The organism is Mesorhizobium sp. B2-3-2 (genome assembly GCF_006442295.1).
Taxonomy (GTDB): domain Bacteria; phylum Pseudomonadota; class Alphaproteobacteria; order Rhizobiales; family Rhizobiaceae; genus Mesorhizobium.
In genome coordinates this window covers 57,672-113,377 of the sequence record NZ_VFWA01000016.1, presented here as the reverse complement: position 1 = coordinate 113,377, position 55,706 = coordinate 57,672, and the positions used below count along the sequence as shown (strand labels likewise).

At 63.8% G+C, this 55,706-nt stretch carries 54 protein-coding genes, 1 other RNA gene and 1 pseudogene (2 of these 56 cut by a window edge); 16 read left to right on the top strand and 40 right to left on the bottom strand.

Annotation, left to right across the window (positions count from 1 at the left end):
• On the bottom strand, positions 1 to 12 hold the 5' portion of the coding sequence (locus FJ964_RS26060) for a hypothetical protein (RefSeq protein ID WP_140553137.1). Its footprint begins 270 nt before the window's first position; the window shows 12 of its 282 coding nt (coding positions 1–12); it begins with the start codon at positions 10 to 12; its stop codon lies beyond the left edge, outside the window.
• 157 nt (positions 13 to 169) lie between these two features.
• Here FJ964_RS26060 and FJ964_RS26055 point away from each other — a divergent pair, with 157 nt between their 5' ends.
• Complete coding sequence (locus tag FJ964_RS26055; RefSeq protein WP_140553136.1) at positions 170 to 1,036, top strand: SDR family NAD(P)-dependent oxidoreductase; 867 nt, start codon at positions 170 to 172, stop codon at positions 1,034 to 1,036.
• A gap of 6 nt (positions 1,037 to 1,042) precedes the next feature.
• Here the strand turns inward: FJ964_RS26055 and FJ964_RS26050 are convergent, their stop codons facing one another.
• From FJ964_RS26050 to FJ964_RS26040, 3 genes are all read right to left on the bottom strand, one after another.
• Positions 1,043 to 1,471, bottom strand: coding sequence for a low affinity iron permease family protein (locus FJ964_RS26050; protein WP_181172626.1), 429 nt, complete (start codon positions 1,469 to 1,471; stop codon positions 1,043 to 1,045).
• Between the two features lie 331 nt (positions 1,472 to 1,802).
• The gene (locus tag FJ964_RS26045; protein WP_140553134.1) at positions 1,803 to 2,444 is read right to left on the bottom strand and encodes a DapH/DapD/GlmU-related protein; all 642 of its coding nucleotides are present in this window, start codon (positions 2,442 to 2,444) and stop codon (positions 1,803 to 1,805) included.
• Positions 2,445 to 2,529: 85 nt separating this feature from the next.
• Positions 2,530 to 3,033, bottom strand: a complete 504-nt coding sequence (locus FJ964_RS26040; RefSeq protein ID WP_181172625.1) for a CreA family protein — start codon at positions 3,031 to 3,033, stop codon at positions 2,530 to 2,532.
• Positions 3,034 to 3,251: 218 nt separating this feature from the next.
• On the opposite strand from FJ964_RS26040, the gene FJ964_RS26035 reads away from it, so the two are divergent.
• The 3 genes from FJ964_RS26035 (at position 3,252) to FJ964_RS26025 (ending at position 6,644) form a co-directional block, all read left to right on the top strand.
• Positions 3,252 to 3,830, top strand: a complete 579-nt coding sequence (locus tag FJ964_RS26035) for an SCO family protein (protein WP_140495247.1) — start codon at positions 3,252 to 3,254, stop codon at positions 3,828 to 3,830.
• Between the two features lie 10 nt (positions 3,831 to 3,840).
• Positions 3,841 to 4,713 carry a 50S ribosomal protein L11 methyltransferase gene (locus FJ964_RS26030; RefSeq protein WP_140553131.1) on the top strand — a complete coding sequence of 291 codons (873 nt, stop codon included), beginning with the start codon at positions 3,841 to 3,843 and terminating at the stop codon, positions 4,711 to 4,713.
• Between the two features lie 86 nt (positions 4,714 to 4,799).
• Positions 4,800 to 6,644, top strand: coding sequence for an aminopeptidase P family protein (locus FJ964_RS26025; RefSeq protein ID WP_140553130.1), 1,845 nt, complete (start codon positions 4,800 to 4,802; stop codon positions 6,642 to 6,644).
• A 29-nt stretch (positions 6,645 to 6,673) separates the two neighbouring features.
• On the opposite strand, the gene FJ964_RS26020 is transcribed toward FJ964_RS26025, so the two are convergent.
• The 23 genes from FJ964_RS26020 to mraZ all read right to left on the bottom strand — a co-directional run bounded on the left by FJ964_RS26020 (position 6,674) and on the right by mraZ (position 33,881).
• Positions 6,674 to 6,970 carry an AzlD family protein gene (locus tag FJ964_RS26020; RefSeq protein WP_140553128.1) on the bottom strand — a complete coding sequence of 99 codons (297 nt, stop codon included), beginning with the start codon at positions 6,968 to 6,970 and terminating at the stop codon, positions 6,674 to 6,676.
• Positions 6,967 to 7,695 (bottom strand): AzlC family ABC transporter permease, encoded by a 729-nt coding sequence (locus FJ964_RS26015; protein ID WP_140553127.1) that lies wholly within the window; start codon positions 7,693 to 7,695, stop codon positions 6,967 to 6,969. Before FJ964_RS26015 ends, FJ964_RS26020 begins: the two co-directional genes overlap by 4 nt.
• 104 nt (positions 7,696 to 7,799) lie before the next feature.
• Entirely contained in the window at positions 7,800 to 8,492 is a 693-nt protein-coding gene (locus FJ964_RS26010; protein ID WP_140553170.1) for a TIGR02453 family protein, read from the bottom strand.
• A complete protein-coding gene (gene ligA / locus FJ964_RS26005) occupies positions 8,492 to 10,696 on the bottom strand; it encodes an NAD-dependent DNA ligase LigA (RefSeq protein WP_140553125.1) in 2,205 nt (734 codons plus the stop codon). Before ligA ends, FJ964_RS26010 begins: the two co-directional genes overlap by 1 nt.
• 211 nt (positions 10,697 to 10,907) lie before the next feature.
• Positions 10,908 to 12,581, bottom strand: a complete 1,674-nt coding sequence (gene recN, locus FJ964_RS26000; RefSeq protein ID WP_140553124.1) for a DNA repair protein RecN — start codon at positions 12,579 to 12,581, stop codon at positions 10,908 to 10,910.
• Positions 12,582 to 12,594: 13 nt separating this feature from the next.
• Complete coding sequence (locus FJ964_RS25995) at positions 12,595 to 13,464, bottom strand: outer membrane protein assembly factor BamD (protein WP_140553122.1); 870 nt, start codon at positions 13,462 to 13,464, stop codon at positions 12,595 to 12,597.
• Positions 13,465 to 13,726: 262 nt separating this feature from the next.
• Positions 13,727 to 14,677, bottom strand: a complete 951-nt coding sequence (gene lpxC / locus FJ964_RS25990) for a UDP-3-O-acyl-N-acetylglucosamine deacetylase (RefSeq protein WP_140553120.1) — start codon at positions 14,675 to 14,677, stop codon at positions 13,727 to 13,729.
• Between the two features lie 283 nt (positions 14,678 to 14,960).
• Positions 14,961 to 16,643, bottom strand: a complete 1,683-nt coding sequence (gene ftsZ, locus FJ964_RS25985; RefSeq protein WP_140553119.1) for a cell division protein FtsZ — start codon at positions 16,641 to 16,643, stop codon at positions 14,961 to 14,963.
• A 66-nt stretch (positions 16,644 to 16,709) separates the two neighbouring features.
• Positions 16,710 to 18,017: a cell division protein FtsA gene (gene ftsA / locus FJ964_RS25980; protein ID WP_140553117.1), complete on the bottom strand. Its 1,308-nt coding sequence runs from the start codon at positions 18,015 to 18,017 to the stop codon at positions 16,710 to 16,712.
• Positions 18,014 to 18,955, bottom strand: coding sequence for a cell division protein FtsQ/DivIB (locus FJ964_RS25975; RefSeq protein ID WP_140553116.1), 942 nt, complete (start codon positions 18,953 to 18,955; stop codon positions 18,014 to 18,016). Before FJ964_RS25975 ends, ftsA begins: the two co-directional genes overlap by 4 nt.
• On the bottom strand, positions 18,943 to 19,869 hold the full coding sequence (locus tag FJ964_RS25970) for a D-alanine--D-alanine ligase (protein ID WP_140553114.1): 927 nt from the start codon (positions 19,867 to 19,869) through the stop codon (positions 18,943 to 18,945). Before FJ964_RS25970 ends, FJ964_RS25975 begins: the two co-directional genes overlap by 13 nt.
• 302 nt (positions 19,870 to 20,171) lie before the next feature.
• Positions 20,172 to 21,137, bottom strand: coding sequence for a UDP-N-acetylmuramate dehydrogenase (gene murB, locus FJ964_RS25965; RefSeq protein ID WP_140553113.1), 966 nt, complete (start codon positions 21,135 to 21,137; stop codon positions 20,172 to 20,174).
• Positions 21,134 to 22,534: a UDP-N-acetylmuramate--L-alanine ligase gene (murC, locus tag FJ964_RS25960; protein WP_140553111.1), complete on the bottom strand. Its 1,401-nt coding sequence runs from the start codon at positions 22,532 to 22,534 to the stop codon at positions 21,134 to 21,136. Before murC ends, murB begins: the two co-directional genes overlap by 4 nt.
• The gene (gene murG, locus FJ964_RS25955) at positions 22,531 to 23,658 is read right to left on the bottom strand and encodes an undecaprenyldiphospho-muramoylpentapeptide beta-N-acetylglucosaminyltransferase (protein WP_140553110.1); all 1,128 of its coding nucleotides are present in this window, start codon (positions 23,656 to 23,658) and stop codon (positions 22,531 to 22,533) included. The genes murC and murG overlap by 4 nt, the downstream gene beginning before the upstream one ends.
• 1 nt (position 23,659) lies before the next feature.
• Positions 23,660 to 24,811 carry a putative lipid II flippase FtsW gene (ftsW, locus tag FJ964_RS25950; protein WP_140553108.1) on the bottom strand — a complete coding sequence of 384 codons (1,152 nt, stop codon included), beginning with the start codon at positions 24,809 to 24,811 and terminating at the stop codon, positions 23,660 to 23,662.
• Positions 24,811 to 26,211 (bottom strand): UDP-N-acetylmuramoyl-L-alanine--D-glutamate ligase, encoded by a 1,401-nt coding sequence (gene murD / locus FJ964_RS25945; RefSeq protein ID WP_140553106.1) that lies wholly within the window; start codon positions 26,209 to 26,211, stop codon positions 24,811 to 24,813. Before murD ends, ftsW begins: the two co-directional genes overlap by 1 nt.
• 7 nt (positions 26,212 to 26,218) lie before the next feature.
• A complete protein-coding gene (gene mraY / locus FJ964_RS25940; RefSeq protein WP_140495211.1) occupies positions 26,219 to 27,301 on the bottom strand; it encodes a phospho-N-acetylmuramoyl-pentapeptide-transferase in 1,083 nt (360 codons plus the stop codon).
• Between the two features lie 25 nt (positions 27,302 to 27,326).
• The gene (locus tag FJ964_RS25935; RefSeq protein ID WP_140553105.1) at positions 27,327 to 28,784 is read right to left on the bottom strand and encodes a UDP-N-acetylmuramoylalanyl-D-glutamyl-2,6-diaminopimelate--D-alanyl-D-alanine ligase; all 1,458 of its coding nucleotides are present in this window, start codon (positions 28,782 to 28,784) and stop codon (positions 27,327 to 27,329) included.
• On the bottom strand, positions 28,781 to 30,235 hold the full coding sequence (locus FJ964_RS25930) for a UDP-N-acetylmuramoyl-L-alanyl-D-glutamate--2,6-diaminopimelate ligase (protein WP_140553103.1): 1,455 nt from the start codon (positions 30,233 to 30,235) through the stop codon (positions 28,781 to 28,783). Before FJ964_RS25930 ends, FJ964_RS25935 begins: the two co-directional genes overlap by 4 nt.
• A gap of 54 nt (positions 30,236 to 30,289) precedes the next feature.
• Positions 30,290 to 31,999, bottom strand: a complete 1,710-nt coding sequence (locus FJ964_RS25925) for a penicillin-binding protein 2 (protein WP_140553101.1) — start codon at positions 31,997 to 31,999, stop codon at positions 30,290 to 30,292.
• Positions 31,996 to 32,391: a hypothetical protein gene (locus FJ964_RS25920; protein ID WP_140553099.1), complete on the bottom strand. Its 396-nt coding sequence runs from the start codon at positions 32,389 to 32,391 to the stop codon at positions 31,996 to 31,998. Before FJ964_RS25920 ends, FJ964_RS25925 begins: the two co-directional genes overlap by 4 nt.
• A gap of 3 nt (positions 32,392 to 32,394) precedes the next feature.
• Positions 32,395 to 33,426 carry a 16S rRNA (cytosine(1402)-N(4))-methyltransferase RsmH gene (rsmH, locus tag FJ964_RS25915; protein WP_140553098.1) on the bottom strand — a complete coding sequence of 344 codons (1,032 nt, stop codon included), beginning with the start codon at positions 33,424 to 33,426 and terminating at the stop codon, positions 32,395 to 32,397.
• Positions 33,423 to 33,881 (bottom strand): division/cell wall cluster transcriptional repressor MraZ, encoded by a 459-nt coding sequence (gene mraZ / locus FJ964_RS25910; protein WP_140495198.1) that lies wholly within the window; start codon positions 33,879 to 33,881, stop codon positions 33,423 to 33,425. The genes rsmH and mraZ overlap by 4 nt, the downstream gene beginning before the upstream one ends.
• A gap of 408 nt (positions 33,882 to 34,289) precedes the next feature.
• Here mraZ and FJ964_RS25905 point away from each other — a divergent pair, with 408 nt between their 5' ends.
• On the top strand, positions 34,290 to 35,405 hold the full coding sequence (locus tag FJ964_RS25905; RefSeq protein WP_140553096.1) for a cystathionine gamma-lyase: 1,116 nt from the start codon (positions 34,290 to 34,292) through the stop codon (positions 35,403 to 35,405).
• Here the strand turns inward: FJ964_RS25905 and FJ964_RS25900 are convergent.
• The 7 genes from FJ964_RS25900 to FJ964_RS25870 form a co-directional block, all read right to left on the bottom strand.
• Positions 35,385 to 35,570 (bottom strand): type II toxin-antitoxin system RelE/ParE family toxin, encoded by a 186-nt coding sequence (locus FJ964_RS25900; protein WP_224659775.1) that lies wholly within the window; start codon positions 35,568 to 35,570, stop codon positions 35,385 to 35,387. The genes FJ964_RS25905 and FJ964_RS25900 overlap by 21 nt on opposite strands.
• A 70-nt stretch (positions 35,571 to 35,640) precedes the next feature.
• Positions 35,641 to 35,925, bottom strand: coding sequence for a type II toxin-antitoxin system ParD family antitoxin (locus FJ964_RS25895; protein ID WP_140553092.1), 285 nt, complete (start codon positions 35,923 to 35,925; stop codon positions 35,641 to 35,643).
• Between the two features lie 167 nt (positions 35,926 to 36,092).
• An RNA gene (gene rnpB, locus FJ964_RS25890) (RNase P RNA component class A) lies at positions 36,093 to 36,502 on the bottom strand.
• 65 nt (positions 36,503 to 36,567) lie between these two features.
• Positions 36,568 to 37,284, bottom strand: a complete 717-nt coding sequence (locus FJ964_RS25885) for a lytic transglycosylase domain-containing protein (protein ID WP_140553090.1) — start codon at positions 37,282 to 37,284, stop codon at positions 36,568 to 36,570.
• A 211-nt stretch (positions 37,285 to 37,495) separates the two neighbouring features.
• Complete coding sequence (locus tag FJ964_RS25880; RefSeq protein ID WP_140553088.1) at positions 37,496 to 38,251, bottom strand: N-acetylmuramoyl-L-alanine amidase; 756 nt, start codon at positions 38,249 to 38,251, stop codon at positions 37,496 to 37,498.
• Entirely contained in the window at positions 38,248 to 38,967 is a 720-nt protein-coding gene (locus tag FJ964_RS25875) for a DnaJ family molecular chaperone (protein ID WP_140495186.1), read from the bottom strand. Before FJ964_RS25875 ends, FJ964_RS25880 begins: the two co-directional genes overlap by 4 nt.
• A gap of 152 nt (positions 38,968 to 39,119) precedes the next feature.
• Positions 39,120 to 39,329 (bottom strand): hypothetical protein, encoded by a 210-nt coding sequence (locus FJ964_RS25870; RefSeq protein WP_140495184.1) that lies wholly within the window; start codon positions 39,327 to 39,329, stop codon positions 39,120 to 39,122.
• A gap of 238 nt (positions 39,330 to 39,567) precedes the next feature.
• Here FJ964_RS25870 and FJ964_RS25865 point away from each other — a divergent pair, with 238 nt between their 5' ends.
• Together FJ964_RS25865 and FJ964_RS25860 are read left to right on the top strand one after the other, a co-directional pair.
• The gene (locus FJ964_RS25865) at positions 39,568 to 40,812 is read left to right on the top strand and encodes a DUF3419 family protein (RefSeq protein ID WP_224713378.1); all 1,245 of its coding nucleotides are present in this window, start codon (positions 39,568 to 39,570) and stop codon (positions 40,810 to 40,812) included.
• Positions 40,812 to 41,477 carry a class I SAM-dependent methyltransferase gene (locus tag FJ964_RS25860; RefSeq protein WP_140553084.1) on the top strand — a complete coding sequence of 222 codons (666 nt, stop codon included), beginning with the start codon at positions 40,812 to 40,814 and terminating at the stop codon, positions 41,475 to 41,477. Before FJ964_RS25865 ends, FJ964_RS25860 begins: the two co-directional genes overlap by 1 nt.
• Before the next feature lie 4 nt (positions 41,478 to 41,481).
• Here FJ964_RS25860 and FJ964_RS25855 read toward each other — a convergent pair whose 3' ends face one another.
• Entirely contained in the window at positions 41,482 to 42,861 is a 1,380-nt protein-coding gene (locus FJ964_RS25855; RefSeq protein WP_140553082.1) for a serine hydrolase, read from the bottom strand.
• Positions 42,862 to 43,177: 316 nt separating this feature from the next.
• Between FJ964_RS25855 and FJ964_RS25850 the strand changes: the two genes are divergently transcribed.
• Together FJ964_RS25850 and FJ964_RS25845 are read left to right on the top strand one after the other, a co-directional pair.
• On the top strand, positions 43,178 to 43,972 hold the full coding sequence (locus tag FJ964_RS25850) for a GH25 family lysozyme (RefSeq protein ID WP_140553080.1): 795 nt from the start codon (positions 43,178 to 43,180) through the stop codon (positions 43,970 to 43,972).
• A gap of 245 nt (positions 43,973 to 44,217) precedes the next feature.
• The gene (locus FJ964_RS25845) at positions 44,218 to 45,396 is read left to right on the top strand and encodes a lytic murein transglycosylase (RefSeq protein WP_140553078.1); all 1,179 of its coding nucleotides are present in this window, start codon (positions 44,218 to 44,220) and stop codon (positions 45,394 to 45,396) included.
• 70 nt (positions 45,397 to 45,466) lie between these two features.
• Here the strand turns inward: FJ964_RS25845 and FJ964_RS25840 are convergent, their stop codons facing one another.
• Entirely contained in the window at positions 45,467 to 46,687 is a 1,221-nt protein-coding gene (locus tag FJ964_RS25840) for an alanine racemase (protein ID WP_140553076.1), read from the bottom strand.
• Between the two features lie 204 nt (positions 46,688 to 46,891).
• On the opposite strand from FJ964_RS25840, the gene FJ964_RS25835 reads away from it, so the two are divergent.
• Complete coding sequence (locus tag FJ964_RS25835; RefSeq protein ID WP_140553074.1) at positions 46,892 to 47,821, top strand: DMT family transporter; 930 nt, start codon at positions 46,892 to 46,894, stop codon at positions 47,819 to 47,821.
• Positions 47,822 to 48,192: 371 nt separating this feature from the next.
• Here the strand turns inward: FJ964_RS25835 and metF are convergent, their stop codons facing one another.
• Both metF and FJ964_RS25825 read right to left on the bottom strand, forming a co-directional pair.
• Positions 48,193 to 49,110 (bottom strand): methylenetetrahydrofolate reductase [NAD(P)H], encoded by a 918-nt coding sequence (gene metF, locus FJ964_RS25830; RefSeq protein WP_140553072.1) that lies wholly within the window; start codon positions 49,108 to 49,110, stop codon positions 48,193 to 48,195.
• Positions 49,110 to 50,132: a metalloregulator ArsR/SmtB family transcription factor gene (locus FJ964_RS25825; RefSeq protein WP_140553070.1), complete on the bottom strand. Its 1,023-nt coding sequence runs from the start codon at positions 50,130 to 50,132 to the stop codon at positions 49,110 to 49,112. Before FJ964_RS25825 ends, metF begins: the two co-directional genes overlap by 1 nt.
• 177 nt (positions 50,133 to 50,309) lie before the next feature.
• On the opposite strand from FJ964_RS25825, the gene tsaA reads away from it, so the two are divergent.
• The 4 genes from tsaA (at position 50,310) to FJ964_RS25805 (ending at position 53,206) form a co-directional block, all read left to right on the top strand.
• Positions 50,310 to 50,831, top strand: a complete 522-nt coding sequence (gene tsaA / locus FJ964_RS25820; RefSeq protein ID WP_140553069.1) for a tRNA (N6-threonylcarbamoyladenosine(37)-N6)-methyltransferase TrmO — start codon at positions 50,310 to 50,312, stop codon at positions 50,829 to 50,831.
• Entirely contained in the window at positions 50,831 to 51,145 is a 315-nt protein-coding gene (locus tag FJ964_RS25815; protein WP_140553168.1) for a DUF2293 domain-containing protein, read from the top strand. Before tsaA ends, FJ964_RS25815 begins: the two co-directional genes overlap by 1 nt.
• A gap of 130 nt (positions 51,146 to 51,275) precedes the next feature.
• Positions 51,276 to 52,232: a D-amino acid aminotransferase gene (locus tag FJ964_RS25810; RefSeq protein ID WP_140553067.1), complete on the top strand. Its 957-nt coding sequence runs from the start codon at positions 51,276 to 51,278 to the stop codon at positions 52,230 to 52,232.
• A 134-nt stretch (positions 52,233 to 52,366) separates the two neighbouring features.
• Positions 52,367 to 53,206, top strand: a complete 840-nt coding sequence (locus FJ964_RS25805; RefSeq protein ID WP_140553066.1) for an SDR family oxidoreductase — start codon at positions 52,367 to 52,369, stop codon at positions 53,204 to 53,206.
• 42 nt (positions 53,207 to 53,248) lie between these two features.
• Here FJ964_RS25805 and FJ964_RS25800 read toward each other — a convergent pair whose 3' ends face one another.
• Positions 53,249 to 53,878 (bottom strand): MOSC domain-containing protein, encoded by a 630-nt coding sequence (locus FJ964_RS25800; protein ID WP_140553064.1) that lies wholly within the window; start codon positions 53,876 to 53,878, stop codon positions 53,249 to 53,251.
• Between the two features lie 180 nt (positions 53,879 to 54,058).
• Between FJ964_RS25800 and FJ964_RS31555 the strand changes: the two are divergent.
• Positions 54,059 to 54,424 (top strand): annotated as a pseudogene (locus FJ964_RS31555) (isoprenylcysteine carboxylmethyltransferase family protein); the annotation flags it as partial.
• Positions 54,425 to 54,477: 53 nt separating this feature from the next.
• Complete coding sequence (locus tag FJ964_RS31550) at positions 54,478 to 54,624, top strand: hypothetical protein (RefSeq protein WP_224713377.1); 147 nt, start codon at positions 54,478 to 54,480, stop codon at positions 54,622 to 54,624.
• 17 nt (positions 54,625 to 54,641) lie between these two features.
• Here FJ964_RS31550 and FJ964_RS25790 read toward each other — a convergent pair whose 3' ends face one another.
• Positions 54,642 to 55,706 carry the 3' portion of a beta-ketoacyl-ACP synthase III gene (locus FJ964_RS25790; RefSeq protein WP_140553063.1) on the bottom strand. Its footprint extends 57 nt past the window's final position, so only the last 1,065 of its 1,122 coding nucleotides appear in the window; its start codon lies off the right edge, out of view; its stop codon occupies positions 54,642 to 54,644.

Genomic DNA, 55,706 nt, shown 5'->3' with positions numbered 1-55,706 from the left:
CCAGTCCGTCAATCGGGAAATCTCCTTTTGCGGGCACCATGCGCAGTCTCGGCCGGACCGGTCAACCCGGCCCCAATGCCTGTCGAAAAAGCAGGCAGTCGGATGGAGGCTTGCGCCAGCCCGCCCCGGCGCTAAGTTCGGCGCCATCGCAAGAAGGAATCCGCCGCCCATGCTGACCGACATCGAGATCCAGACCGCCCTGCCCGCGCTTGGTTCGGGCAATGCCGCCGTCATTACCGGTGCCGCCAGCGGCATTGGTCTTGCGGCCGCGAAGCGGCTGGCTCTCCTGGGCATGAAGATCGTGCTTGCCGATGTCGCCGGCCCGCGTCTTGAGGATGCGGCCCGTATTGTGTCCGCCATCGCCGGCGACGATGCCGTGCTGGCCGTCGCTGCCGACGTTTCGAAGGCACAAGACGTGGATCGTCTCGCCGAAAGAGCCTTTGGCGCCTTCGGCAATGTGTCGCTGCTGATGAACAATGCTGGTATCGGCAACAACCCGGGCAAGCCGTGGGAGAACCGCGACGCTTGGAAGCAGCTGCTGGACATCAATTTCTGGGGCGTCGTGCATGGTGTCGAAGCCTTCGTGCCCCGCATGCTGGGGGCCCGCCAGCCGGGCCTGATCGTCAACACCGGCTCCAAGCAAGGCATCACCACGCCGCCTGGAAACCTTGCCTACAACGTCTCCAAGGCGGGCGTAAAGACCTTCACCGAGGGACTGGCGCATGCCCTGCGCAACGAACCTGGCGCCCATCTGTCGGCGCATCTGCTCATTCCCGGCTTCACCTATACCGGCCTGACCGAGGGCGCGACCGAGAAGCCGGCCGGCGCCTGGACTGGCGAACAGGTCATTGATTTCATGCTGGAATCCCTGACAAAGCGCGAGTTCTACATCCTGTGCCCTGACAACGAGGTAACGCGCCCGCTGGATGAGAAACGCATGGCCTGGGCGATCGGCGATATCATCGAAAACCGCCCTGCTCTGTCGCGCTGGCACCCCGACCACAAGGATGCGTTCGCGACATTCATGAAAGACTGAGCTCTCTCAGGCCGCGGACTTTCTGGCTCCCTGCTTCTGCGCCGCAGTCTTTTTGGCCGCCATTTCGGCGATCTTGCGGTCGTGCCGCTTCGCCGCCCGTTCGCATTTGGCGCGAATCTCCTCGACCTCGGATTCCGTCAGGTGCTCGATGCCGATGAAATGGTTATGAGCGCGGCTCACCCGGATCAGTTCGTCAAGCTTCGCCTGGATCGCCGCACCGTCGCGGTTCTGGGTGTTCTGGATGAGAAACACCATCAGGAAGGTGATGATGGTGGTCCCGGTGTTGATCACGAGCTGCCAGGTGTCCGAGAAGTCGAAGAAAGGTCCGCTCACGGCCCAGACGATGACGATCAGGCAGCAAGCGGCGAATGTCAGCGGCAGCCCGGCAAGATGGGCGACCGTATTGGCGATCTTGGTGAAAAGCTTCTCGATCATCGAAGTTCCCTAAAAACAGCCCAGCATTCTGATGCAGGAGAAACAAATGGCGGCCCTTCAAGGTTCCCGGCCGCAACATATACAACCGGCACAATCAAATACACGCGCAGCGCGCATGCGACAGAAAACACGCCTTATGAGTTTGATGCCATCGTAAACGTGCAGGCAAACAGGCCTGTTCCTTCCGCTTCACAGCGGTTTACCTCCAGCCCCTTCCGTTGCGCCACCCCCGCATGACGGAAGGGGTTCAGTCCGGAGCGCTCGCACAGTGGTTCCCTGAAGCGCGCCTTTGGCGCAAATGCGCGTGCTCTTCAGCCGCGCCGGCGCGAACTCACGCGGCGTGATTTTCCCAGCGGTCCAGGAAGGTCTCGATGGTCGTGGCCTGCATGTCGGGAACGGCGCTGGCGAGCTTTTCGACCGGCCAGTTCCACCAGGCGAGAGCCTCGATCCGCGCCGCGATATCGGCTGCGAAGCGCGGCCGAAGCGGCTTGGCCGGCACTCCGGCGACGATCGTATAGGGCGGCACGTCATGCGTGACGACGGCATTGGCGCCGATGACGGCGCCATTGCCGATGGTGAGGCCGGGCATGATCACGGCCCCGTGGCCGATCCACACGTCATGGCCGATACTCACGGCCTTCGCCTGGCGCCGTTCGCGGAATGCGGCATCGACGCCCAGCCAGCGGAAATATTCGTTGGGCCGGTAGCTGACCTTGTGCTGGGTCAGCCGCTCGATCGGATGGTCCAGCGCATTGATGCGGCTGTTGGCGGCGACCGAGCAGAATTTGCCGATGCTCGTGTAGATCGCCTCGGCGTGCCGCTCGAAATAAGAAAAATCGCCGACGCTCACTTCGCGCAGCACCACCCGCTCGCCGATCGAGGCGTAGCGGCCGAGCTTGCATGCTTTCAGCTCCGCCGTCGGATGGATACGCGGCTCAGGGTCTTTCAGCACGAGATTTTCGGAAGGGTCCATACTGGCGGCTTTACGTCAGGGCAATAACTCCCGCAAGTCGGCAGCAATTGTCGGTCGGGTCAATTGCACGAAAGAACCGCGCCCTCTATTTCGGTTTGCCCTTGGTCCACACCACGTTCTGGCCGTAGAGCGGCACGGTGGTGATCGACATTTTGGCAGAGCCGTTCTGCACCTGGCGCGAATGCGAGAGGTAGATCAGAGTCTCGTTGGCCTTGTCGTAGATGCGGTTCACCACCTGCTTCTTCCAGATCAGGCTGATGCCTTGCTTGAACACCTCCTCGCCGCCTTCGCTCATGTCGATGTCGCCGATGGTGATCGGACCGGTCTGGCGGCACGAAATCGAGGAATCGGAAGGATCCTCGAACCAGTTGCCCTTGTGCAGACGGTCGATGATGCCGCGGTCGAAATAGGACACGTGGCAGGTGACGCCGTCCACCTTCGGGTCCTTGATCGCTTCGACGATGATGTCGTTGCCGAGCCAGTCGACGCCGACTTTGCCGACTTCATCGGCGACTGCGGCACCGGCGCCAAGGACAAGGCACGCGGCCAAGGCGCCGCCGATCAATATTCGCCCAGTCAGTCGTTGCAAGATAACCTCCGGTTCGAGTTGCCGGTCTCAGGTGGTGCGAAGAACATAGCATTGCAAGCCGCGGGACTCGATCAAAACGCTGGCATACGTCACGGCCGGTTGCGTCAACGCGGCACCTTTGCGTGTACCCGGTCGAACCGCTAAGACTGTTCGCCGAACCAACGGCTGCCTGGCAATGGCCGCGCATGCCGATGAAATTACAAGACGGAATCCTACTGATGATGCGCTCAATACTGGTCGGCATTCTCGTCCTGATGGCGGCCGGCATAGGCTGGCTGACCTTCGACTGGTATCGCGGCCACTATGGGGGCGAGCCTTTCGGTGCCGCCTTTACGCTGGTCGACCAGAAAGGCGCGCCGATCACCGAGGCCGCCTTCCGGGGCCACCCCAGTGTCGTCTTCTTCGGCTTCACCCATTGCCCAGAGGTCTGCCCGACCACGCTGTTCGAACTGTCCGGTTGGCTTAAGACGCTCGGCGACGACGGCAAGAACCTGCATGCTTATTTCGTCTCGGTCGATCCGGAGCGCGACACCCCCGCGGTCATGAACGCCTATGTCAGCAATTTCTCTGACCGCATCACCGGCATATCGGGCGACCCAGACAAGGTCCACGCCATGGCGAAGTCCTTCGGTATCTATTGGAAGAAGGTCGACACCGGCGACGGCGACTACACGATGGACCATACCGCCTCGGTGCTGCTGCTCAACGGCAAGGGCGATTTCGCCGGCACGATCGCCTATGGAGAAAGCGCCGACACCGCCGTGGAAAAGCTCAAACGCCTCGCGGCCAAGGGCTGATGCGAAATCCATGACCCAGACGCGGCTCCATTTCACCGCCGGCAAGATCGAATCCGCCAGAATTTTCGCCGCCCTCGATGCCGCCTTCGAGGACGAAGGCTTGCCGATCGCGGTGCTGGAGGTCGATGAGGACGCGGACATTCATGAAGTCTCTCTCTATGCCGACGGCGATGTCGATGCGGTCGAGGCGCGGGTGAAGGACATTCTGGCAGGGCTGGCCCTGTCCAGGCCGGTCGAGCGCGAGACCTTGCCCGATATCGACTGGGTGGCGCGCTCGCTGGAAGGGCTGAAACCGGTGCGTGCCGGCCGTTTCTTCGTGCATGGCGCGCATGATCGCCGCAAACGCCATAGTGGCGAGCTTGCCATCGAGATCGAAGCGGGGCTGGCCTTCGGCACCGGCCACCACGGCACCACCGCCGGATGCCTGGAAATGCTGGAAAAGGTGACGCGGCGCGAGCGGCCGCGCAACGCGCTCGACCTCGGCACCGGCAGCGCGGTGCTGGCCATCGCCGTGGCCAAGCTCTTCCATATTCCCGTGCTGGCGACCGACATCGATCCCGTAGCAGTAAGCGTTGCCGCCGCCAATGCGCGGCTCAACCACGTCAAGGCGCTGGTGGAGACGGTGACCGCGCCCGGATTCCACCATCCGATCTTTGCCAGGCGTGCGCCTTTCGACCTGATCATCGCCAACATATTGGCGCGGCCGCTGATGCGGCTTGCGCCGGAAATGGCGCGACACATCAGCCTCGGCGGCTCGCTGGTGCTGTCAGGCATCCTCGACCGGCAGCGCGACGCGGTGATCTCCGCCTATGTAGGCCAGAGTTTTCGCCATGTCAGAACGCTGCACCGCGAAGGCTGGGTGACGATCCATCTCAAACGGTGACGCAGCCCCGTCTGGCCCTGCTGAAATCGATTCCGGTTTCCAGCTCCATGCGCTACGGTCGGGCACTATCCGAGGGAGACGCCACCATGTTCCAGACCTTTGATTCCGCTGGCGATCCGGCCGTCGGCAGACCGCGCGTGGCGCTGCTGCGCCAATGGCTGGCGGAAAACGGCCTGGATGGATTTGTCGTTCCCCGCGCCGACGAGCATCAGGGCGAATATGTCGCCGACCGCTCGGCGCGGCTGAAATGGCTGACCGGCTTCAGCGGCTCCGCCGGCGTTGCCATCATCCTGCGCGACCGCGCCTTCATCTTCGTCGACGGACGCTATACGCTGCAGGTGCGCGGCGAGGTCGATCTCGGTATCTTCTCGATCGAGAGCCTGGTCGACAATCCGCCTGCAAATTGGCTCAAGGACAACCTTGGCAAGGGCGCGCGGCTCGGCTTCGATCCCTGGCTGCACACGATCGGCGAGATCAAGGCGCTGCAGGCCTCGGCCGACAAGACCGGCGCCGTACTGGTGCCGCTCGAGGCGAACCCGATCGACATCATCTGGAAGGATCAGCCGGATGCACCGGTCGCTCCTGTCGAACTCCATCCCATCGGCTTTGCCGGCGAGCTCGCCAAGGACAAGCTGGCGCGGCTGGCGGCGGCGATCGGCAAGGAGGGCGCCACCCATGCCGTGCTGACCGATCCCTCCTCGATCGCCTGGGCCTTCAACATCCGTGGCGGCGACGTGCCGCACACGCCGCTGGCGCTCGGCTTCGCCATCCTCGCCGCCGACGGATCGCACCAGCTATTCATGGACAGCCGAAAATTCTCGCGCCAGGTTGCGGCGTATCTCACTCAGCTCGCCGAGCCCCATGAGCCCCGTGAATTCGAGGCGGCGGTCGTGGCGCTGGCCAAAAGCGGGGCGAAAATCGCGCTAGACCCAGTTTTGGCCGCCGACAAGCTGCGCATGCTGGTCGAGGACAATGGCGGCGAGGTGATTGCCGCCCCCGACCCGGCTCGCATCCCGCGCGCCACCAAGAACCAGGCCGAGATCAACGGCTCGCGCGCCGCGCATCGCCGCGACGGCGCAGCCGTGGCCAAGCTTCTGTGCTGGCTCGATCGTCAGAAGCCCGGCTCGCTCGACGAGATCGCGGTCGTCACCCGGCTGGAAGAGACGCGCCGGCAGACCGGCGAAGAAACGCAAATGCCGCTGCGCGACGTCTCCTTCGACACCATTTCGGGCGCCGGCCCGAACGGCGCCATCATGCATTACCGCGTCTCACGCGCCACCAGCCGCAAGCTCCAGGCCGGCGAGCTGTTCCTGCTCGATTCCGGCGCCCAATATCAGGACGGAACCACCGACATCACCCGCACCGTGCCGATCGGCCAGCCGACCGAGGAAATGCGCGAACGTTTCACGCTGGTGCTGAAAGGCATGATCGGCATTTCCACGCTGCGTTTCCCCGCCGGCACGCGCGGCTCGGAAATCGATGCCGTCGCCCGCATGGCGCTGTGGAAGCATGGCTGCGACTTCGCGCACGGCACCGGCCATGGCGTCGGCTCGTATCTGGCCGTGCACGAAGGCCCGCAACGCATCGCCCGCACCGGCACTGAAAAGCTGCTCGAAGGCATGATGCTGTCCAACGAGCCGGGCTACTACAAGGAAGGTTCCTACGGCATCCGAATCGAGAACCTCATCCTGGTGACGCCGGCCGCCCAGATCGATGGCGGTGACATCGCCATGCACGGTTTCGAGACGCTGACCCTGGCGCCGATCGACGTCAGGCTGGTGCGCTCGGATTTGTTGACCCGCGACGAGCTGCATTGGCTCGACACCTACCACGCCCGCGTGCTGGCCGAGATAGGCCCGATGCTCGACGGCGAGACGCTGGCCTGGCTGGAGAAGGCAACTGCGCCGCTGCCGCACGACGCGAAGGTTTGATCTAACTTCGACCGTTGGCGCCTCGAACTCTATCCCACGAACTGCCGCGCCAGGATCAGCATCGCAGCCCCCGCCAAAAACATCGCCATCAGCCCGCCGCGCAGCGAAACCGCGGCGGTAACGACCAATGCCGCCCATTCCGCCGGGCCGGCATTCAACAGCTCGGGCGCCACCAGCGTCGTCAGCACCGCCGCCGGCACGGCGTTGAGGCCGGCCTCGACGCGTGGATGGATGTTGTCGAAGCGCGAGATGACCAGATGCCCGCCGACGCGGGTGAGATAAGTGGCGATCGCGCCGGCGATGATGATCCAGAACGTCGTGCTCATGGCCGTATCTTCACGCCTGAGTGGTGCGGCGGCAGGATGACGGCCAGCAGCACGCCGGCAATGGCGCCGATCGAGACGTGCCAGGGCGAACCTATTGTCTTGTAGGCGATGATGGAGGCGCAAGCACTGGCGACGACCACCGGCAGCCACAACGGCCGCTTGCGGAAGCCCATCACCAGGCCAAGGAAATAGATCGGCAGCAGGAAATCGATGCCCAGCGCATGCGTGTCGGGGATAAGCTTGCCGAACACCGCGCCGAGCGCGCTTTCGATCACCCAGAATATATAGACCGGCAGGCCGAGCCCGAGATACCAGGCGAAGCCGACCGTCTCGCCGGACTGCGCCCTCGCCTCGGCGACGGCGAATTGCGGATCGGTGAGGATGAAGAAGCCGAGCGCTTGGCTGACCACGGGCCAGTGCGCTATGCGCCGGCCAATGCCGGCAGAATAGAGCACATGGCGAAAATTGACGGCGAAGATCGACAGCACGATCAGCCAGGGCGCGACGTGCTGGCCGAACAGCTCGATGCCGACCATCTGGCTGGCACCGCCGAATATCAGCGCGCTCATCAGGAAGGCTTCGAACACCGAAAAGCCATTGTCGACGGCCAGCGCCCCGAACAGCACCGCGAACGGCGCCGACGCCACAACGACCGGCATGGAAAGCCGCACGCCTTGCCAGAAATCGCTCTTTGCGCCGTGCTCGGAGATTGCGTCCGACACCATCGATAACTCCCAGGAGAATGGCCTGATCTAGGTAGCGTGGCCCGCCTTGTCACACGAATTCGGTTGAGCCCAACGATCAGCGGAAATGATCGCCGGGACCAATCCTAGCCCTGCGCGATCTTGCCCTCTATCGCCCTGCCCCAGTCGAGCAGCGGCTTGGCGCGCATGGTGAAATCGACCAGCTCGTCGACCAGCGCCGCAGTGTGGATCCCCGCCGGATCGATGACATGCTGCACATAGAAATGGCGGTTGCGGATCGCCTCGGCCAAATCGGAATCGCCGACATGCTCGAAGCCGCGCGGCGTGCGCTTCATGCGGCCTTCCGTCTCGAATTCCAGACCATTCTTCTTCAAGGCGGCCACCAGGGCGCGGAACCTGTCCGGCCTTGCTGCGATCGCCTTGCGCATGGCGAGCAACAGTTCCGGGGCGGGCTGCCACCAGGCAATGTCGGCGAAGCAGCGTTCCAGCCCGACATGGACATAGAACACGCCCTGCTCCATCTTGGTGCCGTCGGGCGACAGGATCGCCGACAGATGCCGGTTGTAAGGCCGCTTGTCCTTTGCGAAACGCACGTCCCGGTTGATCCGGAACAATGATTTCTTGCGGTCGCCCTTGAGGCCGAGCCCGGCCTCGCCGAAACGGCATGTGAGCGTCTCCACCAGATCGCCCAGCGGATCGCGCAATTCCTGTTCGAACAGGTCGCGATTCTCTATGAACCACTCGCGGCTCTGGTGGAAATCGAGCGCCTTCAGGAACGGAATAGCCTTCTGGCCGAATCCCTTGAATTCGCTTGACATCATGCCTTGCCGATCCGCTGCAGCCACGCGTCCTCGTCTATGACCTCGATGCCGAGTTCACTGGCAAGCTTGAGTTTCGAGCCGGCGCCGGGCCCCGCAACCACCAGATCGGTCTTGGCCGAAACCGAGCCCGCCACCTTGGCCCCCAGCCGTTCGGCCATCGCCTTGGCTTCGGAACGCGTCATCTTTTCCAGCGAGCCCGTGAACACGACGGTCTTGCCCGCGACCACGCTGTCGGCCGAGACGGTAACGACATACGGCTTCGGCCTGACCTGCTCGAGCAACGCGTCAAGCACGTCGTCATTGCGCTCATTGCCGAAGAAATCGGCAAGCGCGTTGATCACCGTATCGCCGATGCCGTTGATCGACGGAAAGACACTATGCGGGTCGTCAGCCGCCGCGGTCTCCTTGCCGACGCGGATCAGTTCCTCGATTGTCGAAAACGTCCGGGCAAGCACGGCTGCCGTCGTTTCGCCGATATGGCGGATCCCAAGCGCAAAGATGAAGCGGTCGAGCTCCGGTTCGCGGCGCGCATCGATGGCGGCGAACAGCTTGTCCAACCCTTCATAGTTGCGGTCCTCGACGCTGCGCACATTCTTGCGCGTCTTGCCGGACGCCGCCTCGCGCTGCCTCGCCTGCTCCTCGCGCCGCTCGGCCAGTGCCTTGGTGACCGCAGGACGCCGGTCCCTGAGCGTGAAGATGTCGGCGGCCGTCTTGACCAGGCCCGCATTGAAGAACAGGTCGATGTTTTCCGCGCCCAGGCCCTCTATGTCCATGGCCCCGCGCGACACGAAGTGGCGCAGCCCTTCCACGGCTTGCGCGGGGCAGATCAGTTCGCCCGTGCAACGCCTGCGGGAATCCTCCTTGCCGGTCTTCTCGTTGATCTCGCGCGTCGCCGGCGAGCCGCAGATCGGGCAAATATGTGGGAATTCGTAAGGCACGGCATCGGGAGGGCGCTTGTCGACGACGACGCTGACGATCTGCGGAATGACATCCCCTGCCCGTTGGATCACCACAGTGTCGCCGATGCGCACGTCGATGCCGTCGCGGATCGGCTGGCCGTTGCTGTCGAAACCCTTGATGTAGTCCTCATTGTGCAGCGTGACGTTCTCGACCACGACGCCGCCGACGGTCACCGGTGCAAGCCGCGCGACAGGCGCCAGCGTGCCGGTGCGCCCGACCTGGATGTCGATCTTCTGCACGGTCGTCATCGCCTGTTCGGCCGGAAATTTGTGCGCGATGGCCCAGCGCGGTTCGCCGGTTACGAAGCCCCACCGGCGCTGCAACTCCAGCTGGTCGACCTTGTAGACGACACCGTCGATGTCGTAACCCAACGAGGAGCGCTGCTCCTCGATGCGGTGATAATGCGCGATCAGCTCGTCGACCGACTTTGCCCGCACCATCAGCGGGCTGACTTTGAAGCCCCATTCCGCGAATTTCTGCACCGAATCGTATTGTGTCGGAGCGGGATCGGCTGTCGTGTAGCCCCAGGCATAGGCAAAGAATTTGAGGTTGCGGCTGGCGGTGACGGAGGGATCCTTCTGGCGCAGCGAGCCGGCCGCCGTGTTGCGCGGATTGACATAGTCCTGGCCGCCGGCGGCCGCCGAGCGTGCCTTCAGCGCCTCGAATTCGGCATAGGTCATATAGACCTCGCCGCGAATCTCGAGGGTTTCGGGCCAGCCCGAGCCTTTCAGCCTGCCGGGTATATCGGCGATGGTCCTGAGATTGGCGGTGATGTCTTCGCCGACAGCGCCATCGCCGCGCGTTGCGCCCTGCACGAACACGCCGTTCTCGTAACGCAGCGACGCCGACAGGCCGTCGATCTTGGGTTCGGCCGTGAAGGCGATGTCGAGATCCTTGTCGCGGTCGAAGAAGCGCCGGCCGCGTTCGATGAAATCGGCGACGTCCTCGTCGGTATAAGCCTTGGCGAGGCTGAGCATGGGCACCGCATGGCGCACCTTGGCAAAGCCCTCCGCCGGCGCGGCACCCACCCTGCGCGATGGCGAATCCTCGCGCACCAGGGCGGGAAAGCGCTGCTCGATGGCAAGGTTGCGCCGGGTCAGCGCATCATAGGCCGCGTCGGTGATAACAGGCGCGTCCTCGGTATGGTAGCGGCGGTCATGCTCCGCGATCTCCTGCGCCAGGCGCTTCAGCTCCGCTTCGGCTTCGCTCTCACTGAGTGAATCGACGGGTCTTTCAGACATCGCACGGCTTCCCTGACCAATGCACGCCGCCCAAAATATGGTGCGATTTTGGGGCAACGACATGCGCAAAACAATAACCAAGGCGCGGCGCGCTTTGGTTGGGCGCCACTATAAATCAGGATTTGGCAGGAGGGAGCCGGCCTGCGAAAAAATCATTCCTGAACAGCAGGATGCAGCCATATCCTGACTCGCCTTCGCGAAAACCGAGCTTTCAGGCAGCCGCCGTGTTCTCCCGCAGCAACCTCTCGGCCGCAGCGCGCGCCTCGTCGGTGATGGTGGCCCCGGCCAACATGCGAGCGATCTCTTCCTGGCGCGCCGCCCGGTCCATTTCGGCGATGCCGGTCGCGACCTTGTCGGTACTGCCGGATTTGGAGATCAGGAAATGCGTCGCCGCGCGGGCCGCCACCTGCGGCGCATGCGTGACAGAGAGCACCTGCACGCGCTTCGACAATCTTGCCAGCCGCTGGCCGATGGCATCCGCCACGGCGCCGCCCACACCCGTGTCGATTTCATCGAAGACCAGCGTCGGCGCCGAGCCCCGGTCGGCCAGCGCCACCTTCAGCGCCAGCAGGAAGCGCGAAAGCTCGCCGCCGGAAGCAACCTTCATCATCGGCCCGGGCCGCGTGCCGGGATTGGTGCGCACCCAGAACTCGATCTGGTCGATGCCCTCTTCCATGCGGCTCTCGGCCTCGCTCTTCATCTCGACGATGAAGGCAGCGCGTTCGAGCTTCAGCGCCGGCAGTTCGGCCATTACCGCCTTGGTCAGGCCGACCGCCGCCGCATGGCGAAGCGAAGACAACTGCGCGGCGGCGATGTCATAGGCCTCGCGCGCGGCGGCCGCCTGCTTTTCCAGCCCGTGCAGGCGCTCTTCGCCGGCGTCGAGATCGGCAAGATCGGCAACCATCGTGTCACGCAATTGCGCCAGATCATCGACGGCAACGCTGTGCTTGCGCGATGCCGCGCGCAGCGAAAACAACCGCTCTTCCGCTTTTTCCAGCCGCTGCGGATCATATTCGGTGGCGCGCAAGGCCGCCTCGACGCCCGACTGCGCCGCGTCGAGCGACAGCATCGCCTCATCCAGCGACTTGACCACTTCGTCGAGCAGCCCTGGGGCCTCGCCGGCCTTGCGCTGCAACCGCCTGAGCAGGCTGGCCAGTTGCGGCAAGGGCGAGGATGGACCCGAAAGCACGTCCTGTGCGTCATGGATTTCGGAGGCGATCTTCTCGGCCCGCATCATGTGGGTGCGCAAGTCGGCAAGCTCAGTTTCCTCACCCGGCTGCGGATCGAGCTTGGTCAGTTCCGCGACCGCTGCGCGCAGGTAGTCCGCTTCGCGTGCCGCCGCCGCCACTTTGGCACGATGGCGCGAGAGCTCCTGCTCGCAGGCGCGCCAATGCCGCCAGGCCTCGCCCGTCGACCGGACGGCGCCGAGATGGCCGCCGAAAGCGTCGAGCACGTCGCGATGGGCACCGGGATCGACAAGCGCGCGTTCGTCGTGCTGGCCGTGGATCTCGACCAGCGCGCGGCCGACGTCGCGCATCAGCGTCACGCTGGACGGCTGGTCGTTGACGAAGACGCGGGTGCGGCCGTCCGCCGTCTGCAAGCGGCGCAGGATGATGTCGCCGTCGTCCTCGATCGCATTCTCGGCAAGCAGCGCGCGCACCGGATGGTTGCGCGGCACGTCGAACACGGCAATCACCTGGCCCTGTGCCGCGCCGTGGCGCACCAGGGAAGCGTCACCGCGAGCCCCAAGTGCCAAGGACAGGGCGTCGAGCAGGATGGATTTTCCGGCGCCGGTCTCGCCCGTCAGCACCGAGAGACCGGGCTGGAAGTCGATATCCAGCTTCTCGATCAGGACGATATCGCGGATCGATAGCCTGGAAAGCATGGTTACGCCTGCATCAGGCGCCGGTGATCAGTTTCCCGGCCTTGGATATCCACGACCCGGCATTCTCGCGCGGCGCAAGCCCGTTGCTCTGCAGGAGCTTGTAGGAATCCTTGTACCATGGGCTGTCGGGATAGTTGGTGCCGAGAACGGCGGCGGCGGTCTGCGCCTCCGAAGTCAGGCCCATCGCATAATAGCTCTCGGTCAGGCGCGCCAGCGCCTCCTCGACATGGCGGGTGTTGGAATAGTTCTCGACCACATTGCGGAAGCGCTTGACCGCGGCGATGTATTCGCGGCGTTCGAGATAGTAGCGGCCGATCTGCATCTCCTTGCCGGCGAGCTGGTCGTTGGCGAAGCGGATCTTTTCCTTGGCGTCATCGACATATTCTGAATCAGGCCAGCGCGTCACGAGATCCTGCATCGTCTGCACGGTCTGGCGCGCTTCCTTCTGATCCTGCGTCACGTCCTTGATCTGGCGGTAGTAGCTAAGGCCGATAATGTACTGCGCATAAGCCGCGTCATCCGTTGACGGATACAGCGTCAGATAACGCTTGGCCGACGAGATCGCTTCGTCGTAGCTGCCCTTGCGATAGTCGGCGAAGGCGCCCATCACCATCGATTTGCGGGCCCACTCCGAATAAGGATGCTGGCGGTCGACCGCGTCGAACTTCTTGCTCGCCTCGTCGAGACGTCCGGCATTCAAATTGGCGAGGCCTTGGTTGTAAAGAACGTCCGCCGGCTCGGTCTGATCGACATAGGTCGACAGGTCGATATCTTTTTCCGAGGACATGCAAGCAGACAGGAAGAGCGATGGAACAACCACCGAAAGCGCCAGGAAAACGGACCGCTGCGGCGCTTTCAATTGACCAACTCGCTTGAAGAACATGATTGGATTGCGCCCTTTCGGCGTTATTTCAGTGCCTGTTGCATATCGTTTCCCCAAAACTGGTCCCCACTTCCAGGCGACATGCACTATCGACGGCAGCAGCCATAAACCATAACCGCCTTGCCCGGCAACGCTATGTCTAGGCAATCGAACATTTTTGTGGCGGCCGGGCCGCCCCGGAGCATCCCTGCGATTTCGCCGGCAAATGATGCATTCATGCAACACCAGCGAGCTGCGATGGTATCCGGAAAGTGGCTGTGACTCAGATCATCCAGGGCGCATAGAGAGGCGCGTTGACGGTGCTCATCTCGGCCGCACGGCCGCGCTCGCGGCGAGTCGTTTCGACGACCTCGAATGCGGTACGGTCCGACAGCACGCGCCGCAAGGCGGCCGCATTCAGCCTATGGCCGCCACGATAGGAGCGGAAGCAGCCGATGAAGCGGGCCCCGGCCAACGCCAGGTCGCCCATGGCATCCAGCGTCTTGTGTCGTACGAATTCGTTGGGATAGCGCAAGCCGCCCATGTTGATGACGCGGTTGTCGTCACCGATCACCAGCGAATTCTCGAGCGAGGATCCCAGCGCATAGCCCGCCGCCCACAGCCGCTCGACGTCCTTCATGAAGCCGAAGGTGCGGGCGCGCGCGATGTCGCGGCGGAAAATGTCCGCATTGATGTCGGACGCGAACAGCTGCCGGCCGATCGCCGGGCTCTCGAAATCGATCTCGACCTCGAAGCGGGTACCATCATAGGGCCTGAACTCAGCCCAGGAGGCACCGTTCTCGATGCGGACCGGCTTGACGATCCGGATGTAGCGCCGCTTGACCGACAGCGTTTCGATGCCGGCCTGGTCTATGGCCTCGACGAACGCCATGGCGCTGCCGTCGAGGATAGGGACCTCATGGCCGTCGATCTCGATGATGACGTTGTCGATGCCGAGCCCGAACAGCGCCGCCATGATGTGCTCGACCGTGGCGATGTGCTCGCCAGAGGGATCACCGAGCATGGTGCACAGGTCGGTTGCGCCGATCTCGGAAAACAGGGCGCGGAACTCGCGGCCTTGCCCGTTCTGACTGAAAAGCTGGAAAACGATGCCGGTGTCGGCATCCGCCGGGAGAAAGCTGATGGAAACTTCCTTGCCGCTGTGAACGCCGGTGCCCGTAAGCGACGCGCGCGTCTTCACTGTCGTCTGATAGTCGTGCAAGACAATCCCCATAAGCCCGAAATGCCTAGGTCCGCTTCTCCAGCCCGAGGGCGCGGCTCTCTTGTAAAAAATCGGCAGGCCAGGTCACTTCCCCCGAAATCCCGGCAAACCGACGACGGTAGGCAGCGAAGATAATGTCCCGGCAGGGATAGTCCAAATCACGGTTTCTTACCCTTTGTAACCGCTACCGAGGTATGGATGGTGTCTTAAGTGCTTGAATTTGCATCCCTTTAAACGTTAACAGGCAAGCAATTGCTTGCTTGCCTGTTAACAATTGTTACAGCCCGTTAACCGCTCAGTTGGCCTGGCGGCGCAAGAAGGCCGGAATCTCCAGCTGGTCGTCGTCCTGAGTCGCCCTGGCCTGCGGCGTCAAGCGGCCCTGGTCGTCGAGTTGGCCGCGACGCGGCGCGTAGAGCTGCGCGTCCTGGCTTGCCAGACGGCGCACTTCCGGCGCGGCCTGACGCAGCTTGGGCTCGCGCGGCTGCGCCGGTTGCAGGCGTGCCGGCTCTTCCTCACGGCGCGTCAGGCCATTGGTCAGACGCTTCAGGAGCCCCATCGGTCCGCTGTTCTCATGGTCGGCGGGTCGGCTCTTGGCGTCGACCTCGGCCTTCACGACAGGCGGAAAGTCCTCGACGCGCGGCATGCGCTGGGGAGCCATCGCGACCGGCTGCTGGACTTCACGCAGGATCTCGCGCGGCTGGGGCGCCGGCTGCATCTGCTGGACCACGGGCTGCACGATCGGCTGCGGCTGCGCCGGCGGAGCCTGGAAGATCTTGCTCTGCGGACGGAAATCATCCGCATGGGCAACCGGCGCCGGACGGGCTTGCGCCATCGCCGCGGCGTTTGCTTCGGCCATCTGGATCGCTTCCGCGACAGGATCGGCGGTGCGCGGCTCGTACGCAGCCTGCTGGACCGGCGCGGGGCGGCTTTCCACCGCGGCAACGGCCGGGCGGGCGGCCGGCTTCTGCGGCGCGGTGCGGATCGAGATCGGCGCGGCAGCGATTTCGGCCGCCGACTTGTCGATGCCGGTGGCGACAACCGAGACGCGGATGACGCCTTCGAGCTCCTCGTCGAAAGTGGCGCCCAGGATGATGTTGGCGTCCTGGTCGACTTCCTCGCGGATGCGGGTCGCCGCTTCGTCGACTTCGAACAGCGTCAGGTCGCGGCCGCCGGTGATCGAGATCAGCAGGCCCTTGGCCCCCTTCATCGAGGTCTCGTCGAGGAGCGGGTTGGCGATCGCGGCTTCCGCGGCCGCCATCGCGCGGCCCTCGCCCGATGCCTCGCCGGTGCCCATCATCGCCTTGCCCATCTCGCGCATTACCGAACGAACGTCCGCGAAGTCGAGATTGATCAGGCCTTCCTTGACCATCAGGTCGGTGATGCAGGCTACACCCGAATAGAGCACCTGGTCGGCCATGGCGAACGCGTCGGCGAAGGTGGTCTTGTCATTGGCCAGCCGGAACAGGTTCTGGTTGGGGATGACGATCAACGTGTCGACGCATTTCTGCAGCTCCTCGATGCCGAAATCCGCAGTTTTCATGCGGCGCTGGCCTTCGAAATGGAACGGCTTGGTGACGACGCCGACCGTGAGGATGCCCTTCTCCCGGGCGGCGCGCGCCACAACCGGCGCCGCTCCCGTGCCCGTGCCGCCGCCCATGCCCGCGGTGACGAAGCACATATGGGTGTTGGACAGGTGATCGATGATCTCGTCGATGCATTCTTCCGCCGCCGCGCGGCCGACTTCCGGCTGCGATCCGGCGCCGAGTCCCTCGGTGACATGCGCGCCGAGCTGGATCAGCCGGTCAGCTTTCGACATGGTCAGCGCCTGCGCGTCGGTGTTGGCGACAACGAACTCGACGCCACGCAGACCGGCGGTGATCATGTTGTTGACGGCGTTGCCGCCGCCGCCGCCGACGCCGAACACGGTGATGCGTGGCTTAAGCTCGGTGATGTCCGGCTTTTGCAGATTGATGGTCATTGTCTCCGTCCTTTGCCTTTCCTGCCGCTTCGCCGCCGCGGCCACTTATGGGGCTGTCCCCGTCAATTAGAAACTGTCTCTCAACCACTGACTCATGCGATGCAGTTTTCCGCCCGTTCCGGTCATCCTGAGACCGGAAATTCCTTTCGCCGGATGGCTCTCGAAGCTCGCCATCTGCGGGTAGATCAACAAGCCGACGGCCGCCGAGAAGGCCGGCCCCTTCGCCGCTTCGGGCAGGCCCGCCACGCCAAGCGGGCGGCCGATGCGCACATTGCGTCCCAGGATGCGGCGCGCCGCTTCCGGCAGGCCGGCAAGCTGGCTGGCGCCGCCGGTCAGCACCACGCGCTTGCCCACCGCATTGCCGTAGCCGGACTTGTTCAGCCGGTCGCGCAAAAGCTCGAGCGTCTCGTCGATGCGGGCGCGCACGATGCGCGTCATGACGGAGCGCGGAATCTGGAGCGGCACTTCGCCCTCGTCGCCGATCGGCTGGATCGAGACCAGGTCGCGGTCATCGGCGCTGCCGGGCAACGCCGAACCGTGCATCACTTTGAGCCGCTCGGCGGCATCGAGCGAGGTCGACAGTCCCTTGGCCATGTCCAGCGTGACGTGGTTGCCGCCGATGGCGATGGCGTCGCCATGGACGAACTTGCCTTCCGAAAACACCGAGATCGTCGTCGTGCCGCCGCCCATATCGATGCAGGCGGCGCCCAGTTCCAGTTCGTCGTCGACCAATGCCGCCAGCCCGCTGGCATAGGGCGTCGCCACCATGCGCTCGACCGAAAGATGCGAGCGGTTGATGGAGAGCTCCAGATTGCGCATCGGAGCGGCGTCGCCGGTCAGCACATGCATGTCGACGCCAAGCGTGTCGCCGACCATGCCGCGCGGATCGCGCACGCCGCGCTCAGCGTCGAGCGAGAAGCCGACGGGGAGCGAATGGACCACCTCGCGCTCGGTCTTCAGCGCCTGCTTGGCGCCGGCACCGAGCACCCGCTTGATGTCGGCCTCGTCGGCCTCATGGCCGCCGAGGTTTATGGTAGCCGAGAAGGCTTCGCTCTTCAGCCGGCCGGCAGTCATGTTCACGATCAGCGAATCGACCGTCAGCCCCGCCATGCGCTCGGCGGCGTCGACGGAGAGGCGAATGGCATGTTCGGCACGGTCGAGATCGATGACGACGCCCGATTTGACGCCCTGCGACTTCTGGTGTCCGATGCCGATCACCTGGATGCGGTGCGAGCGTCCGCGCAGCAGCTTGCCGTCATCGCATGGCTTCAGCTTCGCCACCATGCAACAGACCTTGTTCGAACCGACATCCAGCACCGTCAAGGTGCCGGAGCGGCGCGACGAGGCATCGCCTGAACCGCCAAGCCAGCTCATATCTTCGTCTCCGGCTTGCGCTTCAGCGCCTTTGGTTTTTCGTTGAGCGCGGCTTCGCGCTGGGTCGCCGCCTCCGGCGTCAGTTGCACGACCAGCCGGTCGGACAGCCGCATGTCGACGGCGGCGATGTCGCGCGACAACAGCCCCTTGTCATGATCCATGCCGACGAGCTCGGCGAGTGCCTGATCCTCGCCATCCTCGGGGAGCTTGACGGTGATGCCATTGTCCAGCTTCAGGTCCCAGCGCCGATCGCCAACACGGACATAGCCCCTGATGCGGGTCACGAGATCCGGGTATTTTTCGATTTTCGCCAGAAATTCCGGTGCCTTGGCCGGCGCGCCGGCTCCGATCAGCAACGGCAGCAGCACCTGCTTGCCACCCGAGAACGGCGCGATAACGGCACCGTCTTTTTCGATGACGGAGAGATCGCTGCCCTGCTGCCAAAGCGCGAACGCCTGACGCTCCTCGACGCGCACCTCCAACGTGTGCGGATAGACCTTGCGCACCGCGGCGACCTCGATCCAGGGCAAGGTGGCGATGCGTTCCCGTGCCGCCTCGGCATCGAAGCCGATCAGCGACGTCCAGCCATCGAGTTCGAGCCTGTCGAGTATATCGATCTCGGACGTCTGGCGATTGCCGACAACCTTGACCTGGTCGACGGCGAAGCCGGTGCGGGCGGTGATGCTCTGGACGATGCCGTCGGCGTGACCGCCGAGATAGGCGCCATAGGCGCCGCTCGAAAAAATGAGCACGGCCGACATGAGCGCGGCGGAGAAGCGCGGCGCCTGGAACTCGCCTTCGCCCAGGCGCGCCAGGATACGCACCGGGCGGCGAAGCACGCGCGGCAGCACGAAATGGCCTGATGACAATGGCAGGCCGAACAGCGCCGGCCCGGCCGCGCCCTTCCCCTTGCCCTGCCCCCACTTCAACGCAGACACGAAGCGTCCTCCACCATCCAACTCAACAGATCGCCGAACGAATGCCCTGCCTGGGCGGCGATTTCAGGCACCAGAGACGTCGGCGTCATGCCCGGCTGGGTATTGACCTCGAGCCATACAACCTCGCCATTTTCGGAGTGACGATCGTCATAACGGAAGTCCGACCGGGAAACGCCCCGACAGCCGACAGCTTGGTGAGCCTTGAGCGCCAGTGTCTGTATTTTTTGGTAAATATTCGGTGAAACTTTTGCGGGGCATTCGTGTTTTGATCCCCCCGCGACATATTTTGAATCGTAGTCATAGAACGAATGGCCCGTCGGGATAATCTCGCAGACGCCAAGCGCCACGTCGCCCATGACGGCACAGGTCAGCTCGCGCCCATGGATGTAGCGCTCGACCATGACGGTATCGCCATATTTCCACTCGGACGAGCCGATGACCTGCGGCGGATGCGACTGCCCCTCATGCACGATCACGACGCCGAAGCTCGACCCCTCATTGACCGGCTTCACCACATAAGGCGGCTTCATCGGATGGCTGTTCTGAATGGCGAAGCGATTGGCGACCTTCGATTCGGCGACGGGGACGCCGGCCAATTTCACGACTTTCTTCGACTGCTCCTTGTTCATCGCAAGCGCCGAGGCGAGCACGCCGGAATGGGTGTAGGGAATGCCGAGATATTCGAGAATGCCCTGAATGGTGCCATCCTCGCCAAAAGGACCATGCAGCGCATTGAAGGCGACATCAGGCCTGAGATCAGCAAGCACGGAGCCGACGTCGCGCCCGACATCGACGCGCGTGACTTGATAGCCTTCCGTCTCAAGCGCATCGGCGCAGGCCTTTCCCGAAGACAGGGACACAGGCCGCTCGGACGAGAAACCACCCAGCAGGACGGCCACATGCTTGTTTTTCATTCCCCGTCATCCCCTCTCACGGCGGATCAAAAACCAAGATTTCCGCAACATTGAGTCCGAGTCTCCCGGCAGGTTGCCCCCCAGACGGAAAACGCGGGAAAACGCGTCGAACGACTCAAATCAGGAAACGCTTTGGAGCAGAGAATCAGAGAGTTGATTCACTGGCAAGTGCTTATGATTCCGAGAGATTCACTTTCTGAGAAAATGGATGCGAAAACCGTGCTGTTGAGTCTTTGGAGCAACGGTCGCGAGGTCGTTCCGGACCGGTTGAAGTTCATGCGTCACATGAACTTCAACCGCGGCTAGAGCAGTTGTCCAAGAAACTCCTGCACGGCGTGTCCGGGGCGGAAGTCCCCGATGCGCTTGATCTCCCAGTGCAGTCGGATGCCGGAATGTTCGAGCACCCGAGCGCGCACCGTTTCGCCGAGATATTCGAGTTCGTAGCCGGTCGCCGTCCCGGTGTTGATCATGAAATTGCAGTGCATGGGCGACATCTGCGCGCCGCCGATCAGCAAGCCGCGGCACCCTGCCTTGTCGATCTCTTTCCAGGCTGAGGTGCCTTCAGGATTCTTGAATGTCGAGCCACCGGTCTTCTCCCGGATCGGCTGCACCGTCTCGCGATGGTTCTGCACCGCGTCCATCGCGGCCTTGATCACGGCCTTGTCCTCGGCAAAGCCCTCGAAAATCGCCGAGGTGAAGATCAGCCCGGACGGTGCCGACGAATGCCGGTAGGCATAGCCCATATCGGCATTGCTCAGCGTCCGGACGTTGCCCTTGCGGTCGAGCGCACGCACCTCGACGACGCGCTCGCGCGTCTCGACACCATTGGCGCCGGCGTTCATCCTCAGCGCCCCGCCGATGGCGCCCGGTATGCCGTGGTAGAAATGGAAGCCGCCGATGCCGGCTTCCAGCGCCGCTGCCGCGATGCGCTTGTCGGGCGTGGCCGCGCCAGCCTTGATCGATGTCGGCGAAACAATTTCGGTTTCACCGAACCCCTTGGCCGACAGCCTTATGACGAAGCCCGGAATACCGCCATCGCGCACAAGCAAGTTCGAGCCGACGCCGACTATGGTGAGCGGTATCTCTTCGGGAACCGCTTTCAGGAAAGCAGCGAGATCCGCCTCGTCCGCTGGCTGAAAGAGCGCCTCGGCCAGTCCTCCGGCGCGGAACCAGGTGATCTTGTCCATCTCGGCATTCGGCGTGATGCGGCCGCGCAGGCCGGCAAGCCGGCCGCCAAGTCTGTCGATCAGCGCCTGGCCCTGCATCATGACACGGCCAGTTCCTTGGGCAGCGCATAGGCCCATTGCGTGATGTTGCCGGCGCCGAGGAAGACGACGAAGTCGCTAGGCCTGGCCAGATCACGGATAACAGGCGCTATTGCCTCCGGACCCTCGATGTAGCGCGCGTCGCGATGGCCGCCGGCGCGGATGCGCGACACCAGCGCATCCGAGGTCACGCCTTCGATCGGCTCCTCGCCGGCGGCGTAGACCGGCGCCACCATCACCGTGTCGGCGTCGTTGAAGCAGGCGGAGAACTCATTGAACAGATCATGCAGCCGGGTAAAGCGGTGCGGCTGGGCAATGGCGATGACGCGGCCCTTGGTGGCGCTGCGCGCGGCTTTCAGCACCGCCGCGATCTCGACCGGATGGTGGCCGTAATCGTCGAACACTTCGACGCCATTCCAGGAGCCGGTGCGGGTGAAGCGGCGCTTGACGCCGGCGAAGGACGACAGGCCTTTCTTGATCGCCTCGGCCGACAGGCCGAGCTCATGCGCCACCGCGATCGCCGCCGTCGCGTTGGAAACGTTGTGGCGACCGGGCATCGGCAGGCGCAGATCCGATATCGTCGTCTGGCCGCGTCCCTTGCGGTCGCGGATCACCACATCAAATTCCGAGGTCGCGCCGGCCATGCGGTGGTTGGCGAAGCGCACGTCGGCCTGCGCGTTCTCGCCATAGGTGATGACGCGGCGGTCCTCGATGCGGCCGACCAGCGCCTGCACCTCCGGGTGGTCGGTGCACATGACGCCAAAGCCGTAGAACGGCACGTTCTCGACGAACTGGCGGAAGGCTTCGCGCACCTTGTCGAAACTGCCGTAGTGATCGAGATGTTCGGGATCGATATTGGTGACGACGGCGATATCGGCCGGCAGCTTGAGGAAGGTCCCGTCGCTCTCGTCGGCTTCGACCACCATCCACTCGCCGTCCCCCATGCGCGCATTGGTGCCATAGGCGTTGATGATGCCGCCATTGATGACGGTCGGATCGAGCCCGCCGGCTTCGAGCAGCGTCGCCACCATCGAGGTCGTCGTCGTCTTGCCGTGCGTGCCGCCGATCGCCACTGCCTGGCGGAAGCGCATCAGTTCGGCCAGCATTTCGGCGCGGCGCACGATCGGCAGCAATTTCTCCCTGGCCGCCTTCAGTTCGGGGTTGGATTTCTTGATAGCCGTCGAGACGACCACCACTTCGGCATCGCCGAGGTTTTCTTCCCTGTGGCCGACAAAGCACTCGATCCCCTTGTCGCGCAGCCGCTGCACATTGGCGCTGTCGGCCTGATCGGACCCCTGCACCTTGTAGCCGAGATTGTGCAGCACTTCGGCGATGCCGCTCATGCCGATGCCGCCAATGCCGATGAAATGCACGAGGCCTATGGTCTGCGGCATCTTCATGCGGGCGTTCCCTTCCTGAAATCCGAAACGGTTTTGCGGGACGCAATAGCCTCTGTGAGATCGGCGAGCAACCGCGCGGCGTCCGGTTTGCCGACCGACTTCGCCGCGGCAGCCATTGCCGTGAGCCGTTCGGGATCGTCCATCAGGGCGCCGATCAACGCCGCGATGCGCTCGGGCGAAAGCGAGGATTGCGGCTCCACCTCGCCACCGCCGGCGGCCGCAAGAGCGGCTGCGTTCGCGGCCTGGTCGTGATCGAGCGCATAGGGATAGGGCACCAGCAGCGCCGGTCGGCCGATGACGGCGATTTCCGACACGGTCGAGGCACCTGAGCGCGACATCACCAGCTGTGCGGCCGCTATGCGCGCCGCCATGTCGCTGAAGAAAGGCGAGACCTCGACACCGACGCCGAGCGCTGCATAGGCCGCCTTCACCCGCCCGACATCATCGGCCCGCGCCTGCTGCGTGATCACCAGCCGCTTGCGGAGTGCCTCGGGGAGCAAAGCGACGGCCGCCGGGACCGCATCGGAGAAGAACTGGGCGCCTTGGCTGCCGCCGAATACCAGCAGGCGGAAGGGATCATCCCCGGCCGAGGCAACGTAGGCGGTCTTTGCGGCTTCGAGCACCTGTGGGCGAACCGGATTGCCTGTCGTCACCGTCTTGGCGCCGACCGGGCTGTCGTCTTGCGGCAGGAAGCCGCCTGCAATCGCATCGACGCGGCTGGCCAGCGCCCGGTTGGCGCGTCCCATCACAGCGTTCTGCTCGTGGATCAGCGTCGGCACCTTGCGCCGCGTCGCGGCGTAGAGCGGCGGCAAGGTCGGGTAGCCGCCAAAGCCGACCACGGCATCGGGCTTGATCCTGCCGATGATGGCGGATGCCTGGCGCACGCCGCGCCAGATTTTCCAGAAGGCGCCAAGCAGGGCAACAGGATTTTTCGAACCTAGCGTCGCGGACCCGATCGGATGGACGGCGGCAGCCGGGAAGTGGCCGGCAAAGCGCTCGGCGCGGTCGTCGGTCGCCAGATGCACCGTCCAGCCACGCGCGTTCAACTCATGCGCCAGCGCTTCCGCCGGAAACAGATGTCCGCCGGTTCCGCCCGCCGCGAGAAGGATGATGCCTCTGGCCATGTCACTCCGCCGGCATGGCGCGCAGCGGCAAGGCAAAGCCAACCTGCTTGCGCTTTTCCGGCCGTTTGCGCGTCAGCGCCAGCACCATTCCCATCGAGATGGCGATGGCAATCTGCGAAGAGCCGCCATAGGAGATGAACGGCAGCGTCATGCCCTTGGCCGGCACGAGTTGCAGGTTGACGCACATGTTGATGACTGCCTGCAGGCCGAACACGGTGACGAGGCCGCCAACCGCGTAGCGGGTGAAATCGTCATGCTCCTTCAGCGCCGTGTTGAGGCCGCGCAGCACGATGAAGGCGAAGATGGACATGATGAAGAAACACATGATCAGTCCGAATTCCTCGCCCGCGACTGAAAAGACGAAGTCGGCATGGCTGTCGGGGATGACCCGTTTGACGGTGCCCTCGCCCGGCCCGACGCCGAACCAGCCGCCATTGATCAATGCGTCGCGGCCCATATCGACCTGGAACGTGTCGCCTTCGCCGGTGAGGAACTTGTCGATACGCAGAGCGACGTGCGGAAACACCGTATAGGCGGCAAAGACGCCGCCGACGCCGGCGGCACCCAGCACGACGATCCACAGCCATGGCAGCCCCGCCATGAAGAACATGATGCCCCAGGTGCCGGTCGTCAGCATGGTCTGGCCGAGGTCCGGCTGCGCCACCAGCAGCGATACGACCAGCACCAATAGCAGCATGGCAAAGAGATTGCCCGGAATGTCGGGCTGGCGCTTGTGTTCGGCGAACAGCCAGGCGCACATGATGACGAAGGCGGGTTTCAAAAACTCGGAGGGCTGGATCGACAGGCCGGCAAGCGACACCCAGCGCCGCGCGCCCTTCACCTCGACGCCGATGTAGAGCACCGCCACCATCAGCACCAGCATCAGGCACAGCATGATCAGCGCCATGCGGCGGATCTCCCTGGAGTCCAGGAAGGAGACCGCCAGCATCACGCCCAGCGCCGGCACGGTGAAGATGATCTGCCTGGTGGCGAAATGGAAACTGTCGAGGCCGATGCGTTCGGCGACCGCGGGACTTGCGGCGAAGGACAAGACTATGCCCAGCCCCATCAGCGACAGGAACGCCGCCAGGAACCAGCGATCGATGGTCCACCACCAGGTCGCAACCGGGCTTTTGTCGAGACGGCTCTGCATTATCGTGCCCCTCCGATGGGTTTGACGCCCTCGATAGCATTCGCAGCTTGCCTGAAGGCTTCGCCGCGGACCTCGAAATTCTTGAACTGATCGAAGCTGGCGCAGGCCGGCGACAACAGCACCACCGCCTCGCCGCCATCGTCCTGGGCCGCGTCGTGCGCCGCATGCGCGACCGCCGCGGCAAGCGTGCCCGATATCTCATACGGCACCGCCTCGCCCAGCGTCGCCGAAAAGGCCGGCGCTGCCTCGCCGATCAGATAGGCCTTGGCGATACGCGGAAAAAAGCCGCGCAGCGGCTCGATGCCGCCTTCCTTGGGCAGGCCGCCGGCGATCCAGTAGATGCGGCTGAAGCTCGACAGCGCGGGGGCCGCCGCATCGGCGTTGGTCGCCTTGGAATCGTTGACGAACAGCACGTGACCCTTGCGGCCGACCTGCTCCATGCGATGCGCCAGTCCCGGAAAGCTTTCCAGCCCGGACTGTATCTCGCCGAGGTCGAGCCCGACCTTGAGGCAGGCGGCGACCGCGGCAAGCGCGTTTTGCGCATTGTGCTGCCCGCGCAGCGAGCCGATGCCTTCGAGGAAGGCAACCCGACTGTAGCGGCCATGCACGGCTTCCATCAGATCGGTGCCGTCGGCGAAATAGCCGTCGGTCAGCGGCAGCCGCTTGGAAATGCGGATGACGTGCCGCCCAGCCCGCTCCAGACGTTCGGCGATCTGCGCGCACCAGGAATCGTCGATGCCGATGATCGCGGTTTCGCTGCCGGCAACCAGTCGCTCCTTGATCGAAGCATAATGCTGCATGGTGCCGTGACGGTCGAGGTGGTCCGGCGTCAAATTGAGCAGGATGCCGGCAGTCGGGTCGATCGAGGGCGCGAGGTCGATCTGGTAGGACGAGCATTCGACGACATAGTGACGGTCGGGTTGCGGCGGATCGAGCGTCATCACGGCACGGCCGATATTGCCGCCCATCTGCGTATCGCGCCCGGAAGCCTTGAGGATATGGGCCGTGAGCGCGGTCGTCGTCGACTTGCCGTTGGTGCCGGTGATCGCAATGAACGGCGCCGTCGGCGCGCCCAGCATTCGCTCGCGGCAGAAAAGCTCGACGTCGCCGATGATCTCGACACTCGAACCGCGCGCCAGTTCCACCGTCCAGTGCGGCTTGGGATGCGTCAGCGGCACGCCGGGCGACAGCACGAAAGCGGAAAACCGGGCCCAGTCGGCTGCGCGCAGGTCGCCGGTTGAAATCCCGTCGGCCGCCGCCTTGGCGACACTGTCGGGATTGTCGTCCCAAGCCAGCACCTCGGCCCCGCCCTCGATCAGCGCGCGCGCGGTCGCGATCCCCGAGCCGCCGAGCCCGAAGAGCGAAACACGCTTGCCTGCGAAAGATGCGGCGGGAATCACGGGAGGCCTATCTGAGCTTGAGGGTGGAAAGGCCGACCAGCGCCAGGATGACGGCGATGATCCAGAAACGGATCACCACCTGGCTTTCGGTCCAGCCGAGTTTTTCGAAGTGATGGTGGATCGGCGCCATCAGGAACACACGCTTGCCGGTCATCTTGAAGTAGCCGACCTGGATGATGACGGACAGGATCTCGACCACGAACAGCCCGCCGACGATGACCAGCACGATCTCGTGCTTGGTGGCGACCGCAACGGTGCCGATCAGCCCGCCCATGGCCAGCGAACCGGTGTCGCCCATGAAGATCGCCGCCGGCGGCGCGTTGAACCAGAGAAAGCCGAGGCCGGCGCCGATGACCGCGCCAAGCACCACGGCCAGTTCGCCGGTACCGGGCACGAAATGGATCTGCAGATATTCAGCGAACACGGCATTGCCGGAGAGATAGGCAATGACGCCGAAGGACGCCGCCGCGATCATGATCGGCACGATCGCCAGGCCATCCAGGCCGTCGGTGAGGTTCACCGCATTGCCCGCTCCCACGATGACGAAGCAGGAGAACGGAACGAAGAACCAGCCGAGATTGATCAGGAATTCCTTGGCGAAGGGGAATGTCAGCGACGAAGAGAACGGCGCCTGGCCGTTATGCATGATCGCCCAGGCGGCGATGCCGGCGATGACGAATTCGAGTGCCAGCCGCGCCTTGCCGGAAAAGCCGAGATGCGACTGTTTCGTCACCTTCAGATAATCGTCGTAGAAGCCGATCGAGCCGAAGCCCAGCGTCACCAGCAGCACCACCCAGACATAGATGCTCGACAGATTGGCCCACAAAAGCGATGAGCCGATGATGCCGGACAGGATCATCAGTCCGCCCATGGTCGGCGTGCCGGCCTTCTTGAAATGCGTCTGCGGCCCGTCGGCGCGGATCGGTTGGCCCTTGCCCTGGCGCAGCCTGAGCGAATTGATGATGGTCGGCCCGAAGATGAAGACGATCAGCGCCGAGGTGATCAACGCCCCGCCGGTGCGGAAGGTGATGTAGCGGAAGACATTGAAGACCGAGATCTTGTCCGCGAAATCGACGAGCAGTGTGAACATGCGCTTTTTCGTCCCCGACTTGACCTTAGGTCTGTTTGCCGATTGTCGCTTCAGCCGGGAACTTGCCCAGCAACGCATCGACCAGCTTTGCAAAGCCGATGCCCTTCGACGATTTGATCATCACCACGTCGCCTGGCTTCAGTGCGGCAAACAGCACCGGCTTCAATTCCTCGACGTTGGCGCGGTATTCCGTTCTGATCTCGCCCGGCAGAGCTTCCGCCAGCGCCCGCATCTCCGGACCGCCGAGAAAAACGGTCTGCGTGCCGGTGCCGACGATAAGACCGGCAAGTGCAGCATGCAGCTTGGCCGAATGCTCGCCGAGCTCCAGCATATCGCCCAGCACGGCGATGCGGCGGCCTTCGCCCGTCACCGGCGTCGCGTTGAGCAGCGCCATGGCGGCCGCCATCGAGGCGGGGTTGGCGTTGTAGCTTTCGTCGATCAGCGTGATCGGTCCACCGGGATGGCTCGAAGTCGAGCCCCCGGGATGACGCAGCACATGGCGTTTGCCACGGCCGCGCTCGGCCGAGAGATCGGCCAGCGCCAGGGCAACTTTGTCGAGATCGGCACCGACCAGACGGGCCGCGCCGAGGACCGCCAGAATGTTCTGCACCATGTGGCGGCCGGGCGCGCCGATGCGAGCCGTCACCTCGTGACCGCCGATCCTGGCGGCAATGTCGGAATGATCGGCATGGATCTCGCATTTGACCAGTCTGAAGGTTGAGCGCGCGTTCTCGCCGAACCCATAGACATGCTCGACGCCGGCGGCGTGCGCCATCTTGTCGAGAAGCTTGAAACGCGCGTCGTCGCGGTTGAGGATCGCCGCGCCGCCGGGTTCCAGCCCTTCGAAAATCTCGGCCTTCGCCTTGGCGATCTCGTCCAGATTGCGGAAGAAGCCGAGATGCGCCGCCGCGATCATGGTGACGATGGCGACATGCGGTCTTACCATCTTGACCAGCGGCCTGATCTCGTCGGGATGGTTCATGCCGATCTCGAACACGGCATAGTCGCAATCGGCCGGCATGCGCGCCAAGGTGAGCGGCACGCCCCAATGGTTGTTGAACGACTGCGCCGAGGCATGCACCTTGCCGACCGCCGACAGCACGTGGCGCAGCGCTTCCTTGGTAGTCGTCTTGCCCGCCGAACCGGTCACCGCGATGGTCTTGGCCTGGGAACGGTCGCGCGATGCGACACCGAGCTTTTCCAGCGCTACCAGCACGTCCTCGACGACGATCATCGGCGCCGTCAGCCGGCCAAGCGACGGCAGCTTGCCTTCGGCCACGACCAGCACGCCGGCTCCGGCTTTGATGGCGGCGGTCGCGAAATCATGGCCGTCCATCGCCTCGCCCTTGATGGCGAAGAAGGCGTCGCCCGGCTGAAGGCTGCGGCTGTCGATCGAAATGCCCGATATGCCGTCCGGCATCGGCCCGATCGGTCGTCCGTCCATCGCGGCGACCAGCGCCTCGGATGTCCACAGCAAATTCATGCGGCACGCTCCAGCAGCGCGGCACGGACTTCCTCGTGGTCGGAGAAATGCAGGGTCTCGGTGCCGATCGTCTGGCCTTCCTCATGGCCCTTGCCGGCCACGATCAGCGTGTCCCCGGCATGCAACATGGCGACGGCCTCGTGGATCGCCGCGCGCCGGTCACCGATCTCGATCGCGCCGGGAGCGGCGGCAAGAATCGCGGCCCGGATCGTCTCCGGCACTTCCGAGCGCGGATTGTCGTCGGTGACGATGACGACGTCGGCGAGCCGCGTCGCGATCTCGCCCATGATCGGCCGTTTGCCGCGATCACGGTCGCCGCCGCAGCCGAACACGACGATGATCCGGCCGGTGGTGAACGGGCGTACCGAGGCAAGCACGTTTTCCAGCGCGTCAGGCTTATGCGCATAATCGACATAGACCGGCGCACCATTTGCAGTGGTCCCGACAAGGTCGAGTCGGCCCGGCGCGCCCTTGAGTTTCTCCAATGCCTTCAAGGCCTTGGCGACTGGCGTTCCCGTGGAGATGGCAAGACCGGCCGAAACCAGCGCGTTGGCTATCTGGAAATCGCCGGCCAGCGGCAGGTCGATCTCGTAGAGCATCCCGTCGGCCTCGACCTCGGCACGCTGGCGGTGGCGCTCATGCTCGACCCGCTTCAGCGTCAGGAAATCGCCATGGCGGCCGACCGTCAGCACGTCGAGCCTTGCGGCCTTCGCCGCCTGGATGGTTGGCGCCGACCACGGATCGTCGGCGAAGATCACGGCCGGCGCGCCCTTCGGCAGCAGCGCGTCGAACAGACGCAGCTTGGCTCGGTGATAGTCCTCGACCGTCGGATGGTAGTCCATGTGGTCGCGGCCGAGATTGGTGAAGCCGCCGGCGGCCAGCCTGACACCGTCGAGACGGCGCTGGTCGAGACCATGGCTGGAGGCCTCCATGGAGGCATGGGTGACGCCGGCGTCCGCCAGTTCACGCAACAGCTGATGCAAGGCGACCGGATCTGGCGTCGTCAGCGAGCCATAATCGTTGCGGCCCGGCGCCACCACGCCGGTGGTGCCGATCGAGGCCACCGCAAAGCCGGCCTGCTCCCAGATCTGCCTGACGAAAGCGGCGACCGAGGTCTTGCCGCTGGTGCCGGTGACCGCCACCATCGTCTGCGGCTGTTTGCCGAAATAACGGGCCGCGCTCAGGGCCAGCGCCAGGCGCGGGTCATCGACGGCCAACACTGGAACCGGCAGTCCGCCAAGGGCGTTGTCCTTGCCCGCGACGATCGCGGCAGCCCCTCGTGCGGCGGCGTCCGCGGCATAGGCGGTGCCATCCGCCTTGCTTCCAGCGAGCGCGAAAAAGACGACACCGGGTTTTACCTGGCGGGAATCCGACGAGATGCCGGTAACCTCCAGATCGGCGGAAGCTGTTCCTTCGACTGGCAGGATACCGGTTAGATTTTTGAGCTTCATCGAGTTCCGTTCACCGCAACAAAATAGCGCGCAGTTGCCGGCGCGCCCTGAGAATCATTGATAGGAAACCAGCGTTGCACCATTTTCATGGCTGAAATCTGGCTTCACGCCAAGCATGGCCGCAGAACGCCTGATGATATTGCCGGCCATGACCCCGGCATTCGCGGCCGCGACGTCCGTCATGCCCGGCTTTTCCGGGTGCGGAGCATCGGCAATCGTAAACACGAGATATTGCGGATCGTCCATTGGGAATGCGGCGACGAACGTATTGAAATTCAACTCCTTCGAGTAGCGGCCATTGATGACCTTCTCGGCTGTTCCGGTCTTGCCGCCAACGCGGTAGCCGGGAACCCTGGCATTTCTGGCCGAGCCCTTCTCGGCGTTGAGCATATAGAGATAGCGCATGCCCTTGACCGTTTTGTCGGCTACCACTTTCTTGGCCGCCGCCATCGCGTCCTGCTGGCTGCGGACCAGGAATGTCGGCTCCATCAGATATCCGCCATTGATCAGCGCCGCGCAGCCCACAGCCGCCTGCAACGGCGTTGTCGACACGCCATGACCGAAGGCGATGGTGAACGAGTTGACCTGTTTCCAGACCTTCGGTTCAGTCGGACGGGCGACTTCCGGCAGTTCGGTCTGCATCTTGTCCAAGATGCCAAGACGATGCAGGAATTCGCGATGCGCCTCGATGCCGACCAGTTCGGCCTCCCTGGCCGACCCGATGTTGGACGAATAGAGGAACACCTCCGGCAACGACAGCACACGGTTCTTGCCGTGGAAATCGTGAATGGCCTGATGCCCAACCCGGATTGGATGCGAAGCGTCGAAGCGGCTCGCCATCGTCGCCTTGCCGGAATCGAGCGCCATGGCTGATGTGAAGCTCTTGAAGGTCGAGCCCATCTCATAGAGTCCCGCCGACATCCGGTTCAGCCGGTCCTTGTCTTGTGCATTGTAGGGATTGTTCGGATCAAAATCCGGCACCGAGGCCATGGCCACCACTTCGCCGGTCTTGACGTTGAGCACGACGGCGCCCGCGCCCATGGCCCGATAGCGCTCCAGGCCGGCGGCAATCTCGTCGCGGACCACATGCTGGACGCGCAGATCGATCGAGAGCTTCACCGGCTTGAGATCCTTGGCCACCGCCAGGCCCGACGCCTGCAGGTCGCTCAGGCCCTGCTCATCGATATATTTCTCCATGCCGGAAATGCCTTGATTGTCGATATTGGTCAGGCCGACAATGTAAGATGAGGTTTCCCCGCTCGGATAGAAACGGCGCTTCTCGGTGCGGAAGCCGAAACCGGGAATGCCGAGCTGCATGATGTCGGCCTGCTGCTTGGGCGTCAGCTGCCGCTGCAGCCAGACGAAGCCGGCGCCGCTCTTCAGCTTATGGTAGGTCTGCTCGTAATCGATCTCCGGCAGCACCGTCGACAGCTTTTCGATCGCCTCGTCGGCGTCGACGATGCGGCGCGGCTCTGCAAACAGCGATGCCGTCTTGATGTCCGTCGCCAGCACCTCGCCGTTGCGGTCGACAATGTCGGGCCGCGAGGCCGTCACCCGGCTCTGCGGGCCGCCTGACATGTCGGGGGTCTGGAAGCCGAGATAGACCAGCCGCCCGGAAATGATCGAGAAGATACCGAAGAACACCGCCATCGTCATGACGATGCGCGCCTTGCCCTTGCCTCCGGTCGCCTTGCGGGCGCCATCGACCACGATCGAACCGTCCTCGCTGGCCCTGGGGCGACGTTTCAGCAGTTTGCCGATCATTGGGCGATGCCTCCGGTCACGATGGGATCCTTGCCGTCCGAGGGGGTGTGGCCGGAATTGTCTGCCATGCCGCCTTGGCGCCCGTTCAGGATGTCCTGGATGTCGAGGGCTTTGGCCGGCAGGTCGCCGAGGCCGACGATCTGGTGCGCGCTGACCGGCTCCAGTTCAAGCTGCGACTTGTAGAGTTCGGCGAGCTTCTGTAGCCGCGATGGCTGGGTGAGCAGGCTCCAGTCGGCCTTGAGCAGGTCGATCGTGTCCTCCTCGTAGCGTATCTCAGCATGAATCTTCTGCACGGCTGCCAATTGGTCCTCGGCCTCGCGCTTGGTTTTGTAGGTCAGGGCCGCCGCCGAGACCATGACGGCGATGAGGACGATGTCGCTGGAACGAAACACGTGCTACCTCTCCCCCGGCCGCTCGATGCCAGGAAGTTTTGGGCCGGGAAGTTTTGGAAGGCCGAAAATCGAAAAATCGCCAGCACGCGCCGGCGCATCGGTGCGGATGGCGGCGCGCAGCCTTGCCGAGCGGGCGCGCGGGTTGGCCGCAGTCTCGGCATCACCCGGTGTCACGCCGCCGCCGGACTTGCTGAAGGTGGCGCTGCGTGCCCGTGCCTCCGGCATGTGGCGCGAGCCGCTCGCGGCGTCGGAGCGATCGGCAATGAAGCGCTTGACGATGCGGTCCTCCAGCGAATGGAATGTCACCACTGCAAGCCGTCCGCCCGGCTTCAGCGCCCGCTCGGTGGCGAACAGCGCCTTGGCCAACTCGCCGAGCTCGTCATTGACAAAGATGCGCAACGCTTGAAAGACGCGCGTGGCGGGATGGATCTTGTCCTTCGGCGCCCGGCCGATATGCGTCTCGATGGCGTCGGCAAGCTCCAGCGTGCGCTCGAATGGACGCTTTTCGCGACGCGCTTCGATCATGCGCGCGATGCGCCCGGCGTGGCGCTCCTCCCCGAGGAAGCCGAAGATGCGGGCAAGGTCGCCCGGCTTGAAGTTGTTGACGACATCTGCGGCGCTGAGGCCCGCCTGCGCCATGCGCATGTCGAGAGGCCCATCGGTGCGGAACGAAAACCCGCGCTCCGCCTGGTCGAGCTGCATCGAGGAAACGCCGATGTCGAGCACGACACCGTCGGCACTTTCGACTTGCTGGTCCAGCGTCGAGAACGGCGCCTGCACCAGTCTCAGGCGGCCGCCCGATTGCGCTTCGAGATCGCGACCGGCCGCTATGGCATCCGGATCGCGGTCGATGGCAACCACGGACGCGCCGGCCGCCAGGATGGCCCTGGTGTAGCCGCCAGCGCCGAACGTGCCGTCGACGATGACGTCCCTTTCCGCCGGCGAGAGCGCCTGCAACACTTCGGCAAGGAGGACCGGAATGTGGCGGGCCGGTCCGCCAACGGCGTTGATATCATCGCCGTGGCCCACCGTCATTCCGGTCGCTCCCCAGGCTTCGTCCCCTGCCGAAGCTGCAAAAGCCGGGCCCGCGCTTGCGCTCCATAGGCCGCAAGCCGTCCCGGCTCCCAGATCTGAAAAAAATTGCCCCGCCCGACAAAGGCTACTTCGGCCGAAAGGCCGGCATGCTCGCGGATGAAATCGCTGATCGTGATGCGACCATCCTGGTCCAGCTTCAGGAATGTTCCGTCGCCATGGCAGAAGAACGACATGTCGTCCGCCGTCTGCTGGAACGGATCCTCGAGCGCGATGCGCTGCTCGTAGCGGTCGAGCAGATCGGGCCCGCCGACATCCATGGCCGGCAGATCCAGGCAGCGCAGTGCGTAGAGATCCGAATAGCCGCGTTTCTGAACGACGGCGCGAAAATGCGCAGGAACGGACACCCGCCCCTTCGCATCGATCCTGCTCACCGTGTTCGAAAGAAACCGGTCCATCCCACGTCACAGCAGCTTGCGCCGCCGCACCCCTCTTCGTCGTGTTGCACGCGCCACCGCTACGCGTTCCCTGCCCTGAACCCGCCACCGTGACAGGGGCGAAAACCAGCAAACGCGCAGCCGCCGCGACTGCCCGATTGGCGTACGCTTCACCCTGACACGGAACGAAGGCTTTGGTATCGGTATGGGATATCATGGGGCACTATGGGCGTCAACGGGAATAGGCTTCACAACATGCAGTCGCGACCGATAGAAGCGGCTTTGAAAACACGTCTCGTCTTTATGGATCATTAAGCCTAACGAAGCGTTTAGAGCCGCCTGGCCCAACCGGACGCGCCTTGTCGCGAGCTGTTGCCGGGCATAGCGTCTCACCACACGTCCAGGGTCACCAAGAGGGTTGGAATGTCGATGTCTGAAACAGCACGGTCGCGCGCCGCGGCTCTTGCCCACCTCCGTCGCAACGCACTTGCCGTCGGCGATTCCATCCCGCTGCCACTCACCATGGCCGCCATTTTTCACGCGCCGGGCGACGCCACGGGCTTCAACCAGTATGGTCGTTTCAGCAATCCGACCTGGGATGCGGTAGAGCATATGCTGGCGCATCTGGAAGATGCGCCCTGCGTCGCCTTTCCTTCCGGAATGGCGGCGATTTCGGCGGCATTTTTCGCTGTCCTCAAGACCGGCGACCGCATTCTTCTGCCTTCGGATGGCTATCACACGACAAGGGCACTGGCCGAACGCTTCCTGAAACCACTCGGCATTGCCTACGATGTGAGGCCAACCTCGACCTTCCTTGATGGCGGTTTCGAAGGCTATCGTCTGGCGTTCGTAGAGACGCCCGCTAATCCGGGGCTGGACATATGCGACATTGCGGCGGTCGCCGCGGCCGCACACAAAGCGGGCGCGCTGCTCGTTGTCGACAACACGACGATGACGCCCTTCGGCCAGCGCCCGCTCGACCATGGCGCCGATATCGTCGTCGCCGCGGACACCAAGGCGCCCAACGGCCACTCCGACGTGCTGTTCGGCCATGTCGCGTGCCGCAACGCCGACATCATCGCCGCGGTGACGGATTGGCGCGAAACGTCCGGCGGCATTCCAGGGCCGTTCGAAGCGTGGCTTGTGCATCGCGGCCTCGAAACGCTCGATGTGCGCTTTGACCGCATGTGCTCCTCGGCGGAAGTGATCGCGCGGCGCCTGCAAGGTCACCGGGCGATCACGGGCCTGCGCTATCCCGGCCTGGAAGGCGATCCTTCGCACAACCTTGCCCGCGCCCAGATGGAACGCTTCGGCTTTCTTGTTTCCTTCGAACTCGCTTCGGAACAGAAGGCCGAGGAATTCATCAACAACTGCGAACTGATGCAGGCCGCGACGTCCTTCGGCGGCGTCCACACCTCTGCGGAGCGAAGGTCGAAGAGAGGCGACGCGGTGTCCGCCGGCTTCGTACGCCTTTCGGTAGGCTGCGAACCAGTTGAAGAGCTTTGGGCGGCGATCGAGGCGTCGCTAGACAGGATCGGCGACTGACAAATCGGTTAGGTCGTCGGTTTCGAAGTTGCGATGGCCGTGCAGCACGCGAAGGATTTCGATCGCATCGTCCTCTACACGGTACAAGGTGAGATAATTGCCGACGATCAGATGTCGGGTACCGGGTGCGATGTCGTCCCGCGGCGCGCCCGAGAGGGGGTGCAAAGTCAGCAGATCCCACCGCCTTCACCGATATTCTCGAGGTCGACCACTGCTTTGGGAAGCAGGCGGTATTTCACTCGTGAAAGCCTTTGGAACCAGCCATTTTCAGATATTTGGCCCGCAGTCGATCCACGATTGGCGGTCCGTCCAACGCCGGCCCGCTGTCAATGCCTTCCTGCACCAGCCTGCGCAGCTCCTCGAGGGTATAGCCGAGCAGATCGCGCCGATCCTTCCATTGCCGGAGCGCATCACGGATCACCTCGCTAGCCGAAGCATATTCACCAGCGGCGACCACATCGTCGACCGCCGCTGCAAGTTCCGGCGAGAGGGTGATGCTGCGTTCGTCGACCTGTCCCATGACCAGCTCCTCATCCACTTGCTGAAGCATGGTACGATTAATCGTACCGAATTCAAGAAAGTCCCCGCGACCGTGGATGCGGATTGGCAGGCAACAAAAAGCCGTTGAATCAACAGGCGCGCCCGAGGACGCAACCTGCTGATCGCAAAGGCTTCTTTCGGAGAAAAATTGCCAGCTGGCCTGTAAGCCGGGTTCTGTATGGCCCTCGCCCCTTGCGGCGCGAGAACGTGGCGGCCATTCATCTTGGGCGCATATTGCCATGCGCCTCACGCAACCTACCCGGACGGTGAGCCGGAAACAGCCCTCGAGGGTTTCCCCTCGCACCGCCCCTATTCGGTCTTGCTCCCGGTGGGGTTTACCGTGCCGCTCCTGTTGCCAGTCGCGCGGTGGGCTCTTACTCCACCCTTTCACCCTTGCCCCGACCCGGCAAAGCCAAGTCGTGGCGGTTTGCTTTCTGTGGCACTTTCCCTGGGGTCGCCCCCGCCGGCCATTAGCCGGCACCGTGTCTCCATGGAGCCCGGACTTTCCTCACCCGCGGCCTTTCGGCTTTTGCTGGTGCGGCCGCCCAGCCAGCTGGCCAGGCGTATAAAGGGGTTCACGCCACAAAACGCAACCAAAAAAGCCGGTTACGACCGGTTCTTGTCACGCCGGCGACCCGACAGCCGCCAGTTGCACCTTGACCTTGCTGCAATAGGCGGCTGAGACCGGGTTCATCCGGGTGGCGCCGTGGCCGGCATTGTATTTCAGGATCGTGCCGCAGGTCGTGCCGCCGCCGAGATCCCGCGCCATGGCAAGATACTTCATGCCGTATTTGATATTGGTGTCCGGATTGAAGAGCCCGTTGGCCGAGCCGCTATAGCCCATCATCCGCGCCGTCGCCGGCTTGATCTGCATCAAGCCGATTTCGCCGGCGCCGCCGACGAGGTTCGGCCGGTAGTTGCTCTCGATCTTGATCACAGCGTGAGCGAGCGACGCCGGTACGCCATAGCTTGCGGCGTAACGCGCCACGATGGCCGAATACTGATCGCCACTGGCCACCGCTGCCGTCGAGGCCACTGCTTCCTTGATCCCGATCGATGCCGTCGTCGTTTTATCGACGGTCTTGCGGCCTCGCCTGGTCTTCTGTCTCGTGCTCGGCTTCTTGGCCTTGGTCCAGTTCGCCTTCTCCACTTTCGCGGAAGACCGCTTCGCCGCCTTCACATCCTTGCTGCTTTTGGCCGAAATGGCCTTGCCCTTGGCGGTCGCTGCGACGAGCCCCTGGTCGGCCCGTGGGCTCAGCGGCGCGGCGCTTGCCGCCCCGAAGGCAAAAGTCACTACGCCGGCAGCAAGAGCTGCCGTTACAACGGTCAATTTCTGCATGTGATCCTGTTCTGTCTGAACGCGCGAAGATCTCCGCGCGGCATTGCTTGATTAATGTCGGATCATCCGGGGGGTTAGACATCCGACAAACTGTACGGATCGCCCTTTGAGGCCCGAATTGCGCGCAATGAAGGCGAAGCAAGTCACTTTAAGTGACAGATTGTAACTTAATGTCGGAAAAGCATTACTTGGACGGCATCCTGACCCAAGGTCAAGTTGGGTGGGAAGCGAGCAGCCGTTGAAGCGTGCGCATCGTCGATCCGTCCGCCGCTCCATCGATCCGACGTGGCCGAAAATGACGCTGGAAAGCCTGGACCACGACCCGCGTCTGCTGGTCGAAAACACCCGATATTTCGACCCCATAGCCGTAAAGCGCCAGCATCGATTGCAGCGCCTCGACATCGGCGCCGGCGTCGCCGGCCTTCAGCACGGCGCCGCGCCTGATCGGTGCTGCCGCCACGAAGTGGCCGACGCCGGCCTCGAACAGGGCCCGCCAGGGAAATTTCTCGCCAGGGTCGATCTTGCGCCCCGGCGCCACGTCGGAGTGCGCCAGCACCCGCTGGGGGGCAATCGCATGCCGGCTGGCTATTCCGGCACACAAGCCGATCACGGCATCGATCTGTCGCTTGGGAAAACCGGGATAACCGAATGAATGCCCCGGGTTGACGATCTCGATGCCGACGGAACAGGAGTTGATGTCGGTGCGTCCGAACCACGAACTCTTGCCAGCGTGCCAAGCGCGGTCGCTTTCCCGGACCATCTGCACGATATGTCCATTCTCATGCACCAGATAATGCGAGGAGACCTCGCTGGCAGGATCGCATAGCCACGCCTCGGCCCCGGCGCCTGTCGGCATGCCGGTATAGTGCAGCACGATCATGTCGGGCTTCAGCGTCTCGCGCCGTGGCCCGAAATTCGGCGATACCCTGACCTCGGCGCTCGGCTCGTCGGGCAGGAAGCCGCTCATGCGTGCCGCAGGCCCCGCTCGATCATCTCATAGGCGGTGTTGATCGCCGCGAGCCTCGTCGTCGCGATCTTGATGAATTCCTGCGGCAGGCCACGCGCGATCAGCCGGTCCGGATGATTGTCGGAAACCAGCTTGCGGTAGCGTTTCCTGACCTCCTCGAACGGCTTGCCGCGCTCGATGCCGAGCACGACATAGGGGTCGGCCGCACCAAGATTGACGTGCCTGGCAAGGATCGCCTCGTAGTGCACCTCGTCTATGCGGAAGATTTCGGCGATGCGGTGCAGAAACTGGCCTTCACGCTCATGGATCAGCCCGTCGGCCTTGGCGATGTGGAACAGGCCGTCGAGTATATCCTCCAGCATCATGCAGTTCGAATGGCCGGAGCCGCAAAGCTGCGCCATGCGCTCGGCATAAGTCTCGAAGCCGGCAACGTCACGTTTGGCCAGATCGTAGAGCCGCGCCACATTGCGCGTCTCCTTTGGCGGCACCTCGAATATTTCCTGGAAGGCGCGTATCTCGTCCTGGGTGACAACCCCGTCGGCCTTGGCCATCTTGGCCGAGAGCGCGATCATCGCCACGGAGAAGGCAACGCGGCGGCGCAGATCCGCATCGCCGGAAAAAACCGTCCGCACGGCCTCGACCACGTCGGCGACGCCCGACGAGGCTGAAGACGAAATCCGCGTGATGAAGTCGCCGAGGCGGTCCCAAATCGACATGGCCGCTTCTTAGAGCCAACCGGTCCCCGCTATCAAGCCAATAACGCCGGCATCATACCTCGACGACGATCGGTCTCGTGCGGGAGCCGCTACCCGCCTGGGCGAAGGGCCGGCAAGACGCCGGCCCTCACCAGAACACAGGTACTAATGGACTACTGCGCGGGCGCAGGAGCGGGCGTTGCCGGAGCCGGCTCGGCAGGCTTGGTCGAATTATCCGCGGGCGCCGCGGGTTTCATCGGCTGCTCGGCCGGCGGATTGGTGCTCTGGGTGGTGGTGTTATCCGTCCCCGTGCCGCTGTCGCTGCATGCAGCGACGCCGAGCAGCGCAAGGGCGGACACCGACGCAAGAATGAGTTTTTTCATGATATCTCTCCTTCAACACACGCTCACGTTGCAGTGAACGGTCGAGAAGGAAATGCATCACTCAGCCATGGGTTTCGTAACGATGCGTTTCCGCATGTAACATCGCTCGCATCCTCCCCTTGGGGTGCCTGCCCAAGGGTGAAACAGCCTTGCGCTCCCCTGTGCGGATCGCTGTCATCCACCTGTCATCGCCGGGCGTTACCCGCTTGCGGCAAAGCAAATGGGGAATCAACTTGCCATGACGGACGTTTCCGCAGATCTGATCTTTCGCCGCGGCAAGGAAGTTGGAAAAGCGGTCTACCAGAACCGTCCCCTGTCGAAGGCCGGAATTTCCGAACGGCTGTTCGCCTTCCTGTTTTCGGGCCTGGTCTACCCGCAGATCTGGGAAGATCCCGATGTCGACATGGACGCAATGCAGCTTGGCGAAGGCCACCGCGTCGTCACCATTGCCTCCGGCGGTTGCAATATCCTGGCCTATCTCACCCGATCGCCGGCCAGGATCGACGCCGTCGATCTCAACGCCGCTCACATTGCCTTGAACCGCATGAAGCTGGAGGCCGTGCGCCACCTGCCATCGCAGGGCGACCTGTTCCGCTTCTTCGGCGCCGCCGGCACCAGCCACAATTCGCAGGCTTACGACCGCTTCATCGCACCGCACCTCGACCCGGTCAGCCGCCACTACTGGGAGCGCCGCAACTGGCACGGTATCAGGCGCATCGCCGTTTTCGACCGTAATTTCTACCAGACCGGCCTGCTTGGCCTGTTCATCGCCATGGGCCACCGCACGGCGAAATTCTTCGGCGTCGACCCTGCCGGCATAATGGAAGCCAGGAACATCGGCGAGCAGCGCCGCTTCTTCAACGAGGAGCTGGCGCCGGTGTTTGACAAGAAACTCTTGAAATGGGCGACTTCGCGCAAGGCCTCGCTGTTCGGCCTCGGCATCCCACCGGCGCAGTACGATTCCCTGATCACCTCCGGCGACGGCACCATGGCCAGCGTGCTGAAAGCCCGGTTGGAGAAGCTCGCATGCGATTTTCCATTGAAAAACAATTATTTCGCCTGGCAGGCCTTTGCCCGGCGCTACCCTGAACCCGGCGAAGCCGCCCTGCCCGCCTATCTTGAAAAGCAGAACTACGAGACCATCCGCGGTAACGTCGACCGCGTCGCCATCCACCATGCCAATCTGATCGAATTTCTGGCAGGCAAGGACGCCGGAGCGGTCGACCGGTTCATCCTGCTCGATGCGCAGGACTGGATGACAGACGACCAGCTCAATGCGCTGTGGTCGGAAATCACCCGCACCGCCTCCGCCGGCGCTCGCGTCGTCTTCCGCACCGCGGCCGAGCCAAGTCTGCTTCCGGGCCGTGTCTCCGCTTCCCTGCTCGACCAATGGAGCTACGAGAGCGACGCCTCGCGCGAATTCTCGGCCCGCGACCGCTCGGCAATCTATGGCGGCTTTCATCTCTACGTGAAGCGCGCCTGATGAGCACGACCGAGCTGCCTGCCAGCCACGCCGAACTGATGGACGGCGTCTACCGCTGGCAGCGCCACATCTACGACCTGACCCGCAAATACTATCTGCTTGGCCGCGACCGGCTGATATCAGGGCTGGACGTTCCCCCGGGTGGCACGGTGCTGGAGCTCGGCTGCGGCACCGGGCGCAACATCATCCTCGCCGCCCGCAGCTATCCCGGCGCGCGCTTCTTCGGCCTCGACATCTCGGCAGAGATGCTGGAGACCGCCGGCACCGCGATTGCCCGCGAAGGCATGTCCGATCGCGTCATGCTGGCAAGGGGCGACGCCACGGACTTCGACGTAAAGGCACTGTTTGGCCGCGACAGCTTCGACCGTGTCTTCGTGTCCTATTCACTGTCGATGATCCCCGACTGGGAAAAGACGGTCTCCGCCGCGCTGACGACGCTCGCTCCGGGTGGTTCCCTGCACATCGTCGACTTCGGCCAGCAGGAAGGCCTGCCGGACTGGTTTCGGACCCTGCTTCGCGGCTGGCTCAGAAAATTCCACGTCGCGCCGCGTGAAACGCTGCGCGAGGTACTGGAATCGGAATCGCGAAAAACCGGCGCAACCTTCCGTTTCCGCACACTTTATCGTGGCTACGCCTGGCTGGCGGTGGTCCGGCCGAGCAGCTGACCGGCTAGCGCAGCGCCTTCACCAGCGCCCCCACCATCGTCTGCGGGCGATAGCCGAGCTTGGCCGGCGTCAGGCCGAGCCGCACCACCACCAGTTGCTCGGAAGGAATGATGGCGACGGTCTGCCCGTCATGACCTTCCATCCAGTAGGTGTCCTTGGGCAGGCCGGCCACCACGCCGGCACCGGGATTTTCCTCGTCGCCCGGCGCCTCGATCCACACCTGCCCTTTGCCGTAGACTTTCGAGGTCGACGCCGGCTCGCGCATCCAGTCGACGAAACCGGCCGGCAATATCTGGTTGCCGTTCCAGACCCCGCCCTGCAGCAGGAACTGGCCGAAGCGGGCCCAGTCATGGCCGGTGGCGTAGAGATAGGATGAGCCGACGAATGTGCCCTGCTCGTCGGTCTCGAGCACCGCGCTGTGCATGCCCAGCGGCTCGAAAAGCGCCGTGCGCGGCCACGTCAACGCCTTGGCCTTGTCGCCGACCGCATCCTGCCAGAGCCGTGACAGCATCACCGCCGTTCCGCTCGAATAGGAGAACACCTTGCCCACTTCGCCGGTAAGCGGCTTGGCTTCGGCAAAACCCGCCATGTCGGGTTCGAGATAGAGCATGCGTGTCACATCGGCGACGTCGCCATAGTCCTCGTTGAATTCCAGCCCGCTCGACATCGCCATCATGTCGGCAAGGCTGATCGCGGCGCGGCCATCGGCCTTCCAGGGCGCGAAAAGGCCCTGGTTGGTCATCGCCATCTTGCCGTCCTTGACAAGCGTGCCGACTATGGCGGCATTGACCGTCTTGGTCATCGACCAGCCGAGCAACGGCGTCCGGGCGGAAAAACCATCGCCATAGCGTTCCGCCACGACGCGGCCGTTCTTGAGCACCACCACGGCGCGCATGCCGGCGCCTGTCATGGTGGCATCGTCGACGATCTTCGCCACCTCCGGGTTCTGCGAGGCTTCGACCCGCTCGCCTTCCGGCCACAGCGCGTCCTGTCCTACCGCCGAGGGTTCGACATGGATCGCCGTGCGCCGCGCCTTGCCGACATCGCCATCGGGAACCGAGGCGCAGCCCAGCCCGTCGCGGGAAACCGCGATGCTCTTGCCGAGGAAGCCAAGCAGGCCGGCGGAGACTGTGCCCCGGTTCTTGTCGACCGAGACCCGCATCAGCTTGAGCAAGGGATGACCGGGCGCCTGCACGTCAATGGCAAGCACCTCGTTGGCGTCGCGTCCGGCGATGAAAACGTTGGAGCAGACGATCTTTGCCGAATAGCCCGAGCCAACCCGGATCAGTTCGGGCGGCGCGAAATAGAGCCACCCGAACAGCGCCACGACCGCCAGCACCACCAGGCCGAGCAGCCATTTGACGATCTTGGCAATGATCCGCATCTTTCCCATCCCCCGAATGAAGGCTCGATCCATGTCATCGATTTGCCGCCATTGCTTCCGCAAAATCAGGGCTGTTGTCGAGCGCCGTCAACCAGATATCAACCATGATCGGCGATCACAGATGCATGTCGCCCAAGAGCGCGCCGCGTTTTTGGGGTCACGGCACGAAGACAAATAGTTGAAGCGCGCCGAAAAATGCGCGCTTTGAAGATACCGGGCGATGGAGTGGGGCTGTCGTCCGGCGGGGGCCAGACCAAGCGCCGGCCATCAGTTACAGACCCATCAGCGACCGGCTGAAACCGGCTCGGGAGTTGTGATGCGTCGTCTCGCGGTTCTTTTCATGCTGACGCTGCTGGGCGCCTGCTCGACCGTGGAGGATCTGTCGCCACTGTCGCCATCCAGCGCCCCCACGGTTGCGGCGCGTGCGCCCCGCTTCGCCGATTCCAAGCCGCACGAATGGGACAGCGGCGCGCCGTGGAACTACGCCGTTCACGGCACCGACGTCTCAAAATACCAGACCTCGGTCGACTGGCCGACCGCCAAGGCCAGCGGCATTTCCTTCGCTTTCATCAAGGCGACGGAGGGCGGCGACCGTTTCGATGATTATTTCAACGAGCATTGGGCGCGCACCAAAGCCGCCGGCATTCCTCGTGCCGCCTATCATTTCTTCTATTTCTGCACTCCGGCGGCGGTACAGGCGCGCTGGTTCATCCGGAATGTCCCCGTCGACCCCTCGGCCATGCCGCCGGTACTGGACATGGAATGGAACCCGAAATCGCCAACCTGCAGACTGCGGCCGGACGCGGCCACCGTGCGCGCGGAGATGACCACCTTCCTCGAAATCGTCGAGCGGCACTACGGCAAAAAGCCGATCATCTATACGTCGGTGGACTTCTTTGAAGACAACGAGCTGTCGACCTTCCGCGGCTATCCCTACTGGCTACGCTCCGTCGCCGGCCACCCGCGCCAGAAATATGGCAGCCACCCCTTCACCTTCTGGCAGTACACTGGAACCGGCATCGTTCCCGGCATGACCGGCAAGTCCGATATAAACGTCTTCAACGGCAGCCAGGCCGCCTGGAACAAATGGTTGAGGCAGAACACCCGCTGACACCGTGTCAACGGCAGCCAGGCCGCCCGGAGAAAGAGCTGCGGCAGAACACCCGCTGACACCGTGTCAACGGCAGCCAAGCCGCCTGGGAAAAGGGCTGCGGCAGAACACCCGTTGACACCGGGCCTGCCGCCTGCTTTCGACACGGCCGGCGGGCAAAAGTGCAACCGCCGGTATTCCGGGGCGGCGCGCATCCAGATGGACACGCCAGGCCGCTCGGAATCATGAATGTCGAAAGGAAGTCGATGCGACTGCGTTCCCAAGCCCTCGCGACGCTGTTCCTGTGCGCCACGGCCTTGCCGGCGATTGCGCAGGAATGCGGCGGCGACTTCGAAACCTGGAAGCAGGGCGTGGCTGCGGAAGCCAGGGCGGCGGGTGTCGGCGCTGTCGGTCTCGAGGCGCTCGAGGATGCCAGCTTCGACGAGAGGGCGCTGGCGCGCGACCGCGCGCAGGGCGTCTTCACCCAGACCTTCACCGAGTTCTCCAACCGGATGATCTCGGCCTACCGGCTGAAGCAGGGCGCGGCGAACATGAAGAAATATGCCGATATCTTCGCCCGCGCCGACCAGCAGTTCGGCGTCCAGGCGCCGGTCATCACCGCCTTCTGGGCGCTGGAGACCGATTTCGGCGCCGTGCAGGGCGATTTTCATACGCTGAGCGCGCTGGTGACGCTTTCCCATGATTGTCGCCGCCCCCAGTTGTTCCGGCAGCAACTGGTGCCGCTACTGGAACTGATCGATCATGGTGTGCTGCCGGCCGACGTTAACGGCGCCTGGGCTGGCGAGATCGGCCAGACGCAAATCCTGCCTTCCGACTATCTCGCCCGCGGCGTCGACGGCGACGGCGACGGCAAGATCGACCTGCGGGGCAGCGTGCCGGACGTGATCATGACCACGGCCAACAAGGTGCTGTCGCGCGGCTGGAAGCGCGACGAGCCCTGGATCCAGGAAGTGCGCGTGCCCGACGAGATGCCATGGGACCAGACCGGGCGCACCAACAAATTGCCGCTGACGCAGTGGGCGCAGTGGGGCGTCACCAATCCCGACGGCTCGCCGCTGGTCGACAAGGGCCTGAAGGCCGGGCTGGCGCTGCCCATGGGCCGCAAGGGACCGGCCTTCCTCACTTACGACAATTTCGACGTCTATCTCGAATGGAACCAGTCCTTCACCTACGCGCTGACCGCGGCCAATCTTGCCGCGCGGCTGGCCGGTGCGCCACCGATCGACCCGCGCGATCCCGAACCGGGGCTCAACAACGAGCAGATGAAGGCTTTGCAGACCAAGCTGGAAGCCAAGGGCTACGATGTTGGCACGGTCGACGGGATCCTGGGCACCAACACCCGCGAAGCCATCCGCAAGGAGCAGACGCGGCTGGGATTGCCCGTGGACGGCTGGCCGACGCCGGAGCTTCTAGCGAAGCTGTGATAGGGAATGAAGCTGTGAGTAGGGAATAGTGACGGACCGATTTCACTACTCACTACTCACTACTCACTACTTAATCCGCCATCGTCTCCAGACTCGCCAATCCCACCGGCGCATCGCCCTCGTCGAACGACGTCGCCACCTCGACGAAAGTGTCGGGATAGAAGCCGTTGAAGCGGGTTCTCAGCGACAGCGAATAGGCGCCGATATGGCCGATCTCGATCCAGTCGCCGGTATCGACGGTTTCCGGCAGCCAGAACGGCCGCGACAATATGTCGACGGAATCGCAGGTCGCGCCGCAGACTTTGAATGGCACGATGGTCTTCTCATCGCCATTGCGCGTGCGGATCGCCGGATCGGGAATGAAGCGTGCCGGCAGCGTGATCTTGCCGGTCCATGAATCCGACAGCGACGCCCAGATGCCATCATTGATGTAGAGCCGCTTGCCCTTGCGCAACAGCACCCGCACGATCAGCGACAGGCAGCGCGCCACGATCACCCGCCCCGGCTCGGCCACCAGCGGCATCTGGTCGAACTGGTATTCCTTGAGGTCTCCAGAAAGCCGCGACATGATCTGGCCGAGCGACGGCATCGCGACCTGCTTGCGATTGGGATCGTGTCCGTATTCGGCCGGAAAACCGCCGCCGACATCGAGGCCGGCCAGGTCGAAGGTCAGCCGGTTGCGCACCCAGTCGGCCGAGGCCAATGCCCTTTCGTAGGTGTCGGGGTCCTCGATCTGACTGCCGACATGGAAGCATAGCCCGACCTTGTAGCCGGTGCGGTTCAGCCGCTCGGCGAGTTCGACCGCGTAGGCCGGCCCGGCGCCGAACTTCTTCGACAACTCGTAGGCTGCATGGCCTTTGGTCTGCACCCGCACGAACACGCTGACGGCGCCCGGGTCGATGTCGAGCGCCCTGACCACCCGCGTCAGCTTGGTGATCTCGTCCTCGTGGTCGAGCGCAATCACGCGGATGCCGTATGTCTCCAACGCCAGCTTGATGTCCGACTGCGCCTTGACAGGATGCATGTAGAGCATCTCGGCATCGGCCGAGACCGCGCGCACGGCGGCGAACTCGCCGGGCGAGGCCACGTCGAAAGCGGAGACGCCGGCCTCGACCAGCGTCTTCAGCACGATCTGCTCGCCATTGGTCTTGACCGCATAAGCCGTCTTGCCGGGGAACATGCCCATGAACTGCAAGGCATCGGCCTTCAGCACCTGCGGGCGGAAGCAGTAGACCGGATCGTCCGGGCGAAGCGCCAGTGCCGCCTCGCGGGCATTCTCGAATCGCTGCATGGACGAATCCTTGACCTAGCCTGCGCACAATTAATCCAAGCTAGCGGCCAATGAAAACAATTCTGTGTCTCGTGCGCCTGACGGCAGGGCTAGGGTTGTCAGGGGGACAGCCCATCGGGCAGGTTTCGGGTGGTTCTTGCCTGCGAAGCGGATATGGCTTCTGTCTGGCTGCCTGCATTCGGCCATCCGGGGGGAACGCATCACATGGCAATAGCCGCGACATCAGCACCGCGCGGACCGATGGCGATCAAGGACTGGTCGCAGCTTCTGCTGCTCGGCGCGATCTGGGGCGGCTCCTTTTTCTTCGCCCGCATTGCCCTGGCGGAGCTTCACCCGCTGGTGCTGGTGCTGTTTCGCGTCGCCATCGCGGCACTCGCTTTGCAGCTCTATCTGTTCCTGCGCGGCCCGTCCTTCCGCCTTGCCCTTCCTCATGCAGGACTGTTCTTCCTGCTGGCCTTCACCAACAACGTCGTGCCTTTCTCGCTGATCTTCGCCGGCCAGACTGAGCTTGGCGCCGGCGTCGCCTCGGTGCTCAATGCGACCACGCCGTTCTGGACGCTGATCCTCGCCAACGCCCTGACATCGGACGAGAAGCTTTCCTGGAACAAGCTGGCCGGCATTGCGCTTGGCGTCGCCGGCACGGCTGTGATGATTGGCCCCGGCCTGGTGGCCGGCCTCGGCGGCCCGGTCTGGGCCAAATTCGCGCTGATCGGAGCATCGTTGTCCTACGGCGTCGCACTGATAGTCGCTCGCCCCTTCAAGGGCGTGCCCTCGCCGGTCATCGCCACCGGGCAGCTGACCGCCTCGACCATCATCATGATCCCGGTCGTGCTGCTTGCGCATGGTCCCGCCGGCCTGCTCTCGGCCTCGGCGCCGGTCTGGGCGGCGGTGCTGGCGCTGGCGCTGCTGTCCACCGCCTTCGCCTATATCCTCTATTTCAACCTCGTCGCCTCGGCCGGCGCCACCAACGCCTCACTGGTGACGCTGATCGTGCCGGTGAGTGCCATGCTGCTCGGTTTCCTGTTCCTCGGCGAGCGGCTGGAATTGTTCGAAATCGGCGGCATGGTGCTGATCGGTCTTGGCCTGATTACCATAGACGGGCGGCTGTTCATCCGCAGGGTAGCGCTGCCATGACATGCCAACGACACGAAGCCGCCATAATTTATTCACAGGTTCGTATCTGGTTTTGCCTAGAAGTTTCAACGCCTAACGGCGAAAATGAGGTCGCAAACTCCACAATCGCGTCGCAATGCAGCACATTTTCCGCTTGCCTGTGGCACAAATGACCCTAGACTCCGGCCATAGCTCTTTAAGAGGAGGCTATGTCATGGGACTTACGAGGCCAATCAACGCATTGATGATCTGTGCTGCGTTTGCATTCATCGGCGCCCTCATTATAGGCGTTCTTCCCTGAACCCGCCAAAAACGGGGAAGACCAGCACCCAATAATCAACCAATTTGAAAGGCCGGGTTTTTACCCGGCCTTTCTGCATCTCAAACCCGGTTCAGGCGGCTGCGGAGCCAGCCACTTCCGCCTCATGCGAGCGGATGCCGATCATGTGGCAGACGGCAAAGACGAGGTCGGCCCGGTTCATCGTATAGAAGTGGAAATCGCCCACGCCCCGCTCGACCAGATCCAGCACCTGCTCGGCCGCCACCGCCGACGCGACCAACGCATGCGTCTGCGGATCGTTCTGCAGGCCGTCGAAACGTTCGGCCAGCCATGCCGGCACCAGCGCGCCGCAACGTGCCGAGAAATTGGCGACCTGGGTGAAATTGTGCACCGGCAGGATGCCCGGCACGATCGGAATGTAGATGCCGGCTCGGCGCGCGCGCTCGACATAGCGCTCGTAGAGATCGTTGTCGAAGAAGAATTGGGTGATCGCCCGCGTCGCGCCATTGTCGACCTTGCGCTTCAGCATGTCGATGTCGGTGGCGAAGTCGGGGCTTTCCGGATGCTTTTCCGGATAGGCCGAGACCGAGATGTCGAAATCGCCGGCGCTCTTCAGCGCGCCGACCAGCTCGGCGCCATTGGCATAGCCGTCCGGGTGCGGACGGTAGGCGGTGCCGACGCCCGCGGCCGGATCGCCGCGCAGGGCGACGAACCGCTTCACGCCCATGTCGGCAAATTCCTGGATCACCGCGTCGACCTCAGGGCGTGGAGCGTCGACGCAGGTCATGTGCGCTGCCGGCGTCAGGCTGGTCTCCTTCAGGATGCGGCCTACGGTGCGCGCCGTGCGCTCCCGAGTCGAACCGCCGGCGCCGTAGGTCACCGAGACGAATTTCGGCTTCAGCGGCTCCAGTCGGGTGACCGTGTCCCACAGCCTCGCCTCCATCTCGTCCGACTTTGGCGGGAAGAATTCGAAGGAAACCCTGATCTTGTCGCCAATGTCGGGGCGGCGGGAAAAGCGGAACTGGTTCATCAGGCGATTTCCCCTATCGAACTCACTTTGGTCTGCTGGCTGTCACTGGCAGGATCGGCGATCAGCAGGCGCCGGTCACGGCCAAGCCAGAGCTTGACCGTGAGCCTGGCCTCGGTGCCGCCGCGCGGCTCGAACTCCTGGGCATCTTCGAGATCGAGGCCGGCTTCGGAGAACCACTCGCCGATCTGCCGGTCGGAAAAGCCCAGTCGCATATGCGCGTGCTCGTCGCGCAGGAATTCCAGCGTGTGCGGCGCGAAATCGACGATCACCAGCCGTCCGGAAGGGCGCAGCAGCCGCGCCGCCTCATGGATGGCGCGGGCGGGATCGTCGAGATAGTGCAGCACCTGATGGATGGTGACCAGATCGAAGGCGTCGCGCTCGACCGGCGGCGAGAAGATGTCGCCCTGCCGCACCTGCGCATTGGAGACGCCGGCCTTGTCCAAATTGGCGCGCGCCACGGTCAGCATCTCGCGCGACATGTCGATGCCGATGCCGCGCCGGTAGAGCGGCGAGAAGATCTCCAGGAGTCGCCCAGTGCCGGTGCCGAGATCGAGCATCGACTGGAACGGCCGCTTCCCGACGAGCTTCATGAGCGCGGCCTCGACCGCACGGTCCGGCACGTGCAGGGAGCGGATATGGTCCCAGCTTGCCGCATTCACGGAAAAGTACTCGGTGGCCCGATCCTGCCGTTTGCGCTTGACCGAGGCCAGCCGCTCGAGATCGCGCTCGACCTGCGGATCGGCGCCGCGAATGCCGGCAACCAGCCGCAGCACGAAGTCGCGCGCGGAATCGGTATCCGACAGCCGGAAGAAGGCCCACGACCCCTCCTGGTAACGGCCGATCAGCCCGGCCTCCAAGAGCAGCTTCAGGTGCCGAGACACGCGTGGCTGCGACTGGCCGAGAATCTCGGTAAGATCGGACACGGTGAGATCGCCGCGCGACAGCAGCGCCAGTATGCGCAGGCGGCTCGATTCGGCCGCCGCCTTCAATGTGTCCACCATGGTGTCGAGCGAGACATGCATCAGCGTATTCTCTTTGAAAAAGATATAAACATATGTTTATGTCGATTTTCGAGGTCTTGCAAGCGCTATGTCGCTTCCGGACAACAAAATGCCGCATGCATGATTTCTCGGTGCATGTCGCCCGAAAATGTGTAGCGGTTTTGGGCGAACACATGCGCCAACAAAAAGATGGATAAAATGACCGGGCGACGTGAGATGTTCGAGGTGCGGGCGGGCGAGCAGAGGCTGGAGATCGATCCGGCGCTGATGCCGGCGGATGGCGGCGTCGTCTTCATCGGCCGCATCGTCTCGCCATGGACGACGCGCGAAACCTGCCCCAAGAACATGCGCGCGGCGCGCGAGACCGGGCAGCCGGCAGCACTGACGATCGACCCGCCCTACCGCGCCGGCTTGCAAGGGCTGGAGCGAGCCAGCCACCTCGTCATCCTGTCGTGGCTGCACCACGCGCCGCGGACTCTGATCGTGCAGAAACCGCGCCATGCGGCTGAAGCAAAAGGCGTATTCGGCCTGCGCTCCCCTGCCCGACCGAACCCGATCGGCCTGCATGTGGCGAAGCTGGTTGCGCTCGACATCGCCAGCGGGCGCATCGAGATCGACGCCATCGACGTGCTCGATGGCACCCCGGTTGTGGACATCAAGCCCTATTTCGCATCGACCGATGCCTTCGCCCAGGCAACCATCGAAGGGCGCGACGAATGATGAAGGCGCCGACCGGCCGCCGACGCGCCGTAGCCAAGGCGCTGACCGCGCTTCTGCCACTGGCGCCCTATGCCGATATGGAGAAGATCCGAGCCGATGCCGGCTCCGTTCACATGAAGACCCTGCCGCCGACGATTGCCGTGTGGCTGGCGACGATTGCCCATATCCGCCACGCCCATACCGACTACGAAAAGCTGCTCGCCGAAGGCTATGACCGCGACTCGGCACGTTTCTTCGTCATCGAGCAGACCAATGTCGTGCTCACCCGCTGGCGCGCCACCCGCCTGCTCGACGCCGACGACGAGGATGATTGAAGCGGTTGCCGGTCCGGCACGGCACTCGGTTGCATGGCTGGCCAACTTCACCTCGAGGACGAACGACGCCGGATGACTGGCTCTATGCCCTCTGCCTGACACCGATAGCCTGTGATGCAAGGAGGTGCCGATGAGCCAGACCGCACAGGATACACAGTCGCTGCCTGTGGTGAGCGACCGCCACGTCGACCCGCACACTTATCCCGACGGCATCGCCTTCCTCGACGGCCAGTACCTGCCGATGTCGCAAGCCAAGGTTTCCGTGCTGGACTGGGGGTTCCTGCATTCCGATGCCACTTACGACACGGTGCATGTCTGGAACGGCCGCTTCTTCAGGCTTGACCTGCATCTCGACCGCTTCTTCGGAGGACTGGAGAAATTGCGCATGACGATCCCGTTCGACCGCGACGGCGTGACCGGGATCCTGCACGATTGCGTGGCACTGTCGGGACACCGCGCCGCCTATGTCGAAATGCTGTGCACGCGCGGCGCTTCCCCTACTTTCAGCCGCGATCCGCGGCAGTCGATCAATCGCTTCATGGCATTTGCCGTGCCGTTCGGCTCGGTCGCCAATGCCGAGCAGTTACAGCGCGGCCTCAATGTCGCCATCAGCGACAAGGTGCGCATTCCGCCGGCCTCGATCGACCCGGCGGTCAAGAATTACCACTGGCTCGACCTGGTGCGCGGCCTTTACGATGCCTATGACCGCGGCGCGGAGACAGCGCTCATTCTCGACTTCAACGGCAATATCGCCGAAGGTCCGGGCTTCAACGTCTTCTGTGTCAAGGACGGCAAGCTCTCGACACCGGCCATCGGCGTCCTGCCCGGCATAACCCGCCGCACCGTCTTCGATCTCTGTGCGCTGGAAGGCCTGTTCGCCTCCCCGGCCGACGTCAGCGTCGCGGCATTGCGCGAGGCCGACGAGGTCTTCATCACCTCGACAGCCGGCGGCATCATGCCGGTCACGATGATCGACGGCAGCCCGGTCGCGGACGGCAGGCCCGGCGCGATCACCCGCCGACTGATGGCGCTCTATTGGGACAAGCATGAGGATCCAGCCTGGTCGAGCGCTGTACGCTATCCCTGACCGGTCGTGGCTCCCGTCCAAATAATTCCGCCACCGCCTCTGGAAAGTCGCGGGACGCATCGTATATGGCAAAAAGCGGAGAAGCCTCCGCTTATCTCTGAAAAATCACAGCCCGCACGGGCAAGGACTTCATCATGACAAACAAGGTTTGGTTCATCACCGGATCGTCGAAGGGTTTTGGCCGCGTCTGGGCCGAGGCCGCGCTCGCTCGCGGCGACCGCGTCGCGGCAACCGCCCGCGATGCCGGCACGCTCGCCGATCTCGTCGAGAAATATGGCGACAACATCGCCGCGATAAAGCTCGATGTCACCGACAAGAAAGCCGTCGATGCCGCAATCGCTGAGGCGCACAAGCGGTTTGGCCGGCTCGACATCGTCATCAACAATGCCGGCTATGGCCATTTCGGCGCCATCGAGGAGATCAGCGAACAGGAAGCCCGCGACCAGATCGAAACCAATGTGTTCGGCGCGCTCTGGGTCACCCAGGCCGCCTTGCCGATCATGCGGCCGCAGCGCTCCGGTCACATCATCCAGATCTCGTCGATCGGCGGCGTCAATGCCTTCGCCTCGCTTGGCCTCTACCACGCCTCGAAATGGGCGCTGGAAGCCTTCAGCCAGTCGCTGAGCCTCGAGGTCGCGGAGTTCGGCATCCATGTCACGCTGGTCGAGCCCGGCGGCTTCTCCACCGACTGGGCCGGTCCGTCGGCCAAGGTCTCCAAAGCGCTGGACGCCTATGCGCCCGCCCGCGCCGCCATGGCAGAGCGCCGCAGCCGCACCGTGGCCGGCGATCCCGAGGCCACCGGACCGGCGATGCTGGCCATCGTCGACGCAGCCGAGCCACCTCTCAGAGTGTTCTTCGGCGACGGCGGGCTGCCGATGATCAAGCAGGAATACGCCAACCGCATCGCCACCTGGGAAAAGTGGGACCATGTTTCGGTCATGGCGCAAGGCGCCAACAAGAACCGCAAGGCCTAGTCCGGGTCGCTCAGCCACGCCGTTTCGAGCGGCGTGGCTGTCTCATAAGGCGCGATAAATCCACTGCTCGGGCACCCGCACGGAGATTTCCTCGCCGGACCTGACGACGCCAGGCTTCTCGACCCAGGCGACAAGGCCCCGCAGCCGCTTGGCCACTTTCGGAAAGAGCAGCGCGGTGGCGACGTGGTCCGCCGCCCTGACATGCTCGGCGATCGATTGTCCGGCGACGCGGCATGGCTTGTTCTGGGCATCGATCTTGATCGTCACGCCACCCTTGAAGAACAGCAACGAGCCCGATGGCAGCATCGAAAGATGCGGGATCCCCTCGATCAGCAAATTGGCGCCGATCCACTCGGGCTTGATCTCCTCGATGCCCATGCGTTCGGCGACCAGCGCGAGTTCGTCCGCCGCCACCAGCGACAACTGCCTCTCGTTGCGCATCTCGGTGCCGCGCGGATACCAGGGTTCGCGCCCGCCGGAGCGTCGCGTTGTCCCGGCATGAAAATCGCCCGCTATGCCGTCGAAGCCCAGTTGCAATTCCTCGACCGCCTTGGTCGCGAAATGGTCGAACGGTGCGGCATAGAGCGCCGCCGCCCTTGCCGCCAGCCTGCGGCCCGGCACGATGTCGACCGTCAGGTCCGCCGGAAAAAGCCTTGGGTTGGTTTCCTGCATCGGTCTGGTCTAGAGGCCCTCCGCAATGCGGTCCAGTCGAAAGCGCTGATGATCCGATCAGGCCGTTTGATGCCGATCACGACTTTCTTGCCGGAAACGCAGTTGCCGCCCAAAGCGCGCCGCATTGCCGCCGCGCCGCCGGCATAGACGAGGGCGCCAGATCGGGAGGAGGTTCGGGTCATGCAGGTGGGACACGCCGTTGCCGCGCTCTGGTTGTCCTGGCTGGTATCGTGGATCCTTGCCGCTTCATGGGCGGATCCCGTGCGCAAGCGGGCGGATTTCGGGGCGGAGGCACGATATCGGGTTCTCTGGCTCGCCGGTACCGTCCTGCTGTTCGTTCCGGCGCACGGCTATGTGGGCCGGCTTCGGCTCTGGACACTCACGCTACCCCAAGCCTGGATTTGCGTCGCCCTGATCGCCATCGGCATCGCCTTTGCATGGTGGGCCCGCCTGCATCTCGGCCGGCTGTGGTCCAGCACGGTAACCGCCAAGGCCGATCATCGCGTCATCGACACCGGTCCTTACGCGCTTGTCCGTCATCCGATCTATACGGGCCTGCTGCTTTCGATCTTTGCCACCATGGCCGTCAAGGGCACGGTATGGGCGTCGCGGGTGCGGCCCTGCTGCTTGCCGGGATCGTCGTCAAGGCGAGGCTGGAGGAAAGTTTCCTGCGCGGCGAGCTTGGGCCCGCCTATGACGATTACGCGCGCCGCGTGCCGATGCTGGTTCCCTTCCCGCCGGCCTGAAGCGGCAAGCGCCCGTCCTACAGCATCCGCAGCAGCGCGCCGCCGATCGAATACCCCGCGCCGAAAGCGCAGATCAGCCCGAAGTCGCCCGCCTTCATGTCGGCATGGTTCTCCGACAACGCGACGATGGCGCCGGCGCCCGCCGTGTTGCCGAGACGCTCCAGCACCATGGGCGCGCGGTCATGATCGACCTCGTGGCCGAATGACAGTTTCAGGATCATGGCGTTCATGCGCGCATTGGCCTGGTGCAGCCAGAAGCGTCGCACCGCCTGCGGCGTCAGGCCGTGCTCGGCCAGGAACTCGACGATGAATTTGTGCCCGGCGACGGTGACTTCCTTGAACACCTTGTTGCCGACCTGCTTGATGAGGTTGCCCTCCAGATCGATCCTGTAGGGATCGTCCTGTGCGGTGCGGGTGTGATAGCCGAGATTGGTGCGGATGTTGTTCGACATCTGCGTCCAGATACGCGTGTCGAGCACCTCGAAACGTCCCGGCCGTTTCTCGCCGAGTGCCAGCCCCTCGACCACCATCGACACCGAGGCGTCGCCGAAGATGAAATGCGTCTGCCGGTCGCGGAAATTGAGATGGCCGGTGATGATCTCCGGCGTCGTCACCAGGATGCGCTTATGCGCGCCCGCGCGCACCAGATTGACCGCCATGTGCAGTGCCGCCGCGGCGGAGGAGCAGCCGAGCCCCATGTCGAACCCCGCCCCTTTGGTGCCCAGGGCTTGCTGCATCTCGATGGCGATCGCCGGATAGGGCCGCTGGTGGTGCGAGGCCGAGCAGATCACCAGGTCGATATCGGACGGCGTCAGCCCGGCATGGTCAAGCGCCTTGCGGGCCGAAGCGATGCCGAACTCGGCCTCCAGCGACAGCGCATCGTCCGGCCGTGCGGGAATGCGCGGCGCCATGCGGGTCGGATCGAGTATGCCTTCGCGCTCGATCACATGACGGCTGCGCACGCCCGAGGCGTGGACGATGAAATCGCTGTCCGATTTCTGCAGCAGCGGCTGGTCCGTGCCCGACCGGCGCGCGTTCTCCGTGTCGACCCAGTTGTTGAAGCTGGCGACCAGTTCCTCATT

Bases quoted from the DNA above. Each gene is read 5' to 3' on its own strand.
- FJ964_RS26055 (WP_140553136.1), top strand. From the start codon at position 170: ATGCTGACCGACATCGAGATCCAGACCGCCCTGCCCGCGCTTGGTTCG.
- FJ964_RS26050 (WP_181172626.1), bottom strand. From the start codon at position 1,471: ATGATCGAGAAGCTTTTCACCAAGATCGCCAATACGGTCGCCCATCTT.
- FJ964_RS26045 (WP_140553134.1), bottom strand. From the start codon at position 2,444: ATGGACCCTTCCGAAAATCTCGTGCTGAAAGACCCTGAGCCGCGTATC.
- FJ964_RS26035 (WP_140495247.1), top strand. From the start codon at position 3,252: ATGATGCGCTCAATACTGGTCGGCATTCTCGTCCTGATGGCGGCCGGC.
- FJ964_RS26030 (WP_140553131.1), top strand. From the start codon at position 3,841: ATGACCCAGACGCGGCTCCATTTCACCGCCGGCAAGATCGAATCCGCC.
- FJ964_RS26025 (WP_140553130.1), top strand. From the start codon at position 4,800: ATGTTCCAGACCTTTGATTCCGCTGGCGATCCGGCCGTCGGCAGACCG.
- FJ964_RS26020 (WP_140553128.1), bottom strand. From the start codon at position 6,970: ATGAGCACGACGTTCTGGATCATCATCGCCGGCGCGATCGCCACTTAT.
- FJ964_RS26015 (WP_140553127.1), bottom strand. From the start codon at position 7,695: ATGGTGTCGGACGCAATCTCCGAGCACGGCGCAAAGAGCGATTTCTGG.
- FJ964_RS26010 (WP_140553170.1), bottom strand. From the start codon at position 8,492: ATGTCAAGCGAATTCAAGGGATTCGGCCAGAAGGCTATTCCGTTCCTG.
- ligA (WP_140553125.1), bottom strand. From the start codon at position 10,696: ATGTCTGAAAGACCCGTCGATTCACTCAGTGAGAGCGAAGCCGAAGCG.
- recN (WP_140553124.1), bottom strand. From the start codon at position 12,581: ATGCTTTCCAGGCTATCGATCCGCGATATCGTCCTGATCGAGAAGCTG.
- FJ964_RS25995 (WP_140553122.1), bottom strand. From the start codon at position 13,464: ATGTTCTTCAAGCGAGTTGGTCAATTGAAAGCGCCGCAGCGGTCCGTT.
- lpxC (WP_140553120.1), bottom strand. From the start codon at position 14,677: ATGGGGATTGTCTTGCACGACTATCAGACGACAGTGAAGACGCGCGCG.
- ftsZ (WP_140553119.1), bottom strand. From the start codon at position 16,643: ATGACCATCAATCTGCAAAAGCCGGACATCACCGAGCTTAAGCCACGC.
- ftsA (WP_140553117.1), bottom strand. From the start codon at position 18,017: ATGAGCTGGCTTGGCGGTTCAGGCGATGCCTCGTCGCGCCGCTCCGGC.
- FJ964_RS25970 (WP_140553114.1), bottom strand. From the start codon at position 19,869: ATGAAAAACAAGCATGTGGCCGTCCTGCTGGGTGGTTTCTCGTCCGAG.
- murB (WP_140553113.1), bottom strand. From the start codon at position 21,137: ATGATGCAGGGCCAGGCGCTGATCGACAGACTTGGCGGCCGGCTTGCC.
- murC (WP_140553111.1), bottom strand. From the start codon at position 22,534: ATGAAGATGCCGCAGACCATAGGCCTCGTGCATTTCATCGGCATTGGC.
- murG (WP_140553110.1), bottom strand. From the start codon at position 23,658: ATGGCCAGAGGCATCATCCTTCTCGCGGCGGGCGGAACCGGCGGACAT.
- ftsW (WP_140553108.1), bottom strand. From the start codon at position 24,811: ATGCAGAGCCGTCTCGACAAAAGCCCGGTTGCGACCTGGTGGTGGACC.
- mraY (WP_140495211.1), bottom strand. From the start codon at position 27,301: ATGTTCACACTGCTCGTCGATTTCGCGGACAAGATCTCGGTCTTCAAT.
- FJ964_RS25935 (WP_140553105.1), bottom strand. From the start codon at position 28,784: ATGAATTTGCTGTGGACATCCGAGGCGCTGGTCGCCGCGATGGACGGA.
- FJ964_RS25930 (WP_140553103.1), bottom strand. From the start codon at position 30,235: ATGAAGCTCAAAAATCTAACCGGTATCCTGCCAGTCGAAGGAACAGCT.
- FJ964_RS25925 (WP_140553101.1), bottom strand. From the start codon at position 31,999: ATGATCGGCAAACTGCTGAAACGTCGCCCCAGGGCCAGCGAGGACGGT.
- rsmH (WP_140553098.1), bottom strand. From the start codon at position 33,426: ATGACGGTGGGCCACGGCGATGATATCAACGCCGTTGGCGGACCGGCC.
- mraZ (WP_140495198.1), bottom strand. From the start codon at position 33,881: ATGGACCGGTTTCTTTCGAACACGGTGAGCAGGATCGATGCGAAGGGG.
- FJ964_RS25905 (WP_140553096.1), top strand. From the start codon at position 34,290: ATGTCTGAAACAGCACGGTCGCGCGCCGCGGCTCTTGCCCACCTCCGT.
- FJ964_RS25895 (WP_140553092.1), bottom strand. From the start codon at position 35,925: ATGGGACAGGTCGACGAACGCAGCATCACCCTCTCGCCGGAACTTGCA.
- FJ964_RS25885 (WP_140553090.1), bottom strand. From the start codon at position 37,284: ATGCAGAAATTGACCGTTGTAACGGCAGCTCTTGCTGCCGGCGTAGTG.
- FJ964_RS25880 (WP_140553088.1), bottom strand. From the start codon at position 38,251: ATGAGCGGCTTCCTGCCCGACGAGCCGAGCGCCGAGGTCAGGGTATCG.
- FJ964_RS25875 (WP_140495186.1), bottom strand. From the start codon at position 38,967: ATGTCGATTTGGGACCGCCTCGGCGACTTCATCACGCGGATTTCGTCT.
- FJ964_RS25870 (WP_140495184.1), bottom strand. From the start codon at position 39,329: ATGAAAAAACTCATTCTTGCGTCGGTGTCCGCCCTTGCGCTGCTCGGC.
- FJ964_RS25865 (WP_224713378.1), top strand. From the start codon at position 39,568: ATGACGGACGTTTCCGCAGATCTGATCTTTCGCCGCGGCAAGGAAGTT.
- FJ964_RS25860 (WP_140553084.1), top strand. From the start codon at position 40,812: ATGAGCACGACCGAGCTGCCTGCCAGCCACGCCGAACTGATGGACGGC.
- FJ964_RS25855 (WP_140553082.1), bottom strand. From the start codon at position 42,861: ATGCGGATCATTGCCAAGATCGTCAAATGGCTGCTCGGCCTGGTGGTG.
- FJ964_RS25850 (WP_140553080.1), top strand. From the start codon at position 43,178: ATGCGTCGTCTCGCGGTTCTTTTCATGCTGACGCTGCTGGGCGCCTGC.
- FJ964_RS25845 (WP_140553078.1), top strand. From the start codon at position 44,218: ATGCGACTGCGTTCCCAAGCCCTCGCGACGCTGTTCCTGTGCGCCACG.
- FJ964_RS25840 (WP_140553076.1), bottom strand. From the start codon at position 46,687: ATGCAGCGATTCGAGAATGCCCGCGAGGCGGCACTGGCGCTTCGCCCG.
- FJ964_RS25835 (WP_140553074.1), top strand. From the start codon at position 46,892: ATGGCAATAGCCGCGACATCAGCACCGCGCGGACCGATGGCGATCAAG.
- metF (WP_140553072.1), bottom strand. From the start codon at position 49,110: ATGAACCAGTTCCGCTTTTCCCGCCGCCCCGACATTGGCGACAAGATC.
- FJ964_RS25825 (WP_140553070.1), bottom strand. From the start codon at position 50,132: ATGCATGTCTCGCTCGACACCATGGTGGACACATTGAAGGCGGCGGCC.
- tsaA (WP_140553069.1), top strand. From the start codon at position 50,310: ATGACCGGGCGACGTGAGATGTTCGAGGTGCGGGCGGGCGAGCAGAGG.
- FJ964_RS25815 (WP_140553168.1), top strand. From the start codon at position 50,831: ATGAAGGCGCCGACCGGCCGCCGACGCGCCGTAGCCAAGGCGCTGACC.
- FJ964_RS25810 (WP_140553067.1), top strand. From the start codon at position 51,276: ATGAGCCAGACCGCACAGGATACACAGTCGCTGCCTGTGGTGAGCGAC.
- FJ964_RS25805 (WP_140553066.1), top strand. From the start codon at position 52,367: ATGACAAACAAGGTTTGGTTCATCACCGGATCGTCGAAGGGTTTTGGC.
- FJ964_RS25800 (WP_140553064.1), bottom strand. From the start codon at position 53,878: ATGCAGGAAACCAACCCAAGGCTTTTTCCGGCGGACCTGACGGTCGAC.
- FJ964_RS31550 (WP_224713377.1), top strand. From the start codon at position 54,478: ATGGGCGTCGCGGGTGCGGCCCTGCTGCTTGCCGGGATCGTCGTCAAG.